Annotated in this window: 54 protein-coding genes, 1 pseudogene and 1 riboswitch; of the genes and pseudogenes, 44 read left to right on the top strand and 11 right to left on the bottom strand. The window is 41.2% G+C overall.

Annotation, left to right across the window (positions count from 1 at the left end; genetic code table 11):
- Nucleotides 1–153 precede the first annotated feature (153 nt).
- Nucleotides 154–1,149 carry a LacI family DNA-binding transcriptional regulator gene (locus AOQ70_RS16715; RefSeq protein WP_039182692.1) on the bottom strand — a complete coding sequence of 332 codons (996 nt, stop codon included), beginning with the start codon at nt 1,147–1,149 and terminating at the stop codon, nt 154–156.
- Nucleotides 1,150–1,321: 172 nt separating this feature from the next.
- Here AOQ70_RS16715 and AOQ70_RS16710 point away from each other — a divergent pair, with 172 nt between their 5' ends.
- A complete protein-coding gene (locus AOQ70_RS16710) occupies nt 1,322–2,221 on the top strand; it encodes a LysR family transcriptional regulator (protein ID WP_041087486.1) in 900 nt (299 codons plus the stop codon).
- A 15-nt stretch (nt 2,222–2,236) separates the two neighbouring features.
- On the opposite strand, the gene AOQ70_RS16705 is transcribed toward AOQ70_RS16710, so the two are convergent.
- The 3 genes from AOQ70_RS16705 to AOQ70_RS16695 form a co-directional block, all read right to left on the bottom strand.
- Entirely contained in the window at nt 2,237–3,913 is a 1,677-nt protein-coding gene (locus AOQ70_RS16705) for a hypothetical protein (RefSeq protein WP_039182688.1), read from the bottom strand.
- Between the two features lie 82 nt (nt 3,914–3,995).
- Entirely contained in the window at nt 3,996–4,406 is a 411-nt protein-coding gene (locus AOQ70_RS16700) for a hypothetical protein (RefSeq protein ID WP_041087490.1), read from the bottom strand.
- A gap of 12 nt (nt 4,407–4,418) precedes the next feature.
- On the bottom strand, nt 4,419–5,912 hold the full coding sequence (locus tag AOQ70_RS16695; RefSeq protein ID WP_231730898.1) for a lipase family protein: 1,494 nt from the start codon (nt 5,910–5,912) through the stop codon (nt 4,419–4,421).
- Nucleotides 5,913–6,010: 98 nt separating this feature from the next.
- Between AOQ70_RS16695 and AOQ70_RS16690 the strand changes: the two genes are divergently transcribed.
- From AOQ70_RS16690 to AOQ70_RS16655, 8 genes are all read left to right on the top strand, one after another.
- Nucleotides 6,011–6,511, top strand: coding sequence for a DUF1433 domain-containing protein (locus tag AOQ70_RS16690; protein ID WP_058838407.1), 501 nt, complete (start codon nt 6,011–6,013; stop codon nt 6,509–6,511).
- A gap of 81 nt (nt 6,512–6,592) precedes the next feature.
- On the top strand, nt 6,593–7,075 hold the full coding sequence (locus tag AOQ70_RS16685) for a DUF1433 domain-containing protein (protein WP_059377507.1): 483 nt from the start codon (nt 6,593–6,595) through the stop codon (nt 7,073–7,075).
- Between the two features lie 62 nt (nt 7,076–7,137).
- Nucleotides 7,138–7,629, top strand: coding sequence for a DUF1433 domain-containing protein (locus AOQ70_RS16680; protein ID WP_058838409.1), 492 nt, complete (start codon nt 7,138–7,140; stop codon nt 7,627–7,629).
- A gap of 97 nt (nt 7,630–7,726) precedes the next feature.
- Nucleotides 7,727–8,662, top strand: a complete 936-nt coding sequence (locus AOQ70_RS16675; protein WP_059377501.1) for a nucleoside hydrolase — start codon at nt 7,727–7,729, stop codon at nt 8,660–8,662.
- 91 nt (nt 8,663–8,753) lie between these two features.
- The gene (locus tag AOQ70_RS16670; RefSeq protein ID WP_039182677.1) at nt 8,754–9,611 is read left to right on the top strand and encodes a MurR/RpiR family transcriptional regulator; all 858 of its coding nucleotides are present in this window, start codon (nt 8,754–8,756) and stop codon (nt 9,609–9,611) included.
- Nucleotides 9,612–9,795: 184 nt separating this feature from the next.
- Complete coding sequence (gntK, locus tag AOQ70_RS16665; protein WP_058838411.1) at nt 9,796–11,340, top strand: gluconokinase; 1,545 nt, start codon at nt 9,796–9,798, stop codon at nt 11,338–11,340.
- Nucleotides 11,341–11,364: 24 nt separating this feature from the next.
- Nucleotides 11,365–12,693: a GntP family permease gene (locus AOQ70_RS16660; RefSeq protein ID WP_059377497.1), complete on the top strand. Its 1,329-nt coding sequence runs from the start codon at nt 11,365–11,367 to the stop codon at nt 12,691–12,693.
- Between the two features lie 110 nt (nt 12,694–12,803).
- The gene (locus AOQ70_RS16655) at nt 12,804–13,892 is read left to right on the top strand and encodes a hypothetical protein (protein ID WP_371412194.1); all 1,089 of its coding nucleotides are present in this window, start codon (nt 12,804–12,806) and stop codon (nt 13,890–13,892) included.
- On the opposite strand, the gene AOQ70_RS16650 is transcribed toward AOQ70_RS16655, so the two are convergent.
- On the bottom strand, nt 13,887–15,260 hold the full coding sequence (locus tag AOQ70_RS16650) for an amino acid permease (protein ID WP_059377492.1): 1,374 nt from the start codon (nt 15,258–15,260) through the stop codon (nt 13,887–13,889). The genes AOQ70_RS16655 and AOQ70_RS16650 overlap by 6 nt on opposite strands.
- 314 nt (nt 15,261–15,574) lie before the next feature.
- Between AOQ70_RS16650 and AOQ70_RS16645 the strand changes: the two genes are divergently transcribed.
- Entirely contained in the window at nt 15,575–17,089 is a 1,515-nt protein-coding gene (locus AOQ70_RS16645) for a methyl-accepting chemotaxis protein (protein ID WP_059377485.1), read from the top strand.
- Between the two features lie 39 nt (nt 17,090–17,128).
- Here the strand turns inward: AOQ70_RS16645 and AOQ70_RS16640 are convergent, their stop codons facing one another.
- Together AOQ70_RS16640 and AOQ70_RS16635 are read right to left on the bottom strand one after the other, a co-directional pair.
- Nucleotides 17,129–18,112, bottom strand: a complete 984-nt coding sequence (locus AOQ70_RS16640) for a Gfo/Idh/MocA family protein (RefSeq protein WP_059377475.1) — start codon at nt 18,110–18,112, stop codon at nt 17,129–17,131.
- Between the two features lie 130 nt (nt 18,113–18,242).
- Nucleotides 18,243–18,602, bottom strand: a complete 360-nt coding sequence (locus AOQ70_RS16635; protein WP_047203566.1) for a MerR family transcriptional regulator — start codon at nt 18,600–18,602, stop codon at nt 18,243–18,245.
- 301 nt (nt 18,603–18,903) lie between these two features.
- Between AOQ70_RS16635 and yidA the strand changes: the two genes are divergently transcribed.
- Nucleotides 18,904–19,716: a sugar-phosphatase gene (gene yidA, locus AOQ70_RS16630; RefSeq protein WP_059377472.1), complete on the top strand. Its 813-nt coding sequence runs from the start codon at nt 18,904–18,906 to the stop codon at nt 19,714–19,716.
- Nucleotides 19,717–19,753: 37 nt separating this feature from the next.
- Here yidA and AOQ70_RS16625 read toward each other — a convergent pair whose 3' ends face one another.
- Complete coding sequence (locus AOQ70_RS16625) at nt 19,754–20,761, bottom strand: helix-turn-helix transcriptional regulator (protein ID WP_059377469.1); 1,008 nt, start codon at nt 20,759–20,761, stop codon at nt 19,754–19,756.
- Between the two features lie 129 nt (nt 20,762–20,890).
- On the opposite strand from AOQ70_RS16625, the gene AOQ70_RS16620 reads away from it, so the two are divergent.
- The 3 genes from AOQ70_RS16620 (at nt 20,891) to AOQ70_RS16610 (ending at nt 24,060) form a co-directional block, all read left to right on the top strand.
- Complete coding sequence (locus AOQ70_RS16620) at nt 20,891–21,598, top strand: class I SAM-dependent methyltransferase (protein WP_059377467.1); 708 nt, start codon at nt 20,891–20,893, stop codon at nt 21,596–21,598.
- A complete protein-coding gene (locus tag AOQ70_RS16615) occupies nt 21,595–22,692 on the top strand; it encodes a saccharopine dehydrogenase family protein (protein WP_059377464.1) in 1,098 nt (365 codons plus the stop codon). Before AOQ70_RS16620 ends, AOQ70_RS16615 begins: the two co-directional genes overlap by 4 nt.
- 96 nt (nt 22,693–22,788) lie before the next feature.
- Nucleotides 22,789–24,060: an MFS transporter gene (locus tag AOQ70_RS16610; protein ID WP_059377462.1), complete on the top strand. Its 1,272-nt coding sequence runs from the start codon at nt 22,789–22,791 to the stop codon at nt 24,058–24,060.
- A gap of 148 nt (nt 24,061–24,208) precedes the next feature.
- Here AOQ70_RS16610 and AOQ70_RS16605 read toward each other — a convergent pair whose 3' ends face one another.
- Nucleotides 24,209–26,032, bottom strand: coding sequence for an acyltransferase family protein (locus AOQ70_RS16605; RefSeq protein WP_059377520.1), 1,824 nt, complete (start codon nt 26,030–26,032; stop codon nt 24,209–24,211).
- 239 nt (nt 26,033–26,271) lie between these two features.
- On the opposite strand from AOQ70_RS16605, the gene AOQ70_RS16600 reads away from it, so the two are divergent.
- The 11 genes from AOQ70_RS16600 to AOQ70_RS16550 all read left to right on the top strand — a co-directional run bounded on the left by AOQ70_RS16600 (nt 26,272) and on the right by AOQ70_RS16550 (nt 36,600).
- Nucleotides 26,272–27,147 (top strand): aldose 1-epimerase family protein, encoded by an 876-nt coding sequence (locus AOQ70_RS16600; RefSeq protein WP_059377458.1) that lies wholly within the window; start codon nt 26,272–26,274, stop codon nt 27,145–27,147.
- A 60-nt stretch (nt 27,148–27,207) separates the two neighbouring features.
- A complete protein-coding gene (locus AOQ70_RS16595) occupies nt 27,208–28,152 on the top strand; it encodes a sugar-binding transcriptional regulator (protein WP_059377448.1) in 945 nt (314 codons plus the stop codon).
- An 84-nt stretch (nt 28,153–28,236) separates the two neighbouring features.
- Nucleotides 28,237–28,908 carry a deoxyribose-phosphate aldolase gene (gene deoC, locus AOQ70_RS16590; protein WP_039182640.1) on the top strand — a complete coding sequence of 224 codons (672 nt, stop codon included), beginning with the start codon at nt 28,237–28,239 and terminating at the stop codon, nt 28,906–28,908.
- Nucleotides 28,909–29,074: 166 nt separating this feature from the next.
- Nucleotides 29,075–30,256, top strand: coding sequence for a NupC/NupG family nucleoside CNT transporter (locus tag AOQ70_RS16585; RefSeq protein ID WP_039182637.1), 1,182 nt, complete (start codon nt 29,075–29,077; stop codon nt 30,254–30,256).
- Between the two features lie 25 nt (nt 30,257–30,281).
- The gene (locus AOQ70_RS16580) at nt 30,282–31,583 is read left to right on the top strand and encodes a pyrimidine-nucleoside phosphorylase (RefSeq protein WP_039182634.1); all 1,302 of its coding nucleotides are present in this window, start codon (nt 30,282–30,284) and stop codon (nt 31,581–31,583) included.
- Nucleotides 31,584–31,764: 181 nt separating this feature from the next.
- Nucleotides 31,765–32,208 (top strand): MarR family winged helix-turn-helix transcriptional regulator, encoded by a 444-nt coding sequence (locus AOQ70_RS16575; protein ID WP_080772274.1) that lies wholly within the window; start codon nt 31,765–31,767, stop codon nt 32,206–32,208.
- Between the two features lie 13 nt (nt 32,209–32,221).
- Nucleotides 32,222–32,860 (top strand): nitroreductase family protein, encoded by a 639-nt coding sequence (locus AOQ70_RS16570; RefSeq protein ID WP_039182629.1) that lies wholly within the window; start codon nt 32,222–32,224, stop codon nt 32,858–32,860.
- A gap of 25 nt (nt 32,861–32,885) precedes the next feature.
- Nucleotides 32,886–33,179 (top strand): putative quinol monooxygenase, encoded by a 294-nt coding sequence (locus AOQ70_RS16565; protein ID WP_039182626.1) that lies wholly within the window; start codon nt 32,886–32,888, stop codon nt 33,177–33,179.
- 188 nt (nt 33,180–33,367) lie between these two features.
- Complete coding sequence (locus AOQ70_RS16560; RefSeq protein WP_059377443.1) at nt 33,368–35,749, top strand: immune inhibitor A domain-containing protein; 2,382 nt, start codon at nt 33,368–33,370, stop codon at nt 35,747–35,749.
- 219 nt (nt 35,750–35,968) lie between these two features.
- Nucleotides 35,969–36,223, top strand: coding sequence for an ORF6C domain-containing protein (locus tag AOQ70_RS16555; protein ID WP_047203551.1), 255 nt, complete (start codon nt 35,969–35,971; stop codon nt 36,221–36,223).
- 5 nt (nt 36,224–36,228) lie between these two features.
- On the top strand, nt 36,229–36,600 hold the full coding sequence (locus tag AOQ70_RS16550) for a DUF1304 domain-containing protein (protein WP_059377440.1): 372 nt from the start codon (nt 36,229–36,231) through the stop codon (nt 36,598–36,600).
- Nucleotides 36,601–36,635: 35 nt separating this feature from the next.
- On the opposite strand, the gene AOQ70_RS19810 is transcribed toward AOQ70_RS16550, so the two are convergent.
- Entirely contained in the window at nt 36,636–36,800 is a 165-nt protein-coding gene (locus AOQ70_RS19810) for a hypothetical protein (protein ID WP_003214630.1), read from the bottom strand.
- A gap of 258 nt (nt 36,801–37,058) precedes the next feature.
- On the opposite strand from AOQ70_RS19810, the gene AOQ70_RS16545 reads away from it, so the two are divergent.
- The 19 genes from AOQ70_RS16545 (at nt 37,059) to AOQ70_RS16455 (ending at nt 57,109) form a co-directional block, all read left to right on the top strand.
- A complete protein-coding gene (locus AOQ70_RS16545) occupies nt 37,059–37,715 on the top strand; it encodes a type 1 glutamine amidotransferase domain-containing protein (protein WP_059377437.1) in 657 nt (218 codons plus the stop codon).
- Nucleotides 37,716–37,853: 138 nt separating this feature from the next.
- On the top strand, nt 37,854–38,981 hold the full coding sequence (locus tag AOQ70_RS16540) for a hypothetical protein (protein WP_059377517.1): 1,128 nt from the start codon (nt 37,854–37,856) through the stop codon (nt 38,979–38,981).
- A gap of 56 nt (nt 38,982–39,037) precedes the next feature.
- A riboswitch (TPP riboswitch) is annotated at nt 39,038–39,141 on the top strand.
- 87 nt (nt 39,142–39,228) lie between these two features.
- Complete coding sequence (gene tenA / locus AOQ70_RS16535; protein WP_059377435.1) at nt 39,229–39,915, top strand: thiaminase II; 687 nt, start codon at nt 39,229–39,231, stop codon at nt 39,913–39,915.
- Complete coding sequence (locus AOQ70_RS16530; RefSeq protein WP_059377433.1) at nt 39,912–40,511, top strand: ECF transporter S component; 600 nt, start codon at nt 39,912–39,914, stop codon at nt 40,509–40,511. The genes tenA and AOQ70_RS16530 overlap by 4 nt, the downstream gene beginning before the upstream one ends.
- Nucleotides 40,486–42,084: an ABC transporter ATP-binding protein gene (locus tag AOQ70_RS16525; protein ID WP_059377430.1), complete on the top strand. Its 1,599-nt coding sequence runs from the start codon at nt 40,486–40,488 to the stop codon at nt 42,082–42,084. The genes AOQ70_RS16530 and AOQ70_RS16525 overlap by 26 nt, the downstream gene beginning before the upstream one ends.
- Nucleotides 42,074–42,829, top strand: coding sequence for an energy-coupling factor transporter transmembrane component T family protein (locus tag AOQ70_RS16520; protein WP_059377427.1), 756 nt, complete (start codon nt 42,074–42,076; stop codon nt 42,827–42,829). The genes AOQ70_RS16525 and AOQ70_RS16520 overlap by 11 nt, the downstream gene beginning before the upstream one ends.
- A 130-nt stretch (nt 42,830–42,959) precedes the next feature.
- A complete protein-coding gene (locus tag AOQ70_RS16515; protein ID WP_039182599.1) occupies nt 42,960–43,799 on the top strand; it encodes a methyl-accepting chemotaxis protein in 840 nt (279 codons plus the stop codon).
- Between the two features lie 168 nt (nt 43,800–43,967).
- Nucleotides 43,968–44,783, top strand: coding sequence for a YwqG family protein (locus tag AOQ70_RS16510; protein WP_059377425.1), 816 nt, complete (start codon nt 43,968–43,970; stop codon nt 44,781–44,783).
- A 321-nt stretch (nt 44,784–45,104) separates the two neighbouring features.
- Nucleotides 45,105–45,989 carry a LysR family transcriptional regulator gene (locus tag AOQ70_RS16505; RefSeq protein ID WP_059377424.1) on the top strand — a complete coding sequence of 295 codons (885 nt, stop codon included), beginning with the start codon at nt 45,105–45,107 and terminating at the stop codon, nt 45,987–45,989.
- Nucleotides 45,990–46,068: 79 nt separating this feature from the next.
- Nucleotides 46,069–47,097 carry an LLM class flavin-dependent oxidoreductase gene (locus AOQ70_RS16500; protein ID WP_059377516.1) on the top strand — a complete coding sequence of 343 codons (1,029 nt, stop codon included), beginning with the start codon at nt 46,069–46,071 and terminating at the stop codon, nt 47,095–47,097.
- 15 nt (nt 47,098–47,112) lie between these two features.
- Nucleotides 47,113–47,958, top strand: a complete 846-nt coding sequence (locus tag AOQ70_RS16495; RefSeq protein WP_059377422.1) for a MetQ/NlpA family ABC transporter substrate-binding protein — start codon at nt 47,113–47,115, stop codon at nt 47,956–47,958.
- 23 nt (nt 47,959–47,981) lie between these two features.
- Entirely contained in the window at nt 47,982–48,395 is a 414-nt protein-coding gene (locus AOQ70_RS16490; RefSeq protein ID WP_082700874.1) for an OsmC family protein, read from the top strand.
- A 17-nt stretch (nt 48,396–48,412) separates the two neighbouring features.
- Nucleotides 48,413–49,276, top strand: a complete 864-nt coding sequence (locus AOQ70_RS16485) for a MetQ/NlpA family ABC transporter substrate-binding protein (RefSeq protein WP_048237869.1) — start codon at nt 48,413–48,415, stop codon at nt 49,274–49,276.
- The gene (locus AOQ70_RS16480; RefSeq protein ID WP_059377420.1) at nt 49,273–50,598 is read left to right on the top strand and encodes an LLM class flavin-dependent oxidoreductase; all 1,326 of its coding nucleotides are present in this window, start codon (nt 49,273–49,275) and stop codon (nt 50,596–50,598) included. The genes AOQ70_RS16485 and AOQ70_RS16480 overlap by 4 nt, the downstream gene beginning before the upstream one ends.
- Nucleotides 50,599–50,618: 20 nt before the next feature.
- Nucleotides 50,619–51,641 (top strand): methionine ABC transporter ATP-binding protein, encoded by a 1,023-nt coding sequence (locus tag AOQ70_RS16475; protein ID WP_008355587.1) that lies wholly within the window; start codon nt 50,619–50,621, stop codon nt 51,639–51,641.
- Between the two features lie 19 nt (nt 51,642–51,660).
- Nucleotides 51,661–52,311, top strand: coding sequence for a methionine ABC transporter permease (locus AOQ70_RS16470; RefSeq protein WP_034738276.1), 651 nt, complete (start codon nt 51,661–51,663; stop codon nt 52,309–52,311).
- Nucleotides 52,312–52,650: 339 nt separating this feature from the next.
- Nucleotides 52,651–53,484 carry a BglG family transcription antiterminator LicT gene (gene licT, locus AOQ70_RS16465; RefSeq protein ID WP_048237864.1) on the top strand — a complete coding sequence of 278 codons (834 nt, stop codon included), beginning with the start codon at nt 52,651–52,653 and terminating at the stop codon, nt 53,482–53,484.
- 327 nt (nt 53,485–53,811) lie between these two features.
- Nucleotides 53,812–55,719 carry a beta-glucoside-specific PTS transporter subunit IIABC gene (locus AOQ70_RS16460; protein WP_059377417.1) on the top strand — a complete coding sequence of 636 codons (1,908 nt, stop codon included), beginning with the start codon at nt 53,812–53,814 and terminating at the stop codon, nt 55,717–55,719.
- A complete protein-coding gene (locus AOQ70_RS16455; protein ID WP_059377415.1) occupies nt 55,691–57,109 on the top strand; it encodes a glycoside hydrolase family 1 protein in 1,419 nt (472 codons plus the stop codon). The genes AOQ70_RS16460 and AOQ70_RS16455 overlap by 29 nt, the downstream gene beginning before the upstream one ends.
- 54 nt (nt 57,110–57,163) lie before the next feature.
- On the opposite strand, the pseudogene AOQ70_RS19425 reads toward AOQ70_RS16455, so the two are convergent.
- Nucleotides 57,164–57,506 (bottom strand): annotated as a pseudogene (locus AOQ70_RS19425) (5-methyltetrahydropteroyltriglutamate--homocysteine S-methyltransferase); the annotation flags it as partial.

Here is a 57,506-nt window from a genome sequence, read left to right as displayed (position 1 = left end):
TTTTTTCACAGATGATAAGAAAACGCTTTCTTAATGTGAGAATATCAACTTAAGTAAAAAAAGTAAACATATTTTATTAAATTTATTAAGTAAAATTTTTTACTCATATAGAGAGAAAAGAAGCCCTCCATATTAGGAGGGGCTTCCAGTTGATTATATGGTGCTTTTTCGAAAAACAGGCTCTGAGGCAATCAGAACAGTTTTAGGCAATGTTCTGCCGTCCACAAGTCTTTCTAAAAGTAAATCGATCGCTGTCTCACAAAGTAATGACGTATGGATATGATACGTGGTGAGCGGCGGCGACACATATTGAGATACATGAATATCGTTGATACTAAAAACGCTGACGCGATTCGGCAGAGAAAATCCGCGCTCATTTAATGCTTGTAAGCAGCCAATGGCAAGAGGGTCACTAGCGACACAAAAAGCGGTGGGCAGATCATCACCAAGCTCATCAATCGCCTTCATCATGAGCGCATAGCCTTCATCGACTGAGAAATGGTGGCCGATATAGACCAATCGCTCATCAAGCATATGGCGGGCAAGCATGTATTCACGGAAAGTCGTTTCACGAATATCTGGAATGTGCACATTCGTATTGAGATCAAGATCTGTGCCGCCAATGAATCCAATGGATGAGTGTTCTTTTTCGATAAAAGAATCGACGATCTTTTCAACAATTCGTTTCAGGTTCGGCTTTACAGAATCAAAACGATCTTCATCCGGTGTCGTATCAATAAAGACAATGTGCGGAGTGACCGCATATAATTGGTCAAGCTCTGACGTTTTAAATCGGCCGATGGCGATGATCCCTTCTGTAGCAGGATCAATGGAATGAAGCCCATCAGAAGGATTGTAAGCGGTGACATTTAAGCTCCGAGTATTGGTGAGTTCCTCAATGCCGAGTCGAATGGATTTAAAATAAATATCTTCAAGCTCTTCCTTTTCGGTCATCCAATAGAGAAAGGCGATTTTTTTTAATGAATGTTTGAATGTCTTCTTTTGGTAGGACAAAGCTTCTGCGGCGGCATATACTTTTTCGCGTGTTTGATCGGTGACAGATAGGTTGGGATCTTGGTTCAGTACGCGAGATACCGTTGCAATGGATAAGCCTGCTTTTTCTGCAATGTCCTTTATTTTAGCTGCCAAATCAGCACCTCCTATAGAAAATATCTCCTCTTAGTATAGAGTCTTTAAAAAAATTAGTAAATATTTTTATTAAATTGTTTTCGTTTAGGCGGTTCTTTACGTGGTGGAAAGGAATTAGTAAGATATATATATGTAAGGTGTTGGATTAAGATTTCTGATAGGAGAGGGACCGATGTATTACGATGCACTGAAGACATTTGTAACAGTGGTGGAGGAGAAGAACTTTACAAAAGCAGCCCAAAAGCTGCGGATTTCTCAGCCGAGTGTTAGTCTTCATATTAAGAACTTGGAGCAGGAATTCCAGACCGTTCTGCTGAATCGTTCGCCAAAGCAATTAACCGTTACACCAACTGGGGATATGCTGTACCATCGATCAAAACAAATCATTCGTCTCTATGAACAGGCGAAGCAGGACATTTATGAGCATCATCATTTGGCAAGAGGAAAGCTGACCATCGGGGCGAGCTTCACAATTGGTGAGTATGTGCTGCCGCAAATATTGGCGGAGTTTCATCAGCTCTATCCGCATGTTGATATTGAGGTGGTCATTGATAATACAGAGGCGATCGCCGGACACGTCCGTTTATTCCATGTCGATATCGGTTTGATCGAAGGACAAACCAATGACAAAGAGCTTTCTGTAGAAACTTTTCTAGAGGACGAGCTGTATATTGTGGCGCCATTAGATCATCCTTTTGCCAAGAAAAAAGATGTCACCATTGATCAATTACAAAACGAAACATGGATCACGAGAGAAGAGGGATCAGGGACAGGAGAATATTTACAGCATGTCCTGAAATCAAATGGACTGAAAGCACGAACCTTTGTGACCTTTAGCAGCAATCAAGCCATTAAAGAAGCTGTGATCCACGGAATGGGTCTTTCTGTTTTATCTAAATATGTCCTCCAGCGAGGCAGCATTGGCGGTGAATTGGCTGTTATTTCTGTGAGAGGCATGGATTTCAAACGAAAATTCTCCTATGTCGAGTCACCGATGACTGGGGGAAATAAAAATAAGGAATTGCTCGTTGAATTGTTAAGGAAAGAGAAAAAAGGAGCTTCTCCACAATAGGAGAAGCTTCTTTTTTTATAACCCTTTGATTTTAATTTCATCGACTGGAAGGAAGATTTCACCTGTATCTGTATATTTCATGGTGACCTGATCGCCCTCTTTTAAATAGATGACGAGAGGTTCTTTTTCAGATGACATAGTGTAGCTTTTTCCATCGTCTAGCAGGAAGGTGACGGTTGTATAATCACCGGTCTTTTCTTTGTAGACTCGTTTGACCTTCCCTGCTGCTTCTTTCTTTTCTTGCTTAGAGGAACTGTTAACGGTACCGCCGCCTTTTTGCAGAGCTGTTTTATAGGCTCTCAGTGCTTCGTTTGGTGTAGAAGCGTACGCAGCGATTTCTGGATTGGCTGCAGAAACGATAAAGTAGTTTTGCAGGAATCCATTTGAATCGAGAACCGGTGTGAGCCAGCTGGCTTCACCATAGAAATTATAGAGAATCGGCATGCGCCCTTTCCATTTCTTCTCGATGAATCGTTTCTCAATAATTTGCAGAGCGCCCTGAGAATCCATATAGGATTCTTCAAGATTTCCGGTATAATAAGTCGCTTTTCCTGTCCGGGCATTTGTGAGGGCATATCCGAGCATGGAATCAACGCCCTCTTTCGGACTTGTGAAATCTGTGAAGTAATACATATCTCCTTTTGAATCAAACACTGGGCTCACATTGGCTTCCGTTCCTTCATCGGAAGGCAGCTTTACATCTGACTTCCCAAACATACTGTTCCAGAACCCGTGAATATAGTTTCCGAAATAGCTGTTTTGCAGGCTGACCGCCTCTGGTGAAACAGCACCGTCGATAAAGGCAGGTACTTGATCTAGAGCATATTTCTTCGTGGCACCCGTTTTGGCATCAACAACGACCACACCGGAAGCTTTAAAGCCGTTTCGTGCAGAGATGAAATCGCCATACGTTTGAATGTAATAAGGCTTGCCGTCATCATTGATTTCCAGCTGTGTATCGCCGTAGAAAATCAAATCTGGGTACTGGAGACGGATATGCCGCTCAATTTCTTTGTTGAAATAGGAGGAAGGCGTATAAACCATCTCCGTCTTCACGAACTTTGGATTAGCAGATGAGTCAGTCGCGCTTAATGTAAAGTAACCCGGCGTGCTGCCTGCACGAATCCATTTAAAGAAGTCCGAGAATTCCACCGGAGCGATGTAAACATACTCACCGTTGACCTTCTGAATTTGCAAGCTGCCAAGCTCATAGTAGCTTGTATTTGGAACCTGTCCGAACGATTTCTTCATTTTATTACGAGCAAATTGAGGCGGTACACTCGCAGGTGTTTCTGTCTCTTCAAACGCTTTGATTTCTACTTTTTGCTCCATTTTGGAGACATCGAATTTCTCATTCGCATTGAATAGAAAAGCTGTCGCCATGTAAACACCGAGCAGTAATAGAATAAGGAACAGCACGCCTTTGATTTTACGCTCCAATCCAACTGACAAAAAGGCGCCTGCTGCTGTCACAACAAGACCAATCAGCCATAGGGAGGAAGGGTTCCGATCTAAATTGGTGATGTAATAGAAAACAAAAATACCGATCATAAACAGTAAAGCAAGGCCAGCAATCCACATGAACGGCACCTGCTGTTCTGTTCCTTTCTTTCTTATAATCAACCTAATTGGTGTGAGCAAAAGGGTCAGGACAAGACCGATCACAACCGAAAATAACAGAATATATCCCACAAACAGATCTCCTTTCAAATCAATCACTCTTTTAGTATATACGAGTGAGGCGGGGAAAAGATTCATCGGATGGAAGGTTCATCTAAATGCCAATCGAGTTGATGGCGGAACGAACATCTTCTTTCAGTTCGTAAAACTTGAGTCTTTGTTCAATTTTTTCTATTAAGGCATCAATGGCTTGACCTGACATATGTGTTTGGATGCGATTTTGATGTGTATACACTTTGATCTGAAGTTCATCGATTAGATCTAAAATTTTTTCCGCTTCTTGACGGTCATCTGCAAACTCATTTTGAAGCTGATGTCGGATGGCTCTGATAAGTGCTGTTTTCTGTTCTTCTTTGATCTTTGCTTTCAAAGCTGCCAGCTCTGCTGGTGTCATGTCTTCCGTGTCAAAGTTTGCTTTTGAGAAGATGGAGCTTGATGTATGCGTATCTGTCATTCTTTGCAAAAAACGATCTGCATCTGTTGGTTGTTTCTTTGAAAATTCCATTTATCGTACTCCTTAAGAAATACCCATGTTCTTCGCCAGGGCTATATCTGCATCGTGGTATTGTTTTCCAAGATCGCTCATATCATCTGATAGTGAGTCCATCCACCTTTTCATATTCATAGCGCTATCAATCGCTGTATCATACTTTTTGACCGAATAGAACTCATTTTCAAGACCCTCTGTTTTTAAGTGGCGAATCACGGCATCTACATCTGAAGCCGTCAGCTGATCATACGAACCGAAACCGACAATTTGTTTGTATCTCGAACGAACTCGTTCTACCGATTGATCTACTTTGTCATCGAGTTTCTCAATTTTGCGAATGATTTGCTGCATATGGTGATCGGCATATGTCGAGAATTTACGCCCTGTGTTCATGAGAACGTGGGACTTAATTAAAATCGCCACTACACTATGCGGATCAACATTAGATTGACCCAACTGTTGTAACATGGCCGTAGTAAGAGAAGGATTTTTTTTCAACATATCATCAATGGTTTGAACGGAGCCATCTGGCGAAAAGGTATAACGATCTAATCCATGGCTGCCAGCGAGGGCTTCAAGAAATAAATTCGCATCCAGTGAAGGATTCACACTCATTGCCCGATTGAGGAGGTCTTTTATGAATTGGACGGCTTTTGAGGAGTCCTCGGAGTAATCGACGCCTTCAGGGAGAGCGGCATCATACATCACTTTCACTCGACCGATTTCTGTCGTATGCCGATTTAAAAGAGAAAGCCCGTCATTGAGATTGATATATTCTGTTAATCTACTGCGGTAATCACCTTTTAATGCTTTAGCTTGTAGACCATCCGATAGATTTGGGTAAATATTCGGATTCTCAAAGGTGACCCCGCCTTGAATAAAATCATTTTTGACAAGAACATAGGAAGCATTTGACCCGCCAAGCGAATGCCCTGTCACATACATCTTCGCATTCGGCATTTTCTTATGGATTTCTTTCGCATACCGATCCGCTTGAACCATTTGATTCTCTGCACCATGCTCAAATGGGATATTTTTAATCAGATACTTTGTATCCGAAACCATCCAATCTTGAACAATTTCATTTGTATAGGCGGTTGTGCCTGTTGTCAACTTAGTCGTCACTTCCTGTGAACCCTTCGACCGACTAAAAGGAGGCAGCTTCGTCAAAATGGTAGAAAGAAGATCATCTGACTCTTTTTTTCCATGTTTTTTAATGGTATCTTTATATTGGCCTGCACCAATCGGTTCAGAACCACGGTAGGCGATGACGGCGTTTTTGATTTTGGTGAGGTCTTTGCCGCCATTAGAACGATCAAAATCTTCTTCGGAAACGATAGTTAGTGTATTAAGTCCTTTATTTGTTTCTTTATAATCAACCACATACATAGTCTTATTTTTACTAATTTCTATCTCACTAGAAATTCTATAGTAATCTATATTATAAGATGCGTTTGAAATAAGATTATAGTCTTTGGCGGAAAGTTCTTTTCGAGATGGGCTTTTAGGCAAAATTGTCACTCCTGTAATATTTATCTTATTTATTATAATATATAGTATGAATGATATCTATAAAAAGAGGATTTAAATCCTCAAGATTAATAAAGGTGGATTATCGAATGAAAAACACAATAAAAGTTGTGCTTATATTGTTTACTATCGTTATTATTTTAATAATTTCTCTTATTCTCCAACAAGATAAGAAAGAAAAATCGAATAATTCAGGGGGGGAAACTGTTGTGAAAGAGAAAAGCGATCAAGAAAAAGCAGAAGAATTCGCAGAGAAAATGAAACCAAAAATAGAAGAAAGATTACATAAAAAAGATATCCATCATTTTATAGAGAAAATTACATTCAAAAAAAAGGTAGTCATAAGTCCAATGGGATATGTAACAGTTGATGGTTATATAAATGATGATGCTGAAAAATTTTATTTCTCAGCATCATTAATACATAAATCTAACGAAATTGGTTCAATGAGCTATTCTCCAGAGTTGTCTTATAGGTTTAAAGACTGGGATAAGTATAAAGATGAGCCTGATATAAAAGAAAACTACCTTAATAGACTTTCTGAAAAAGAACGAGAGCAATATCTAAAGGATATTGGAGAAAAAGAGTAAAACAGGTACTAGCTTACCTGTTTTTATTTTGTCAAATTCAATAGTCGGCTGATTAATGTTCATTAAGGAGTTTTGTGTTTTATGAGAAATATTATGAAACTTACTATTATAATTGTGGCCGTCATTATCTCAGTAACTGCGTTCATTGTAGAGTACATTAATAAGAGTCTATCAGATGAAGTAGTGGAAGAGAAAAGCGACCAAGAAAGAGCAGAAGAGTATGCAAAGAAGATGAAGCCAAAAATTGAAGAGGATTTACGTGAGTCTGATATTCACGAATTTATAAAAAAAATCACCTTCAAAAATCAAGTAACGATCAATCCGATGGGGCACATCATTATTAGAGGATATATCAATGATGAACCCGAGAGATTTAGTTTCGAAGCATTGTTGAGATATGAATCTGGTAAGGTTGATTCAATGAGTTATGACCCTGATTTATCAGACCGCTTTATAGATTGGGAAGAATATAAAGATGAGCCGGAAGTGAAAGAAAATTACCTTAAAAGTTTTACTAAGGAGGAACGTGAACAGTATCTGAGAGACATTGGAGAAAAAAAGTAAAACAGGTATTTATGTACCTTTTTTTTTATGTTTCATTCATAAAAAAGGTGGAAGTGCTAGATATGAAAAATACAATAAAACTTGTTGCTGTATTAGTTGTGATCATTCTTGTCTCAGTGATTTCGTTAATCGTTCAGCACAATAAGCAAAGTCAAACAAATGTAAATGTAGAGGTAAAAGAAAAAAGCGACCAAGAAAAAGCAGAAGAGCTTGCAGAGGAGATGAAACCTAAGATTGAAGAGCATTTACATAAAAGAGACATTCATCACTTTATTAAAACCATAACGTTTGAAAAAGATGTGACCATTAACCCCATGGGAGATATTAATATTGATGGATATGTGAATGATGAGCCGGAGAAGTACGATTTTTCAGCATCCTTACAGTATAGAGCTAAAAAAATAGGTTCGATGAGTTATTCTTACGAGTTATCAATTCGCTTCAGGGACTGGGAAAAATATAAAGATGAACCGGAATTAAAAGAAGATTTTTTAAAGAGTCTATCCAAAAAAGAACGCGAACAATATCTTAAAGACATTGGAGAAAAAGAGTAATAACAAGTAAGTAATTTCCGATTAACCCTAAATAATTGACAAGGCATATGCTATCATTCACCTAACAACACTTACAAACAAGGGAGAGATTTCACCGATGGCAAATACAAAGAAATTGATCATAGATGTAGATACTGGAATCGATGATGCGATTGGGATTTTGCTGGCAGTGAAAAGTAAGCAGTTTGATATGTTGGGGATTACAACGGTGTGCGGGAATGTGTCTGTCGATACCGCTACTTTGAATACGTGTAAAGTGCTTGAGCTGGTTGAGGCAGATAACATTCCTGTCATCAAAGGTTCAGCAACCCCTCTTTTAAGAGCACCTCATTATGAACATCGGGTACACGGTGAGGATGGAATTGGCGGCGCTTTAAAGGACGCCCGGCCTAAGAAGACCGCAGATGTTGGTTTTGCGCCTGATTTTATCATTGAACAAGTGCTGCAGTATTCGAAGCAGGTCACGCTTGTGTTGACAGGGCCCTTAACGAATTTAGCCCTTGCGGTAAAAAAATGCCCTGAGCTGATTCATCATGTGAAAGAGGTCATTTTTATGGGGGGAGTCGTGCAGGGGCAGGGGAATGTCACACCGGTTGCGGAATTTAATACATATGCAGATCCAGAAGCGGCAAAATTGGTGCTGGAGGCTGGATTCCCTTCATTGACTCAAGTAGGGCTGGATGTCACGAGACAGGTCTTGTTAACGGATGAGAGAATCGATGCCATTCAAAATGAAACGTTGGCAGCTTACATCAGAGAGAGTACAAGCATTTACCGCCAGCGCTATTTTGAGCGCAATGGTGTGTGGGCGTGTGCCATGCATGATCCGCTTGCTGTAAGTCTTGCCATTAACAAGGAGCTTGTAAGCACACAGGCTTTTCATGTAGAAGTGGAGACGAAGAGTGAGTTTTGTGACGGTCAAATGATCTGTGATTTTCAGCACCAATGGGAAAAAGAGCGCAATGTCCAAGTGTGTATGGATGTAGATGCTGAAGCTTTTTTTGATTTATTGATCAAAACGATGAATTCATAAAAAAGAAGTCTGTGCAAACAGGCTTCTTTTTTATAAGATGGGAACATGAGGAAATGTATGCGCTCACATTAAAAGGAAGGAGTGAAGTCAATTGGCTTCTGTCAGTTTAAGTAGTATTGAAAAAATACGAGCAGCAAGCAGAGGATTGCCGCCAAAGTTGAAAGGAATAGCAGAACATATTACGAGTGAACCTGGCGACATTATTCATTTATCTATTGTCGAGCTTGCCAAAAAGACAGCGAGCTCAGAGGCAACGATTTTTCGTCTTTGTAAAAGGCTTGGATTTGAGGGCTTTCAAGATTTGAAGATTGCAATTGCCCAGGAAATAGATCAAACAAAGCCTGATTATGTAGACGAAGAAATGAGTCTTGATGATGATACGGCCGTTTTTATGCAAAAGGTTTTTCAGGCGAATATATCCGCATTAAAGGATAGCTTTCAATTGTTGAATCCAGAAGATGTAGAAAAAGCCATACAACTCATTCATGAAGCAAAGCGCTTAGAGTTTTATGGGAGTGGCGGGTCTGGCCTCATTGCAACAGACGCTTTTCATAAATTTATGAGGACAGGCATCAACTGTATTGTTCACACCGATTCTCATTTTCAAGCGATGTCTGCCGGTCTTCTCGACCAGCACAGTACAGTGATCGGTATATCTCATTCTGGCCGGAATAAAGATTTACTCGATGCTATGAAAACAGCAAAGGAAAAAGGCGCGAAAACCATCGGTATTACAAGCTATCAGCGCTCTCCATTAAGCCAGCTTGCTGATGTTACATTGTATACATCGACGCAGGAAACGGCCTTTCGAACAGAGGCGATGTCTGCAAGACTTGCTCAGCTCACTGTCATTGACGTACTATACTTTGCACTTGCTCACTTAAGGCAGCAGGAAACTTTATCGAATTTAAAACAAATGAGAGAAACCATTTCACAAAAAAGGGTGTAATGGTTTCAAAAATAAATTTTTCTATTAATGAAAAATGCTGTTGTGGTAACGATTGTGAGCTTTTAAGTGAAAAAAATTTTCTTTTCAGTCGTTGAATGTCGAAAAAATTATTCCTATAATGGGATTTAACAGGTATATCAAAACAATAAATATGATTTCAAATCAATGATTGGGCGTGATACAGATGAAGGGAAACCAGGCGGTAATTGGTTTGGATATTGGAACAACAAGTACAAAGGCGGTTCTATTTGGACCACAGGGGAAATTGATAGCAAAGCATTCGGTTCCTTACGATCTGATTCAGCCCCAGCCAGCATGGGTTGAACAGGACCCTGAACATATATTAGAAGCTGTCATTGCAAGTGTAAGAGGTGTGTTGACGAAAGCAGCATTTGATGCAAAACGTCTCATAGGCATCGGAATTAGTACAGCGATGCATTCCTTGATTGTGATGGATAAGGATGGCAAGGCGTTAACGAACAGTATCATTTGGGCAGATAACAGAAGTGCAGAACAAGCGAAGCGAATCATTTCGGACATGGATGGCTTCCAAGTGTATAAAAGAACCGGTACACCGATCCATCCAATGTCACCGCTTTCAAAAATAAGGTGGTTCAAGGAAATGGCACCTGATGTCTTCAAGAAGGCAGCGAAATTTATTTCCATCAAAGAATATATTCTTTATCATTTCTTTGGCCAGTATGTGGTCGATTATTCAATTGCTTCAGCAACAGGGCTGTTCCGATTGGAAACGCTTCAATGGGATGAAGAGGCGCTTCGTATTACTGGAATTAAAGCCAATCAATTGTCTGAACTTGTTCCGACGACGCATCAGCTGAGAGGTCTTCAGTCAGAGATCGCCCTGCGAATGGGTATTGCGGAAGATACACCCTTTGTGGTTGGTGCGAATGATGGGGTTCTCGCGAATTTAGGTGTGGGGGCAATTGGAAAAGGTGAGGTGGCTGTCACGATTGGGACAAGCGGTGCAGTCCGTACGGTCGTGGACAAACCAATCACAGATGAACAATCAAGAACGTTCTGCTATGCGCTGACTGATAAGCATTGGGTGGTTGGAGGACCGACGAATAATGGCGGAATCATGCTGAGATGGCTGAAGGATGAATTTGGATCCTCGGAGGTGGAGGTAGCAAAGCGCCTTGGAGTGGATCCTTATGACCTGATGATTGATATTGCGAAAAAAGTTCCAGCCGGCTCAGAGGGGCTGCTGTTTCTGCCATTTTTAACAGGTGAACGTGCACCTTATTGGAATCCAAATGCGAGAGGTACTTTCTTTGGGATCGGTCTTCAGCATAAGCGGGAGCATTTTATAAGAGCTGTGTTAGAAGGCGTCATTATGAGTGTTTTCTCAATCGGTGTTGCCTTAAGGGATTTAACCGGTTCTGCAAAGGATGTCAGGGCGTCGGGCGGATTTGCGCGATCTCCGCTGTGGCGGCAAATTTTAGCGGATACAATGGGCAGGGAAGTACTTGTCCCAGAAAGCTACGAGGCATCAGCACTTGGGGCGGCTGTCCTCGCACTTCATAGTTTAGGTTATATGGAAGAGATAGAAGAGGTTCAAGATTGGATTCGAATCTCTGCCCGTCATGAACCAAATATGGAGAACAATGAAACATACATAGAATTGTTTTACTTATATGAGCGCCTCTATGACAAACTGAAGGATGAATTTGATGTCATCAGTGCGCTGCAATTAAAACAAAATCATTAAACATCAGGGAAAAGGTGGGAGAGCATGCTTTTATTCATCGTGATTGCAGCAATTGTCCTTTTACTCATCCTCATAACAGTTGCTAAGTTGAATCCGTTTGTGAGTTTAATTATTACTTCTATGTTAGTCGGCTTTGCCACAGGGATGGACCTGCAGGAAATCATTCAATCCATTAAAACGGGGTTAGGCAATACGTTATCATTATTGGCCATAGTTCTAGCGCTTGGCACCATGCTTGGGAAAATGATGGCTGAATCAGGTGGAGCTGAGAGGATTGCTCACACATTAATCGGCCGGTTTGGGACAAAAAATGTGCATTGGGCAATGATGTTTGTTGCCTTTATTGTGGGGATACCTGTCTTTTTCCAGGTCGGATTCGTTCTTCTCATTCCTTTATTGTTTACGATTGCGATTGAAACGGGCATCTCGCTCGTGACAATTGGGATTTCGCTCATTGCTGGCTTGTCTGTCGTTCATGGTCTTGTGCCGCCTCATCCAGCTGCCATGGCGGCTGTCGGCATCTATCATGCCAACGTGGGGAAAACCATTTTCTTTTCCATTATTGTCGGTTTACCGACAGCTATTATTGCTGGGCCGCTGTATGGAAAGTGGATTGGAAAACGGATTCATAAACCAGTTCCGGAGCTGCTGAGAAAGCAATTTACTGAACGCAATGAAGATCGAAAACTTCCCGGCTTTGCAAATACGATGTTTACGATTTTGGTGCCAGTGATTCTAATGCTTCTTGCCACACTGGCAGATATTATTTTACCAGAGGACAGTTTATGGTTTCAGATATTCAAGTACATTGGAGATCCAATTACAGCACTGCTGATTGCAACCGTGTATTCTTTCTTCAGTCTTGGCTTTGTGCAAGGGATGAGCCGTGACCGGGTGCTTTCCTTTAGTAATGAGTGCTTAGGTCCAATCGCTTCCATTCTGCTTGTCATTGGAGCAGGCGGGGCTTTCAATAATGTGCTCATCGATTCAGGTGTCGGTGATTATATTGCAGATTTAGCCAAACATTCGCCGATCTCGCCAATTTTGCTTAGCTGGCTGATTGCTGCGGTTATTCGTGTGGCAACAGGATCTGCTACGGTCTCCATGATGACCGCAGCTGGTATTGTCGCACCGATTGCTGCATCTATGCCGGATGTGAGCAGAGAGCTTCTAGTGTTAGCTACAGGGGCGGGTTCGTTGATTTTGTCTCACGTCAATGATTCTGGTTTTTGGCTGATTAAAGAGTATTTTGGTATGACCATTAAGGAAACGTTTTTGACATGGACGGCTATGGAGACGATCATTTCTGTTAGTGCTATTACATTTATTATGATCATTAATATGTTTATATAGCGAAACGCAACAGCCTGATTCTTCGGAATTGGGCTGTTTTTGCTTTTAGCCATACCACCTTTTTCAGATTGGGGTAAAATGAAGATATTGAGATGTGGGAGGCGGACAAGATTGAACCATTAAAACACGTTTATCATGAATTATTTATTGCAGAATTAGCCGACAAACTTGCACAAGCGTCGACTGGATTTAATGCTGAGGAATTCCAACGGCTTGTGTTTCAAAAGGATTGGCAGCAGCTGGAGTTAAAAGGCAGAATGAGAAGAGTCACTGAATCAATGCATGCCTGTTTGCCTAAGGATTATAAGCAGGCAATTGAGGTGCTGCGTCAGACAGCCCCGCATTTTTCAGGACTTAGTGCGCTTGTATTTCCAGACTACGTCGAAACGTACGGTCTAACACATTGGGATATCTCGATCAAGGCGCTCGAATTCTTTACGCCCTTTTCCACTTCTGAATTTGCTGTTCGGCCTTTTCTAATTCAGGATCAAGACAAAATGCTGGCGCAAATGCTCGTATGGTCACAGAATCAAAATGAGCATATTCGGCGGCTTGCTAGTGAAGGATGCAGACCACGTTTGCCATGGGGATTAACTGTTCCTGCACTTAAAAAGAATCCTTCGGTTACGCTGCCTATATTAGAAAACTTGAAGTCGGACCCAGCGCGCTATGTGCAAAAAAGTGTAGCGAACCACTTAAATGACATTTCTGCGATACAGCCTGATCTGATGAAGAAGACGGCTAAAAGCTGGTATGGAACGAATGAACATACGAATTGGATCATCAAACATGCATCCCGTACCTTACTAAAAAAAGGCGATCCAGATATCATGGCTTTGTTTGGTTATGGGGACGATCCATCTGTTCAAGTAACGGATTTGAAGGTAGTGCAAAATCCAATTCGTATTGGAGAGAAAATGACCTTTCAATTTACACTTCAAGCTGCTAAGTCACTAAAGCTGCGTGTAGAGTATGCCATAGACTATGTCAAAGCTCGGGGTACCCGCAATCAAAAGGTATTTAAAATCACAGAGTTTGAAACAAGTGCAGCGTTACATAGAGAATTCGTCAGGTCACAGTCCTTTCAAAATATGACGACTAGAAAGCACTATGAGGGAATCCATACTTTAACGATTATCATCAACGGCATTCCAAAAGCGTCGGTTGATTTTGAAGTTACAGAAGATAGCAGCTCATGAAAAAACCCGCCATTTCGGCGGGTTTTGGCGTTTAAGCTTCTTTTTCATTAAGAATGAAGCGATGATGGCAGCGACTAAGAAGCCGATGCTAATAATGGAGCTAGGCAGGTTTTCTTGTCTGAATAGGAACAAAACAAAGCTCAAGCTGAGTACAAGACCTGCAAATAAAGTCAAATACGGAAACAGCCACACTTTGAAATACGGCTCCTGTGGATATTTTGGACGCAGCTTTAGATGTGCCATACAAATGCTGATCCAAATGAGTGAAACCGCAAAACCAGGAATAGCCAGCATATAGCTGAAAATTTGGTCCGGATATAAGTAAGCAAAGAATGTTCCAATGAGAAGAAATAGAACGGTCACCCATAAACTCAAAATGGGTACGCCTCTTTTGTTGACCTGTGCCAGCTTTTTCGGACCGCCATCTGATTTAGAAAGAGAATGAATCATTCTCGTCGTTCCATAAATTCCAGAATTGGCCGCAGATAGAACGGCTGTAATCAAGACGAAATTAATGAAGTGAGAGGCGCCTTGCATACCAGCAGCAGAGAAGACTTGGACAAAAGGACTGTTATTTGGGTCAATTTGATTCCAAGGAATGAGTCCGCAGATGATCAAAATCGGCAATGTGTAAAATAAGATAATCCGCCACATCATACTTTTGACTACTCCAGGCAAGACCTTCTCCGCATCCTTTGTTTCAGTAATGGTCAGCCCGATCAATTCAGAGCCTCCATAAGAGAAAATAACCACTAAAAGTGATGCAAAGATCGCACCCCATCCGTTCGGGACGAAGTTTTGATAGTTGGTAAGCGCTGGTGTGCTTTGTTCGTTTGGAATGATCCCAAATAATAATGCTGCACCGAGAATAATAAAGACAATAATAACGAAAATCTTCATTCCAGCGAACCAAAATTCAATTTCACCAAAGTATTTTACATTATTTAAGTTAATTCCGATGACTAAGAGTGAGCAAAGTAAACATAGTGACCATAGCGGTACGTTCGGCAGCCAGTATTGAAGCAGACTGCCAGCTGCAATAATCTCAATGACACATACAGTGAGCCACATAAAACAGTAAACCCAGCCGACGACAAATGAAAAACGTTGACCAAGCGCAATTTGTATAAGGTCGCGTAGATTATTTCCCGGGTACACAATGGCCATTTCGGCTAATGCTGCCATCACAATGAGGAGCAGCAATCCGGCAAATACATAGGAAAAGATCACCCCAGGACCTGCTAAACCAATTGTATCGGCACTACCTTTAAAGATTCCTGTACCAATGACCCCGCCCATCGCAATCATGCGAATGTGACGCGGTGATAAAAGCTTTTTTAATTCTTGTTGCTCCTGATTCGCGCTCATGACGTTCTCCTTTTTTAAAAATGCTTATGTTCCATTTTCTTTTTTCAGGACGTCAGTGTCAATATAAAAAAAGAGATTTTTCAGACAAAAACAGCGGTTGATTCTATCAAAACATATATTTATATCCATAATTACCTTATTTCATCCATATTCTAAAAATGAAACTTCAAATAAATGAAGATTTGCCTTATTTATGACATAAACAATTTTCAGTTTTTGTCGATATATCATTTGTATTACTAAAGTCCTAATAAAGAATTATTTATAACTGTAAAATATTTCAAAAACGTTAGAGTTGAAAGGAGTTATGAAAGATGTTTAAGAGAAAAGGAAATGATTCATCGGCTGGAATCCTTCTGAGTGAAAGCAGCCAATTAATAGAAAAAATCGAAAAAGGAGACCTTTCAGCAAGACTAGACACTGCTGCATTCTCTTCAAGCCAAACGATAGAAGCGGTAGCGCAAATTAATGAAGCTTTGCAAAAGATGCAAGAAGCAAATGAAAATATTCAAATGAGGGTGGAATTAGTGACAAAAGCCATTAAAGTTGGCTTATGGGATATGGTCGTCATCGCTGGAGACCCGGTCAATCCAAAAAATGAATTTACATGGACGGATGAATTCCGCAAAATGCTCGGCTTTCAAAATGAGCACGATTTTCCAAATCTATTAGACAGCTGGGCATCTCGAATTCATCCGGATGAACAAGAATATACATTAGATGCATTTGCTTCGCATTTATTGGACCATTCGGGGCGTACGCCGTATGATATCGAATATCGCTTAAAGTTAAAAAACGGAGATTATCGCTGGTTCAAAGCAACTGGAACGACCGTTCGTGATCGAAATGGTGTCCCTCTTCGTGTGGCGGGAGCTCTTTTTGATATTCATGATCAGAAATTGAAAGAAGAAGAGCTGCAAGCATTCGTCACAAGATATGACTTAATCAACCGTGCGCTTGTTGAAGCTCCTTGGGACATGGTGGTAGAGGCCGGTGATCCAGTCAATCCAAATAACGAATTCTGGTGGTCTCCGCAGTTCAGATCAACTCTTGGCTTTAAGGATGAAAAAGATTTCCCGAATGTTCTGAGCAGCTGGAGCGATCGTCTGCATCCTGAGGATCAAGAAATGGCACTCCAAGCTTTTGCAGATCATTTAAATGACCACTCTGGCCGTACACCATTCGACATTGATTACAGATTACAGAGTAAAAATGGTGAGTACCGCTGGTATCATGCGGGTGGTGAAACCATTCGTGATGAAAAAGGTGTTCCTCTTCGTGTGGCAGGAACTATTCGTGACATCACGTTAGAAAAAAACAAAGAGAAAACAGCGGATGAAATGGCTTCACAAGTAGAACAGCTTTCAAGTTCTATTAGCGAGATGGTATCGGGCATTAGCTCTGTGACAAATCAAGCACAGGAGCTTGCTGTTGCTCAAGAGCAGTCAACGTCTGCCGCCCACTTAGCAAAAAATAGTGCAGATGAGACGAAAAATATTTCTGACTTAATCAAAGAAGTGGCGAACCAAACGAACCTGCTTGGTCTAAATGCTGCGATTGAAGCAGCTAGAGCTGGTGAACAAGGCCGCGGATTCTCTGTCGTTGCAGATGAAGTACGAAAGCTGGCGCTGCATAGTGCCAATGCAACGGAAAATATCGAATCTAGTTTAACGGATATGAAAACACAAATTGATGAAATTCTTGAAAATATCTCGAATATGACAGCTCTTACGCAAACTCAGGCTGCTTTAACAGAGCAGGTGAACGCTGCAGTCGATGAAGTGAATCACATGTCTCAGCGTCTTGTGGCGTATTCAAAGAGTATTTAATCGTCAAAAACCGCCCTCTCGTCGAAGGCGGTTTTTTCATTAAAATTGATCTGCTGGGAAAACAATACCTGCATCTTTTCTTGCAGCGTCAAGGACTTTCATCACGGAGAGACTTTCATCAAGCCATGCATAGCATTGTTCGTGATTTTCTGTTTCAATAATATGCTGGAAAGCTTCAGCCTCATAAAACAGACGGTTTGGATTCGTTTGTGCATTGAGTGAGACGACCCTGTCATCAACATGCAGCAGCACTTCCTCACATCCATTCGCCCCATTTTTCACATGAATGAAGCCTTTTTCTCCTTGAATCAATGCAAAGTTCATGCTGCTTGTATCCTTACTGCCCACACTTGTCGCAATAAAATCATTGTAAGTGAACGTCAAAACACCAGATGTGTCAATACCGTTTGGATGGCGGTTTGCCTGATATCGGACCTGCTCTGGTGATCCAAAGAGGTTCATGATGAAATGGACATTATAGATATTAATATCCATCAGCGCTCCTCCAGAGAACGCAGGGTTAAAGACATTTGGCGTTTCGCCGGCTAGCAGCTGATTATATTTGCTTGAATATTGACTATAGTTGCATTGTACCAGTTTGATTTTACCTAATTGATGAAGATGCTTTTTGATTAAATGATAGTTTGGCATATGAACGGTCGTAATGGCTTCAAATAGGAGAAGCTGCTTTTCCTTTGCGAGAGCGATTAAGGCTTCCAGCTCTTTAACATTTGAGGTGAAAGGCTTTTCGCATATCACATGTTTTCCGTGTTTCAATGCAGCCGTTGCATGCTCGCTATGTAAACGATTCGGTGACGCGATATAAACGGCTTCTACATGAGGATCTTCTAGCATAGCGGTTAGATCCGTATAAGTTGTCTGCACCCCAAATTGGTCTGCAAGCTTCTTTGCCGTTTCTTCCTTTCTTGAATAGACAGCGCGACAAGAAGCACCTTCGAGCTGGTCAATCGCTTGCAGGAAGCCTTCCACAATGATACCTGTTCCAATGGTTGCGATGTTCATTCTCCAAAACCCCTTCCACTCGTTTAAGCTGTCTCTAGTATAACCGATGTTTTCATTGGACGTGTAATGAGATACCTGAGCGAAGGTGTGCCAGTGACCAAGACCGGCACACCTTTGGCAGCCCTTACAATCAGCTGATGTTTGCTAATGTTTGCTTTGTTAACAATTGAATAGCTGCCTTCCTTTTTTTTAACTCTAGAATAGAGTGTTGAATATCTTCGACTTTTTGCTCGAGCAGCTGTTCAGCTTCTGTTTTTGACTGTTTTTCGAAAAGTGATTTGATAATTTCACGAATTTCTTTAAGGGAAAAATCTAGCTTTCTCGCTTCGGTGATAAATGATAGCATGAGTACATATTTTTTATCATATAGACGATAGCCGTTATGCGCTCTTTTGGGCTCTGGGAGCACTCCTTCATTTTCGTAAAAACGAATGGTTTCAATATGTACTCCAGACATTTTTGACAATTTACCTCTCGTAAACGTAATCATTCCCTGCACCTCCTTTCTTTGCTATCCATCATACAATTAGATTTGCTAGTTTCAAAACATTCTATAGTGGTAAACAATTGTTCTATTTTACTTGTTGTAAATGGGGGATCAGCACGATGAATAGAATACGTTATAATAGAGTAGACTCATGTGATATTTGTTACATATGTGAACAAGTAGACAGCGTGAAGAAAAAACGATAGGCTAAAATAGGTAAATAGTAATGAAATAACCTGTCATCATGGGAATGGTGGCTCAAAATAGTGACAGCACGTTTTTGCTGAGAAAAGGGGACCAGTGAATGTATAAATTAGTCGCAATTGATATGGATGGTACGTTATTAAATGATCAACATATGGTGCCGGATGAAGTGTTTGAAGCCATTCAACAGGCAAAGGCAGAAGGAATTAAAATTGTTTTATGTACAGGCCGGCCAATTGGCGGGGTAAATCGCTATTTAGCTGATCTTCAGCTTGATCAAGAGGGAGATTATGTGATCGCCTATAATGGAGCACTTGTTCAAAACAGCCATACAAATGAAGTGGTGTCAGAGCTGACATTATCCTATGATGACTTAACTTCTTTATATGAATTGAGCCGTCAGCTGGATACACCGATGCATTATTTCGATTCAGCCAATTTGTACACACCGAATCGCGATATTAGTGAATACACAGTGCATGAAGCCTATTTAACAAAACTGCCGCTTAAATATATGCCTGTTGAAGAGGCAGATTCATCGATGAGACTTCCGAAGATGATGTATATTGATCAGCCAGAACGGTTGGAAAAAACGATACAAGCCATCCCGTCTGAAGTGAAGGAAAAGTATATGATGGTGAAAAGTACAGATTTCTTCCTTGAAATCCTGCATCCTGATGTGAGTAAGGGAAATGCTGTGAAGCTTCTAGCGAAGGAGCTGGGAATTTCTCGTGAAGAAGTCATGGCCATTGGTGACAACGGGAACGACATATCAATGGTAGAGTTTGCAGGCTGCGGCGTCGCTATGGGAAATGCCATTGATGATGTCAAAGCTGTTGCAGATGTTGTAACAAAATCTAATAATGAAGCCGGAGTAGCACATGTGCTGCATGAGCTGGTTTTAGGAAAATAAAAAGAGAGAGCGGTCTACCAGTGCGGTAGCCGCTTTTTTATATATTGGAGAAAAAGTAAACAAGCATACGTCTGCTACTTAAATTCGTCTTTTGCAGCATCGCTTTCACATGATCATGAACGGTATGGGGTGAAATAAATAACGTGCTCGCAATTTCCTTTGTCGACTGGCCCTTTAATAAGCAGTCGAGGACGTTCATTTCTCTTTCTGTCAGTCTGTACGTTTTCGCCGCATAAGGAAGAATATCATTTGTTTGGGCTCGTTTGATGTGAATCATGACAGCCTCCTCCTGTGTGTCTGCCTGCGCTAATCGAAAGGCTTGAAGGGAGAGGAACAACCCCGTAGGCAATCTCGTCATGCTTGCCGTTGTTTGCTCAATACCGCCGTATAAAAGTTTTGCCCCTAATGCTCTAAACGGGCGTGGCATGATCGCCTTGTCATGGATTTGTTCAAAGACTTGAAACGTCTGAAGCCAATGAAGACCTGTCTCATTTCCATAAAGAAGCTTGTAGTCGTGCGAAAGAATAAGGAATCCTTGTTGCTCCGCCGCCGCGTCTTCTTCAGTATCTCTTTTCTTGAAAAGTTCATCTCTTAGCTTGGCTGCGAGTCTGGGCGTTTGTTCGATGACCGCTTGGATATCATTTTCTTGAAAAGGTTCCTTGTCCTTTAGACGATAGAGGCTGGCCATCCCCCAGCATTCCCCTTGAATCACAAGAGCTGCCCGCAATTCATCAGACCATCCTTTAGGTAACAAAATATTTTGGTAGCGCTCACTGCTAAGGTATTCTCCGCTTTGGACTAGGCTCGCAGCATGAACAGGACCTTTGGCTAGAAACTCATGCTGATGTACGTCCCTTTTTAAAAACTCATTTTGAAACAGCTGGTCATGAATTTCTTCAATCGGTTCATCTGTGAAGGAACCTGTCGAGAGGAGAGTGGCTGGATCAATGGTCGTGATACAGGCGGCATCAAAATCAAGGACGGCAGCAAGTTCGTCCCGAATGTGTTGTCTCAGCTGCTGAAAATGAGTGGCTGGATTGGTCACATGATCTCCTCCTCAAAAATCCCCACTTTTAGGGATCGTGTTTTCTGATGTCTCTTTTTACAATAAAGATGTCATATCGTTAGTGTACAGGAAACGATGGAAAGCGGAAAGGAACTGGAGGAGAAGGACATGAAAGAAAACCAGCATTGGCACGATCCCGTTGCTGAGTCATATGCAGCGACGATTTCACATAAAGTACCCGGCTATCACCTTTTGCATGAGTTAACAGTAGATGTATTAGAAACTGAAATAAAGAAAGCGGGCTCTCGTATTCTAACTGTTGGAGCGGGTGGAGGCGAAGAGATCATCAACATGCTTCAGAGAAAAGAAGACTGGCTCATCACAGGGGTCGATCCGTCACCTTCTATGCTGGACATGGCGAAACAACGAGTTGCACAGCTAGAAATGGAGGCGCGTGTCACATGGCATGAGGCCTCATTAGATAAGGTTTCAGCTGAACCTGTTTACGATGCAGCAGTGAGCTTGCTTGTCATTCATTTTATAGAAAAGCGCCAGCTCTTTTTAGACGAGGTTGCCCGCAGGCTTCAACCAGAAGCACCGTTTATGTTGGCATTTATACAAGGCGAGATGAAGTCCCATGCATTTCAACAGGAGCTTCACATGCTTTCTCTTTTCATGCAGCGGCAAGGCCTACAAAAAGAGGTGTTTACGTCCTTTAAAAACAGGCTGAGACAGACGACACACCCTGTTCCCGAGGAAGAAATAAAAGCGCAATTAATCAAAGCAGGATTTGAAGACATCAGACCTTATTTTCAGGCAGGAATGATCAAAGGGCTTGTTTGCAAGCGGAATCGTAGAGAGGCGGATGAGAAATGAGAACACAGGTGATGGTGATAGGCGGCTATGGACATGTTGGACAGCAAATATGTCTTCAGCTAAGTGAAGTGTATCCCGGTCAAATTGTTGCAGCAGGCAGAAGCTATGAGAAGGCAGAGAAATTTTCACGCCAGACAAAAGGGAAGGTTCTTCCCTATCAACTTGATGTCAGTGAGCCGTTATTTTCGGACTGGGTGGATCACACAAAGCTGGTGATCATGTGTCTCGATCAAGAAGACACGTCATTTGCTGAAACAGTTCTGCGGTCAGGTATTGATTATATAGATATCTCTGCGAAAGGGGCGTACATGGAACAGGTGGCAAAGCTGGATCAGCAGTACATCGGTGCAACGGCTTTACTCAGTGTTGGGCTTGCGCCTGGCCTTACGAATTTATTGGCAGCGAAAGCATCATCTATGCTCTCATCAGTGAATCAAATAGATATAGGGATTATGCTTGGATTGGGTGATCAGCATGGAAAAGCCGCCATTGAATGGACGCTTGACAATGTCCATACTGACTATGTGCTTACTGAGCATCATCAACGTAAAAGAGTCAAAAGCTTTACTGGAGGCAAGCGTATAGATTTTGGGGTGAAACTTGGAAAGAGGAAAGCCTATCAGTTCCCCTTCTCTGATCAGCAGACATTGCCTTTGACACTCAGCGTGCCTTCTGTGACGACAAGGCTTTGTTTTGATTCTCGCGCGGCAACGCGGGCATTTGCTTTCACAAGGAGTCTTGGAATGACGTCACTTCTCACTGTTCCGAAAATCAAGGAAAGAGCCATTTCCATGATACAATCGGCTAAAATGGGAACAGATCAATATGCAGTGAAAGTGGAGGCGACAGGAATGGAGAGGAACAAGATTCATCAAGCAGCGCTTGGGATAAAAGGGCATGATGAGTCTCAAGCCACAGCTCAAGTCGCCTCTGCTGCAGCACTACATTTATTGAGCAGGCGGTTTCAGACAGGTGTGTTTCATATCGAACAATTATTTTCATTAGCGTATGAGAATGGAGAATTTGCGTTGGTGGATCAAAAAACGAAGGGAAAGCGTGTGTTAGCGCTGAAAGCCAGCCTTTTAACGGCATAAAAGAATACGAACATAGGGTGATTCAAATGGAGGGTTGTAGACGGGTTTGATAAAAAGGTTACGTTTTGCAAATAAATTTCAAGTGGGTGTTTACAAGTGTTAAATACAGAACAAGATATCATTAAGAATTATATAGATTCACCCCAAAAATTGAAAAAATTATATAAACGAGTATTGTTCGTTGTTAGTCTATCGCAAATATTTGGAGGGGCTGGACTAGCCGCAGGGATTACGGTAGGTGCCCTTTTAGCTCAACAAATGCTTGGAACTGAAGCCTATGCAGGAGTTCCAATGGCTTTATTTACTTTGGGGTCGGCTTTGGCAGCTTTCATTGTAGGAAAACTTTCACAACGTTATGGACGACGCATCGGTTTATCGACAGGTTTTGTTGTTGGAGGGATCGGAGCAATTGGCGTTGTGATTGCAGCTATGATGAATAGTGTCATTTTATTATTTGCATCGCTCTTCATTTACGGTGCGGGAACATCTACAAATTTACAAGCTCGTTATGCTGGGACTGACTTAGCGAACTCTAAACAGCGTGCAACGGCCATTAGTATGACAATGGTCATGACAACATTTGGGGCTGTAGCAGGTCCGAATTTAGTTGAAATGATGGGTAAATTCGCCGTATCAATTGGTGTTCCATCACTTGCGGGTCCCTTTATTTTATCAGCCGCAGCATTTATTGTAGCAGGTCTTGTCCTTTTTATTCTGCTGCGTCCTGATCCGTTAGTTATTGCTCAAAGAATAGCAGCGTACAAAGCAAAACATGAGCATGGAAATCAACCAGATGCTGTTGATAAAACAATAGATAAAAAAGGGATTACAGTAGGTGCCACGGTTATGATCTTAACTCAAATTGTCATGGTTGCACTCATGACCATGACACCTGTACATATGCAGCATCATGGTTATGGATTAGCCGAAGTGGGAATTGTTATTGGTTTTCATATAGGTGCAATGTATCTTCCTTCACCTATCACGGGGATACTTGTAGATAAATTAGGACGAACAACTATGAGCATAGCGTCGGGCATAACATTGTTACTTGCTGGCTTAATAGCAGCATTCGCACCAAGTGATTCAATGATTCTATTAATCATTGCTCTGTCTTTACTTGGATTGGGATGGAACTTTGGTTTAATTAGTGGTACTGCTCAAATAGTTGATTCTGCAGAACCATCAACCCGGGCCAAAACCCAAGGAACACTCGATGTTTTTATTGCGTTAGCAGGTGCTGCTGGCGGTGCTCTTTCAGGAATGGTAGCTGCGAATACGAGTTATGCTACATTATCTTTAAGCGGAGGAATTTTATCTTTATTTCTCATACCTGTAATAGTTTGGTCCTTTAAAAGTAAAACATAATGCAGCTCCGTGCCCCATCACAAAAAAAGACATGACGCCCCATCATGGGAGAGCATGTCTTTTTTCATCTTCCATAAAAATACGTTTTGCTTCATAGTAGAGCACCTGCACAAATTTCTTCACATTGACAAGCTGGATGCTTGTTTTTTTATGATGATGTCGACACATCCCCTTTTTTCTTGATGCTCGCTGTGATGAGCTGTGTCAATGTGTCAGAACCTTTTTTTGAAAGATGGACACCATCGGGCTGGAAATAGGATGGCTGTCCACTAGCAGCTGAATGCCAATCAACCAAGGTGACATTTTGATCTTGATCGGCCACTCGCTGAATTACCGCATTCACATCATTTTCCCATGACCTCGGGACCCTCGTGTTCACTAGGAAAATATGTGCCTTTGAAAAGTTTTGAATGAATGCTTTCAACGTGTCCTCAGTAAAATAACCATTTGTGCCAAGTTCAATGATAACAGCGGCATCAGATTGATTAAATGATTTGTATTGAGGGGCGATGCTGATGGCTTCGTTCATCTGTCTGCCAACTTTCCCATCGATGGTGATCTGTTTATATGCTTTTTCAAGATTCGGCGCAATGTCTAACATGACAGAATCACCAATGGCAAGAATTTGGTGAAATTGTTTTTGATCAGCTGCTTTTTTCTTGTGCTTTTCTTTCTTTTTTTTCGCTTTTGATTCAGAAGGTTCGGCTGTTTTTTTCGGTGCTGTCTTAATTTGCGTCACTTCCTTCACATGTGGGGAGGAAGTGGACGAGTTAGACATGCCAATGATAAATAAGATCAAAAGAGCTGCGGTGATTCCCAGGAACACCTTATTAGATGTAGACCATTGTTTGATGCCTTTTTTCCAAATAGACCAAGAGGCAAAATATTGTCTGAAGCCATGCTGGCGGATTGGCTGTTCGATGAAGCGATAGGAAGCCTCAGCAACTAGTAAAATGGCGATGAGCTGCAATGTGACACGCGCGATGGAAGGCTGTCCAATTTCAATGACCGGTGTGGTCAGTACGATAATGGGATAATGCCATAGGTAAATACCATAAGACCGCTTACCAAGCCAGACGAGCGGCTGAAAGGACAGCCATTTCCCGATAAGACTTGCAGGGTGGCAGACGCACGCAATTAAGATGGCCGCATTCAGACAGAATAAAAGCATGCCGCCCTGATAGAGAAAGGCATCGAAATCGTCCACTGCATAAATACAAAGTAGGAAAATCGCAAACGAACCGAACCCGGCAATATGTAAAATACGTCTGCCAACAGGAAGTAATTTCTTGCTGGATAGTCTTTGCATAGGCCACACAAATGCCAGACTGCACCCAATCAGGAGCGCAAATGCACGAGTATCTGTTCCATAATAAACCCTGCTTGGATCGGTATCTGGTGAATAAAGAATGGCCATCCATAGGGCGGAGACAAGTGCTAGGCCAAAGGTGATCATAGGCAGGTGAGATCTGTTTTTTACCCATTTCAGCCCTGCAATCAACAGGACCGGCCAAATGATATAAAATTGCTCTTCAATTGCCAAAGACCACAAATTTTTCAGTGGAGATAGGGCATTGAAGCTATCAAAATATGAAAGCTCGTGAAAAATATACCACCAGTTACTGACATAAAAAAAGGACGATATGGCATCGCCACGAATGGACAATAATGCGTTTGAACCAGCAATCGCGCACCAGCTGACGGTAATAAAAATCATGATGTAAGCAGCTGGAAGAAGCCTCCTGATCCGTCCCATCCAAAATGGCAAAAGCTCTTGATAGCCTAAATCCTGCTTATGTAACAAGATCGTTGTAATCAAGTAACCAGAAATGACAAAAAATAAATCAACGCCAAGAAACCCGCCGCTTGCGGGTCCGATATGTAAGTGATAAGCAATGACTGCCAATACAGCAACGGCTCTTAGTCCATCTAATCCTAAAATATAACGAAAACGATTTTCCTTGCTGTTCATGAAAATGAATCCCCCATCAATGTCAAACGCTTCTTTTTGTTGTTCATTCAAAAGAGCAACGATTCTTTTATTTTATATAAGATTAGACGAATCAGCATTACATTTTGTTGGCGAATTTCTGTCTTTTTTTAAATTTTTTTCATACGAAAAAAGAATTGGTGGGTGAAGAGATGTCGAATTTGATACTCAAAACCAAAATCCCTGTCATAATAAAAGAAGAAGGAAAGGGGATGTGTTGAATGAGAACGATCGAAAATGATCAGTTATTGGTTCAGATTCATGAAAAGGGAGCGGAAGTCAGGGAGGTGCTTGACAAGAAAAGCGGGCGTCACTATATGTGGTCTGGTGATCCAGCTTATTGGGGCAGGGTGTCGCCTGTCTTGTTTCCGATTGTTGGGCGATTAATGAATGATCAATACAAGATTGACGATCAAACCTTCGAGCTCACGCAGCATGGATTTTTGCGTGATGTCAATTTTGATTTATATGAAGAAACGGCGCATACGGTGGCCTTTCAATATGAATCAAGAGGCCGGCACGTGAAGCAATACCCGTATGAATTTACAGCACGTATTCGTTATGAACTATTGGAAAATGGACTGAAGATTTCCTGGGAAATTGATCATGACGGAGATGATACGATGTATTTCTCCATTGGAGGGCACCCAGCATTTCGTGTTCCTCTTGTTGAAGGTGAGCAAGCAGTAGATTATTCACTCACATTGACACCTTCGACTGAACATCTCCCTGTGCAATATGAACTGCGGAATTCACTTGTCAGAGAGAAAGGAAAAGGCATTGAGATTGAGCCGATCCAGCTTCGGCCAGAGCTTTTTCAGCATGATGCGATGATCTTTAGCCATATCAATCGAGTGTCTTTGACTTCTAGGGCAGGTCACGGAGTTGAGGTCGATCTCACTGGTTTTCCGTTCGTGGGCATTTGGTCGCCTTATGATCAAGAAAAAGGAACGATGGCTCCTTTTGTTTGTATTGAGCCGTGGTATGGCATCGCCGATATGGAAGGGACGAATGGGGAGTATAAAGAGAAGTTTGGAATTCAAACGTTAGAAATGAATGAGACCTTTCATGCAACGTATACCGTTTTCTTCAAATGAACAATTGTGCATGAAGAGGTGAACAATTTGTTATGATAGAAGAAAAAAGGGGGCGTATGAATGGATCGAGAGAAACAACAGCTGAGTATTGAAGCGGCAAGGCTTTACTATTTGTCTGATTACAGCCAGCAGGAAATTGCCAAGCAGCTCAACTTGTCGAGACCGACTGTATCTCGGCTGCTTCAATATGCGAAAGAAAAGGGATACGTCCAAATTACGGTGATGGATCCGTTCGAGGATTTAAACGAGCTTTCTTCATTGCTCAAGGAAAAATATGACCTACTCGAAGCTCATGTGGTGTTTTCGCCAAAGGACGACTATCCAACCATCACCGATTATTTGAGCCGATTTGGTGCAGATTACTTGCAAGAAACGGTGAAAGACGGTGATATCGTTGGCGTGAGCTGGGGAACGACTATGTATCAAATTGCACAAAAGATGCAACCTAAACAGGTAAAAGGTGTAGAGGTTGTCCAGCTCAAGGGCGGAATCAGCCATTCTCATGTGAATACATATTCTGCGGAAACCATTCAGTTGTTTGCGGAGGCCTTTCAAACAGCACCGCGCTATTTGCCGCTTCCTGTTGTATTTGATAGTGCTGCTGTCAAGGAAATGGTGGAGCAGGACAGACATATTCAGCGAATTATTGAAATGGGCAAGCAGGCAAATATCGCTGTGTTTACTGTTGGAACGGTAAGAGATGAGGCACTTTTGTTCAGACTAGGTTATTTCCGTGAAGAAGAAAAAGCGCTCCTCAAGGCATCCAGTGTCGGAGACATTTGCTCGCGTTTTTATGATCAAGATGGACGCATTTGCAGTAAAGCCATTAACAATCGCACAATTGGTGTGGAGCTAGATGATTTAAGGAAAAAAGAACGATCCATTCTTGTCGCTGGCGGTCATCGAAAGGTGGCTTCTATACACGGCGCACTAAGAGGAAAATATGCGAATGTATTGATCATCGATCAGCACACAGCGAGGGCTCTTTTAAATGTCACAAAATAGATGAACAAAATTTCATAACCATGTTTACAATTGTTCATCCGTCATATATGATGAAAGTATCATAATTAAAAGGAAGTGTGAAGCATGACGATAGCAAAGCTCATTGATCATACAGCACTAAAACCAGATACATCTAGAGCTGCAATTATGCAGTTACTTGAAGAAGCAAAGACTCATCAATTTGCATCTGTTTGCGTGAACCCAACTTGGGTATCTCTTGCGTCGAAAGAACTAGCAGGAACAGGTGTTGATGTATGTACAGTCATCGGTTTCCCGTTAGGCGCAAACACAACAGCGGTGAAAGCATTCGAAACAAAGGATGCGATTGAAAACGGTGCAACAGAAGTGGACATGGTCATCAATGTTGCCGCATTGAAAGACGGCGAATATGATGTGGTTGAACAAGATATTCGTGCAGTTGTAGACGCAGCAAAAGGCAAAGCATTAGTGAAAGTTATCATTGAAACATGTTTACTTACTGATGAAGAAAAAGTCAAAGCTTGTGAGCTTTCAGTGAAAGCGGGCGCTGATTTTGTGAAAACATCGACTGGATTTAGTACAGGCGGTGCAACAGCTGAGGACATCGCATTAATGCGTAAAACAGTAGGACCTGACATCGGTGTGAAAGCATCAGGCGGCGTGAGAACAAAAGAAGACGTTGAGGCAATGACAGCTGCAGGTGCTACCCGTATTGGCGCGAGTGCAGGCGTTTCCATTATCAAAGGGGATCAATCATCTCCTTCGAAAGACTATTAATTCATACGATCCTATGGTAGGATAACATTCATGACTCATAAATGATGAAAAAGTCATATGCGGAAGGACCTCTCTTCTGGGAATTTCTTCCGCGTTTTGTTTACGAAATAGGGTTTGTTCCATACAAGCGCATTAATGTAAACGAATTCATTCAAGGAGGAAAAACATGAAATACGTGATTGGTATCATCGGTTTGCTAGTGATTCTGGCCATTGCATGGCTGGCTAGTAATGGGAAAAAACGAGTGAAATTCCGTCCAGTAATTGTCATGATTGTACTGCAATTTATTTTAGGTTATATTCTGCTCAATACAGGTGTTGGAAACTTCCTAGTCGGAGGCTTTGCAAAAGGATTCCAAATGCTTCTAGGCTATGCCGGCGAAGGAATCAACTTTGTATTTGGCGGGTTAATGAATGATAAAGCGTCTACGTTCTTCATCAATGTTTTACTGCCGATCGTTTTTATCTCAGCGTTAATCGGTATCCTGCAGCATTGGCGTATTCTTCCGCTTATCGTACGTGGAATCGGATATTTGCTTAGTAAAGTAAACGGTATGGGAAAACTAGAATCTTACAACGCAGTAGCGTCTGCGATTTTAGGTCAATCAGAAGTCTTTATTTCTATTAAGAAACAACTTGGATTATTACCACAGCAGCGTCTTTATACATTATGTGCATCTGCAATGTCGACAGTATCGATGTCGATTGTTGGTGCGTACATGCAAATGATTAAACCAGAGTACGTGGTTACAGCACTTGTGCTGAACCTATTTGGTGGATTTATTATCGCATCGATCATCAATCCATATGAAGTGTCTAAGGACGAAGACATGCTTGAAGTCGTTGAGGAAGAACGACAATCCTTCTTCGAAATGCTTGGCGAATATATTATGGATGGTTTCAAAGTAGCGATTGTTGTTGCTGCAATGTTGATTGGATTCGTTGCATTAATTGCGATGATTAACGGTATCTTTACAGCTGCCATCGGTGTTTCTTTCCAAGATGTACTTGGATATGTCTTTGCTCCATTTGCGTTCATTGTTGGTGTTCCTTGGAGCGAAGCGGTACAAGCAGGAAGCATTATGGCGACCAAAATGGTATCTAACGAATTTGTGGCAATGCAAATTCTATCCGGTGATGCTTTCCAATTCAGTGCTCGTACAGAAGCGATCATTTCTGTATTCCTTGTATCATTCGCTAACTTCTCTTCTATCGGTATCATTGCAGGAGCAGTCAAAGGCTTAAACGAAAAGCAAGGGAACGTTGTCGCACGCTTTGGATTAAAGCTGTTATTCGGTGCAACTCTTGTCAGCTTCTTAACAGCAGGCGTTGTTGGTTTAATTTTCTAATTTTAAAAAAGGAATGGTGAAAACAATGAGAATGGTAGATATCATTGCGAAAAAACGTGACGGAAAAGAATTATCTTCAGAGGAAATTTCTTTCTTTGTCAAAGGTTATACGGACGGAACAATTCCTGACTACCAAGCAAGTGCCTTGGCTATGGCAATTTTCTTCCAAGATATGACGGATCAAGAACGTGCAGACTTAACACTCGCTATGGCGAACTCAGGAGATACAATTGACCTGTCTGCTATTGAGGGTATTAAAGTAGACAAGCACTCAACAGGTGGTGTAGGTGATACAACTACGCTTGTACTCGCTCCTCTTGTTGCGGCACTAGATGTACCTGTTGCGAAAATGTCTGGGCGCGGCCTTGGGCATACAGGCGGTACAGTGGACAAGCTTGAAGCGGTCAAAGGCTTCCATGTAGAAATTACAAAAGACGAATTCATCGAGCTCGTGAACCGTCATAAAGTAGCGGTTATTGGTCAATCAGGCAACCTGACACCAGCTGATAAAAAGCTGTATGCTCTTCGTGATGTGACAGGAACTGTTAACTCAATTCCGCTTATTGCAAGCTCCATTATGAGTAAGAAAATTGCTGCTGGTGCAGATGCGATTGTACTTGATGTGAAAACAGGCGCAGGTGCTTTCATGAAAACACCAGAAGACTCAGAGAAGCTTGCAAAAGCCATGGTGCGCATCGGAAACAACGTTGGCAGACAAACGATGGCGGTCATCTCTGACATGTCTCAGCCGCTAGGATTAGCGATTGGAAATTCCCTTGAAGTGAAAGAAGCAATTGATACGCTTCGAGGCGAAGGTCCTGAAGACTTAAACGAGCTTGTGCTCACATTAGGAAGTCAAATGGTCGTTCTTGCGAAAAAAGCAGACACACTTGATGAAGCAAGAGAAAAGCTGATTGAAGTGATGAAAAACGGCAAAGCACTTGAGAAATTCAAGGAATTCTTAGAAAACCAAGGTGGAGACAGCTCAATTGTGGATCAGCCTGAAAAACTGCCGCAAGCACCTTACAAAATCGAAGTACCTGCAAAAGAATCAGGTGTCGTAGCTGAAATCGTCGCGGACGAAATCGGTGTTGCAGCGATGATTCTTGGAGCAGGACGCGCAACAAAAGAGGACGATATCGACTTATCTGTCGGCATCATGCTGAACAAAAAAGTGGGCGATCGTGTTGAAAAAGGAGATTCACTTGTGACACTGCATGCGAATCGAGAAGATGTTGCAAATGTGATGGAGAAAATTTATGACAACATCCGCATCGCTGATCATGCCGATGCACCAACTTTGATCCACACGGTCATTACTGAATAAAGAAAAAGGACAAAAGTGATTCGTCGCTTTTGTCTTTTTTTATGCTCGTCATTTTCTATTGAAATAAAAAAATTCACTTTATGAAACAAACCTCTTGCAATCATCAAACAATGGGTGTATATTAATTGACGAGTCAATGATTGATATATCAAGTAATTGATTTCCGAATAGAAAAGAGGGGATGGCATTGACTGCATTTTGCTCTGAAGAGGCAGAGGTATTATATCGTTTGCAGTGCGTGAACCGTATGATGGGCGTGAAGTTCGAAGCATGCACGGGCATCAGCCAATCAAGACTTGAGTTGTTATCGCTGTTATTCCAAGCCGATGAAATCAGCCAATCAGATTTGCAGAAAAAAGTAAATATTGATAGTGCAGCTGTGACGCGTCACTTGAAACAGTTAGAAACAAAAGGAATGGTCACACGCAGAAGAAAACCAGAAGACAATCGAGTCACACTTGTTCGCTTAACAGACGAAGGCAGAACAAGAATCGAAGCTTCTAAAATAGAAAAAGAACGATTTATCTCAGAAATGCTTGAAAACGTAAGTGAAGAAGAACGAAGGCTTCTCACTGATGTGCTCATCCGTATACAACAAAACATCGAAAAGATTCAAACAACCTAAAGGAGTGTTACACATGGCTACAACATTAAAAACAAACGATTTTATGGAAATTATGAAAGGGCGCCGCTCTATTCGTAACTATGATCCATCTGTGAAAATCAGCAAAGAAGAAATGACAGAGATTTTAGAAGAAGCAACAACTGCACCATCATCAGTGAATGCACAGCCTTGGCGCTTCATGGTGATTGACAGCCCAGAAGGAAAAGAAAAGCTTGCACCACTTGCAAAATTCAACCAAACACAAGTGTCAACATCAGCAGCTGTCATTGCAGTTTTTGCAGATATGAAAAGCGATGAATACTTAGAAGAAATTTATTCAAAAGCAGTAGAGCATGGCTACATGCCGCAAGAAGTGAAAGAAAGACAAATTGCTGCATTAACTGCACACTTTGAGGTTCTTCCAGAGCAAGTGAACCGCGAAACAATTTTAATTGACGGTGGGATTGTGTCTATGCAGCTTATGCTTGCTGCACGTGCACACGGTTATGATACAAATCCAATTGGCGGATATGATAAAGAAGTCATTGCTGAAACATTTGGCTGGGATAAAGAACGTTATGTACCAGTCATGCTGCTATCAATTGGGAAAGCAGCTGACGAAGGCTATGCATCTTACCGTTTACCGGTTGATCGTATTGCTGAGTGGAAATAATATCTTTTCAAAAGGAGACGATCAAATGATTATTATTCATGCAGGGATGACCATTCATCCAGAAAAAGAAAACGTATTTTTAGAAGAAATCAACGAATTAATGAAAGCTTCACAGGCTGAAGAAGGCAATGTTTCCTACAAGCTGTTCAAGGATACAGATAAGGAAAATACCTTTTTAATGGTAGAAGTGTGGAAAGATGACGCTGCGGTTCAAAGCCATAATGCAAGTGCTCATTTCCAGGCTTTCGTAGCGAAGGCAAAAGAATTCTTAGCCGCTCCACTTGACGTGGTTGCCTTTCAAGGCCAGCAGCTTTCATAGAAAAACAACAAACACCCTAGGCGATTATCGCCTAGGGTTCTTTTATTTCGGAATATGGTTTCACCCATTTCATTTACGTATTGTGCATTTTCCACAAAATTTCTGAAAATAAAATGTTTTTCGACTTAACTATATTGGAATATGCTAGAATTAGATATTATTTATTACCAAAATAGGGAGGAACCAATATGAAACAAGGGAAATGGACGAAAATTGCACTAACCGCTGTGCTAAGTTTAGGCACATTGACAGCTTTCAGCACCCCTCTATCTGCCCACACCACAGAAAAATCAACATCCTCTGACGGCGGTCACTATTCAGGTATTCCATTTGACTCAAGCGTCGTAAATGAAGACCGTCTCGTCAAAGCCTTGAAAAAACAAGGAAAGATCAAAAAGAATGCTAATGAGGCAGAAACCCAAAAAGCATTAAAGAACTATCTAAAGAAAAAAGAAGAATCGGCAATGAAACAAAGTGCCAGCACTTTAACAGAAGAGCCTGAATTCCTCAAAGAATACAAACAAGAGGTACATAACAAACTTGCCAAAAAGAAAAAGTTAAAGAAGCATAAAGGAAAAGAAGGCAATCAAGTAAAACCGGTCAAAAAGGAAAAGTATAAAGGTGACGTCCGCAATGATAAGGTATTGGTTTTATTAGTAGATTTTAAAGATTATAAGCATAATAGTATCAAAAAAGAAGAGACTGATATGTATTATGACAAGTTTGATCAACAGCATTATCAAGATATGCTTTTCGGAAAAAATGGCTACATCGGTCCAGATGGGAAACGAAAAGTATCCATGAAGCAATATTATGAAAAGCAATCCGGCGGCAGTTACACAGTCAGTGGAACAGTTGCAGGATGGTATACAGCGAAGCATGAAGCAGCATATTACGGCGGGAACGTACCTGACGATTCAGGCAGTGACGGCAGACCGCGCGAATTGGTAAAAGAAGCACTCGAAGCAGCAGCCAAAGATCCGAATGTTGATCTCGGCGAGTATGATCAATGGGACCGCTATGATATTGATGGCGACGGTGTTTATAACGAGCCAGACGGCATCATTGACCATCTGATGGTCGTTCACGCGGGTGTAGGTGAAGAAGCAGGCGGCGGACAACTTGGCGCTGATGCGATTTGGTCACACCGCTGGTCACTTGGTGATGTATTTGAAATTCCGGATACTGAATCTGAAGTCGGGCAAGGCGGGAAAATAGGCGCATTGGATTACACCATTGAGCCTGAAGATGGCGCAGCAGGTGTGTTTACACATGAATTCGGACATGATCTTGGTCTTCCTGACGAGTACGATACACAGTACACAGGCAACGGAGAGCCCGTTTCTTATTGGTCGATCATGTCAAGCGGAAGCTGGGCAGGTAAAGTTCCTGGTACGGAACCAACAGGCTTTAGCCCATATGCGAAAGAAATGCTTCAAAATCTGCATGGGGGCAACTGGCTTTCTGGACAAACCATCGATGGTAAAACATTAAAGAAAAGCAAAACCGTCTTAATTGATGAAGCAGCAACAAAAGGAACGAACCATGATGCCGTTCGAGTAGATTTACCAGATAAAGAGATTGTCGTCACGACACCTGCTCAAGGAAAATATTCGTACTTCAGCGGAACGGGTGACAATTTGAATGCAACCATGACGACAACAGGTATTGATTTATCAAAAGGAAGCAAAGCAGAGCTGACATTTAAAGCGTGGTACGATATTGAAGAAGATTATGATTATGCGTATGTCGAAGTGCGTGAAACAGGGACTGATCAATGGAAGACCATCGCGGGTAACATCACGAATGATCGAAATGAAGCAGGTGCAAACGAAGGCAATGGCATCGATGGAAAATCAGACGGCTGGGTAGATGCATCCTTTGACCTGTCTGCTTATGCAGGGAAGAAAATCGACCTGCAATTCCGTTACACAACCGATGCAGGCTATTCACTTCCAGGTTTATTCGTAGATGATCTGAACGTCAAAGCAGACGGAACGAACGTATGGTCAGATGATGCCGAGGGTACATCTACTTTTACCTTTAATGGATTCTCAAAATCTAATGGAAAACAATATGCAGCACAATACTATTTACTAGAGTGGCGCTCTTATGCTGATGTCGATAAAGGCTTAAAGCATATTAAACGCGGTGCAAGTCTGATGAGCTATAATAACGGTTTGGTCGTGTGGTTAGTCGATCAATCATACAGTGATAACTGGGTTGGAAAGCATCCGGGGAACGGCTTCCTTGGCGTAGTAGATGCAGATCAGCAAGTATTAAAATGGAGTGACGGTTCCATTGCCGCCACAGGCTTCCAAGTACATGATGCAGCATTCTCTTTGAATCCAAGTACAAAGCTGAATATCGATTATACAGCAACAACGGGCTTAACTTTGCAAGATCGCTACATTCGCCCGACTCGTACATTTAGTGATAAAAAGAACTATGTGAATCCAAACAACCCAGATGCAGGACGCGATGTACCGAACTATGGATTATCCTTTAAAGTCGTTGGACAAAGTAAGGATCGTTCTGTTGGAAAGGTGTTAATTTCGAAAAGTAACTAAATAGAAAGCCGGATTCTACTATTGAATCCGGCTTTTTGATATGTGAGGAAAGGATAATAAGGACACTATAATAAGGACACGATTTGGTTTTTAATCGAATGTCTGTTCTTTTTTATTTTGATATCCGATTGAAACCATTATATAATAGAGCCTGGAAGGTTTTTCTTTCAACCATGATTCTTTTAGCTGTTAAAACAAAGGAAAGGATGAGCGTTACCAATGAGTTATGTCACTGCCAAGCAATTAAAGGTGATTCGAGGGACGATGCAGACTTTTTGCAGCCATTTGGAGTATGATGGTCATGGTAAGCTTCATATCAATACCATCATGGCTTTTATTAAAAAGGAATTCGGCGTGAGAAAAATGAAAGACATTCCACAAAGTCGCTTTACAGAAGCCCTAGAATTAATACAAGACTTTGATTTATACACGGATAAAATAGAAATTCGTGAACGTCTATCAGAAAGGAATTAACTAAATTGAATATTTTAGCAATGATTTTAGTAGGAATTGTCGCATTAGAACACATTGTCATCATGTTATTAGAAATGTTTTTTATGGAATCAAAGATGGCGAAGAGATCTTTTAAGCTGCCAGAACACTTGCAAAAAGATTCAAATGTCAAAGTGATGTTTGCTAATCAGGGGCTTTATAACGGGTTTTTAGCAGCAGGACTCATTTGGGGACTCATTCTTGGATCGAATACCGTTGGATATATGATTCAGCTATTTTTCATTCTTTGTGTGATCATCGCAGCAGTATTTGGCGGTGTAACATCCAATAAATCAATTATCATCAAACAAGGAGTACCAGCGCTTCTTGCATTAATTGCACTGATGCTGGCGATCTAATCTTAAATAAAGCCGCCCCTAGAAAAGGGCGGCTTTTATCTTTTTCGAAGTCCCATCAAACGAATAATGGATGTCAGACAAAGGGCAACAGCAACGGCCAAAATGATTTTTCCGTACATGACCCCTGTTAGGTTCATCAAAAAGACGGCCAATATAATACAGAGCGTGATGATGATCATCACAATCGAATAGGTTTTCATCTCTTTTTCCACTCCTTTAAAAATCTCCTCATGTGACACGAGAGATCTGTCAATCTTTCCTCATATTATATCACTCAATGACAATTTTACATGAAATTCCCTACCAATAGAATGTGACATATTGATTAGATTTTGAGTCATACCATATTTTTTAGAAAATCGGGTATAACATAAAGAACTGACCTAAAGTCATATTGCTTGATATTTAATTGTGCAAAATATAAAATAACCACAGGATAAATCGAAAGGATGATCAAGATGAGTAAGAAAGTGTTATTATTATCGACAAGCAGCCCAGAAATGAATGGACATCCAACAGGCTTATGGTTAGAAGAGTTAGCAGAGCCATTTCATATTTTTAAAGAAAATGAACTAGAAGTACAAATTGTCTCTATTCAAGGCGGTACTGTACCAATTGACAAAAATTCAATTCCTGAAGGTGTCCCAGCGCAATATCAAGATGTGTATGAACTACTTCAAGACACAAAGGCGCTTACAGATGTGAATCCAGCTGATTATGACGGCATTTTCTTTGCTGGGGGACACGGCCCTATGATCGACTTTGCGTCTAATCAATTGGTAGCGGATGCGATCTTAGCGGTTTCAGATAAAAATGGTGCGATCGGAGCCGTTTGTCATGGTGTTTCAGCATTCGTTGATGTGAAGGACGAAAATGGCAAATCATTTATCGAAGGCAAAAAAATCACAGGCTTCACCAACGAAGAAGAGGAAGCCGTGCAGCTGACACCAAAGGTTCCATTTTTATTGGAAACAAAACTTCGTGAGCAGGGGGCAGCGTTTGAAAAAGGAGATGCCTTTGCGCCATTTGCTGTCGTTGACGGACAAATCATTACTGGACAAAACCCAGGATCAAGTGCAGAAACAGCACGTTTGTTTGTTAAAACTATTGCATAAAACGATCAAAAACCAGCCGTTACATGCGGCTGGTTTTTTTGTTATAAAAATGTCCCAAAAAAGACCAAAACAATGATTGGAATAATGGTAAAATTATCACAGGGTAAAAAACCCAAAAGAGGAAAAGGGGATGTTCCTGTGAGAGCATTTTATGTCAAAATCACTGCAGCTTTACTGTCTGTTTTACTCATCGCAACAGGTTTGTTTTCACCAGCATTAAAAGCAGAAGAAGCACCAAAATCAAGTGGGAAACAATCACTCCTGACAGAAAAAGCGATTCAGCAAGTGCAAGAGTCGTTTTTGAAGCAGGATGAAGGAACCGCTATCCAACAGAAGCAAGTGAAAAAATCATTTAAAGTGAATAAGAAGAAAGGAATCAGTATCAAACGAAAAGCTGCTAAAGATGGCAAAATGCGCACGTCTGCCGTTCGCTCCATTGATGGACTAGCCATAAATCAATCGGCTGTCTTAACAGAGGAAGACCCAGTTGATTTATGGTTTTTAAGCACATCTTCACCTCAGGCACTCATCAGCCGGATTACTTCTTCAAACCCTGATTATTTCGTTCAATTGTTTGTTGTTGATTATGAAACAGGACAAGCCTACCCAACGGATCTTATTCAACCGGCAGGCAGTCTGCTTGCGTTAAGCAATTTACCAGCGGGTGATTATGCGTTTGGTATTACCAGTGGTGGAGACTTTGGAGACTCATATACATTACAGGTAAATGCCAAAAACCCACCAAATTTCACAGGTGCTGAATCCCTGTCATCAACATTGCAATACTTTGTCGCTACGTATGCCAATGGGGATGTTTTCGCAAATGGTACAAAAGTGTATAACAAACAATCTAAGACCGCCGATTATAAATGGGAGCGTGTATTTTACTTCTCATATGATGGAAAATATGAACAGAGAACTCATTCTGTTGACAGTGTGAAGGTGAAAAGTATTTCGGCACCAGTGTCGTACTCTGCTCCATACGCAAGTTCCTCAGAGGCCATTCTCGTCTACTTAGATGTGGAGACTTTATTTATGTATCATGAATCATCGTTTGCTAGCGGGCAGTACTACCATAGTAGCTTTGTTGATACACTTGGGAAGACAACACCAAGACGCTTAGATATTGATGATATGACAAATTACGGTGATCATATTTTAGCTGTAGATTTAAAAACAGGAAAGCCGATCGATTTCTTCAGTGTGTTGAATTTCTACTATGCTGCAGGAATCGAGAAACTGCCAACAATCAGAACGTTGAATTAAGAAAGGCGGTTGACATCAAATCGCCACATGTGTAGAGTAAAGATAATTAAATGACAAAAGTCCACTAGGGGAGTCATGTATGACTGAGACAAGAGAAAATCTTGGACCCTTTGAACCTGATCTAGTTCGTACTAGCGGAGGGAAGTGGAGCTGGACCTTGTCTTATTCATGATTGAATCGATAAGAAGGCCGCTCCATTTGGGGTGGCTTTTTCATTTATTCAACTGAAGAAGAGGAGGCTTTTTTTATGACATTTTCTACGCAATTAAGGAAAGAAGCAGAACCGTTATTTGAAGCCATTTATCAGCATCCGTTCGTTAGAGGCCTGGCAGCAGGAAAGCTGGAAAAGGAACAGATCATTCATTATGTCAAACAGGATGCAGAATACTTACAAGCATTCATTAAAATTTATGCAGCAGCGCTCAGCAGATGTACAGACAGAGAGGATATTGCGTTTTTTCATCAGCAGATTGCGTTTGTACTAGATAGTGAAACGCACCCTCATCAAAACCTTTGCCGAGTGGCAGGAGTAGCGTATGATGAGCTCCAAGGTGCTTCTTTGGCTCCGAGTGCTCATCACTATATTCATCACATGCTGCAAGTCGCACAGGAAGGTACGCTTGGTGAAATCATCGCTGTCCTGCTTCCATGTCCTTGGACATATTGGGAAATAGGGAAACGAATGCTCACAGATGTGCAGCCAGACCTGTCACATCCGTTTTATGAATGGATCACGTTTTATGGAGGGTTAACCGATTCTGTCACAGGTGAGCTTTGCAAACGGCTCGATCAATTGGCAGAAGCAGCAAGTGAGAAGGAAAAGGAAAAAATGAAACAGCATTTTATCTTAAGCTGCCAGCTCGAGTACAAGTTTTGGGAAATGGCCTTTACTGTTGAAGAGTGGCCAGTTCAACTGGAGGTGCATTCATCATGACATGGAAGATGAAAGAAGTCGTCCTTGCCGTGATTTTATCCGTTGCGTGCGGTGTGATCTATTTAGGATGGTCCACACTTTACTTACCGATTACAGCACTTGTTGGCCCAGCAGGAGGCAATATCATGTTTGGAATATGGGTCATTGCCAGTCCAATCGTTGCGTATATCATTCAAAAGCCGGGGGCTGCCCTGATTGCGGAAACAGCTGCCGCGGCTGTGGAATTATTGACAGGCAGCCACTTCGGACTTTCAGCTCTGCTGATTGGTGTATGCCAAGGGCTTGGGGCAGAAATCGCCTTCGCTCTTTTTGGGTATAAACGATACCGCATGTGGACACTGATGCTGTCTGGTGCCTTTGCCGCTATCGGAGCGATGGCGTACAGTCTCGTGGCAAATGGCTTCGGATATTATACGCCTCAAGTTTTACTTATGACGCTTGTGACTCAAATCATTAGTGGAATGATACTTGGCGGATGCCTTGCGAAAGTGGTGGTGGAGGCACTATCCAAAACTGGTGTACTCAATCAATATGCCATCATGAAAGAAAAACGAAATAAAGGTGAACAGCATGAATTCATTTCTCGCGTGCAATGATCTGACTGTCCGTTTTTATGAACAGCCTAAGCCAGTTTTGCATCAAATCTCTCTTACGATTCAAAAAGGGGAAAAGGTGCTTATTTTAGGACCGAGCGGAAGCGGGAAATCCACGCTCATTTCGGTTCTGGCTGGAATCATTCCAGAGCATGTGGAAGCTGACATGCAGGGCGAAGTGGTGTTACAAAGACATACAGGCGTCATGTTTCAAGATCCAGACTCTCAGTTTTGTATGCACCGCGTCAATGAAGAAATTGCCTTTAGCTTAGAGAATCGTTCCGTCCCACGTGAAGAGATGGATGACATCATTCAGCAGCTCATGCAAAAAGTCCAACTGAATGTCGATCCGCATACAGAGATTCACACTTTATCTGGCGGCATGAAGCAGCGATTGGCACTTGCTTGTTTACTAGCATTACAGCCGGATGTTCTATTCTTTGATGAACCAACCGCACAGCTTGACCCGGCAGGTAGAATGGACATATTTCAACTGCTGCAGCAGCTTGCAGCCGATCAGCAGCAAACCATGATTTTTGTAGAGCATGTGCTTGACGGAGTCATCGAATGGATGGATCGGGTGATTTTATTAGATGATCAAGGCAGCATTTTAGCAGATGGAGCTCCAAAAGATGTGCTCGTGACATATGAGGAAGAAATGAAAGAGGCAGGAATTTGGCGGCCAAAATTATTTCCCGAGAAATGGTCCACGATTATTCAAGATCCATTTCATCCACTGAGTCAAACCTTTATGCAAACCTATGAAGCAAGAAAAGCGCAGCATGAAAAAGTGCCGTCAATCGAACGAGAGACAATGATTCGTACAGAAAATCTTCAATTAAGCTACGGGAAAAAAAGGATTATGAGTAACCTTCAGCTTGATATCAAAGCAGGAGATTGGGTGGCGATTATTGGAGAAAATGGGAGCGGAAAAAGTACGTTTCTCAAACATTTGATCCGCTTAGAGCCAGCTAAAAAAGGTCATATTTACTTAAAAGAAACAGACCTTAAAAAATGGTCTGACCGACTACTCTATGAAAAAGCAGGCTTTGTGTTTCAAAATCCGGAGCTTCAATTTATACAAGACACAGTATTCGATGAAATCGCCTTTGGCGGCAGACAGCGAAACTGGCCAGAATCAGTCGTACAAGAAAAAACGGTTCAGCTGCTGAAAGAGTTCGGTTTAGAGAAGCATGCAAATGCACATCCCTTCACCTTAAGTTTAGGGCAAAAAAGAAGATTGAGTGTTGCCACGATGCTTCTTTTTGATCAAGATGTATTGCTGTTAGATGAACCGACTTTCGGGCAGGATGAAAAAACGGCGAAGGAATTAATGAGGCGTTTGAAAGAGCGTCAGCGCCAAGGCACGACCATTGTGATGGTTACACATGATATGGAGCTTGTCGATGAATGTGCCGACCAAGTGCTTCTTTTTCATCAAGGGAAGCATGTGTATGATGGCACCCCTTATGATTTATTTTCAAATCAGGAACTTGTCGATGCTTATCAGCTGAGAGCACCTTTACATTATCGCTATGTGGCTGAAAGAAAGGACGTGCTGACGATTGCAAAGTAATCACTCCTTTCTCTCCACTGTAAATCCAGTCATGAAATTACTCGCTCATCTACTTGCGATGTGCTGTCTCATGGCGATTTCTGACCCTAAAACTACCTTTATCATTTGGCTGTTTGCTCTTGGCATTGGAGTTGTTTTAGGCGGATGGAATATGAAGTATCTCGTTACAAGGCTTGTCCCTTATCTGCTCTTTTTTATTCTCGTGTTCTGGATGATGGCGGCCTTCGGCAAGGGGGATCATACCGTTTGGAAGTGGGCGTGGTTTCATATCACAGAGGAGAGCTTAAGAAATGGTCTCACCATCGCTTTCAGAATGCTTGGATTTGTAACATTTGGCCTCCTTTTTACGTCCACAACAGATTTGACGGCATTTATGATGAGTTTGATTCATCAATGCCGAATGTCCCCAAAATGGGCGTATGGAATGCTTGCCGGCTTCCGGTTTATTCCGTTATTTCAAAATGAATTAAAACAAATGAAAGCTGCACATAAAATCAGAGGCTACAAGCAAAAAAACAGCTGGAAGGCCTTTATGCGTTATGCATTACCCCTTTTTACGCAGGGCGTACGAAAATCAGAGCGTTTAGCGATTGCAATGGAAGCCAGGGGCTTCACAGGGACGAGAGAGCGAACGTATTATCATATCATCAGCACCTCATGGATTGACTACATGTATCTTTTTCTCATCGGTATCAGTGTCTTTATGTGCATTTTACTTTTTTTAAAAAACACCCACATTCACTAGATAGAATGTGGGCTTTTTATATGCCTTAGGTCATTTGATTGATATTAGTACACATTACAGGCTGTAATAGATCATATAACGAACCGATAAAGAAGGTGTACTGAGAAAAAGAGAGGATGAACGTAAGCGAATGTCACAGAGAATTGATAACATAATAGACGCTTTACCAATCATTGGACTTGCTATGAGAGAACAGCTAACTTTTTCTGTTTTAGGGAAAGAGAAGGTTCTTTATTATCAGCAACATGGGAATATTGATTTAGGATTTAAAGCTGGTGATACAGTAGATCCTGGATTCCAAAACTTTGCGATGCTGAAAAATGGGAGAGAACCATCGTTTATCCAAATTCCGAAAGAAGTATACGGGATTCCAATGGATATCGTAGCCGTTCCAATTACTGATGAATCAGGTCAAGTGGTTGCTGCCTTCTGTGTGGCCTATGACCAAACGAATCAACAACGATTAGAGCACATCATGACGGAGAGCAACGAGGCTTCCGAAAAACTAGTCGCAATGGTACAGCAGGTTGCCGCACATTCAGAGGAACTACAAGCGACAAGTGAACAAATTCTACAAAATACGAAAACCACTGTCGAAAATTCCTCTAAAATCAATCAAGTGTCTAATCTCATTAAAGGTATCTCTGATCAAACGAACTTACTTGGACTTAACGCATCAATAGAAGCTGCAAGAGTGGGAGAAGCAGGAGCAGGCTTTGGAGTGGTCGCAACAGAAGTGAGAAAGCTGTCAACTCACGCGAAACAGGCGACAACTGATATTGAAACAGCCCTAAAAGATGTGCAGGGATCGATCAAAGGAATGGAAGAAGAAATTGCGCAAATTGTCGCTTCCTCTGAGCATCAGGCAGAACTTGTTGGCACTTTTACAAAAATTATTGAAGGCCTTCATGAAACAAACGAAACAATGAAATCATTGGCAAACGACTTAGTGAACTATCAAGTAAAATAAAGAATGACAAAACCTCCAGCTGAATCGGAGGTTTTTTTATCATTTCAAGGTGAGAAACTTGTTAGGATCATGACCGTTTTATCGCTGACAGGCAGGGTACACTTCTGTATGATAGAAAAAGAGAGACTAGTTTTGTGATTAGACCTATTCATAAGGAGGAAGATCATCGTGACACAATCAGCGAAGCTGAAAGAAATACTTGCACCCTACCGTCCGTTGTTAGAAGAAACTGAAAAACCAATGATTCAATTACAGATGAAACACGGAAAAACAGGACTATACGACAGCAAAATAGCAGGAGATCCTTACTTCCCAAAGAGCGACGAATATCCAGTTGACGGCGAAGGGCATCCTATGAAACTTTTGGCACAAATTAATTTCGGCCAGCTTCCGAAGCTGAAAGATTATCCAGAAACAGGACTTTTGCAAGTCTTTATTTCTGTGCATGATGATCTTTATGGAATGAATATTGACCATAAAACAGAACAAAAAGATTTCCGGATCAAATTTATTGAAGAACCTTTCTTAGCAGAAGAAGAGTTATTGACCGATTTTTCTTTTGTGAAAATTCCAGACGATTTTTATTTTCCTGTTACGAAGGAAGGCGCAATTACAGGTGAATTAGCAAGCGAAACGATCAGTGTAGGAGATTTCCGTTTTGAAAAAGTCACAGGAAAGAACAGCTGGAACCTATTTGAAGATGCAGATGGTGTTAATGGTGATGAAGCAGATACCCTGTTGGATGAATTCTATGAAACAGAGAGTGGCTTTGGTCACAAATTGGGCGGGTATCCAGGGTTTACACAAGAAGATCCGCGTACTTATGAAGATCAAGAACATACCGTTCTGTTATTGCAAATTGACTCAGATGATGAAGTAGATATGTTGTGGGGAGATTGCGGAATCGCCAACTTTTTTATCAAACCAGAAGACCTCAAACGAAAAAATTTCGAGAATGTCGTCTATAATTGGGACTGTTCTTGATTTTGTAAAAACACTCTTTATAGAAGATTTGCCTACGGTATGCACCTCCATCTCAGATGGAGGTTTTTTTGTGGTCAAAGCTCTAACGATTATTGATAGAAAATATCTATTAACCTATAAAAGTATTCGAATGAAATCAAATTGACCGTGAAAAAATTGAAGTATAATATTAATATAAATTAAACATACAAATTTACTGTGTTTTAATTTACATGATAAGTCAAATTAGAATTTTATTCATTTATATTTTAAATATCTGAATTGTCTGATTAATATCTGTGTGATAGAATGTGAAACATTAATTTACAAAGAAGGTGCGCCATGAACATTGACCACTTAGAGGCATTTGTTTATGTTAATCATTTTGAGAGTTTTAGAAAAGCAGCAGACGCACTGTTTTTGTCACAGCCTTCTGTCTCTGCAAGAATTCAGTCTTTAGAGCGCGAACTCAATATAAAATTGTTCATGAGAAAAGGGAAACAGTTTCACCTCACTGAACAGGGAAAGAATTTCTTACCATATGCCGAGGAGATTTTAAAAAGTTATCAAAATGGAAAAAAACAATTACATGTGCCGAACGAAAAAGATCAAGTCACGATTGGTTCCAATTTATTAATGGCACAATATTATTTACCGTATCTATTACCGTATTTGAGCAAATGCTACCCAAATGTGACATTTAAAACGATGACGACAACGAATGATTCGATGCTCGAAGCGATTTTAAATCAACAGGTGGAATTTGGATTAATGAAGCATACTTCCCATCCAGGAGTGGATTCTTTTAAACTGTTAGACAATCAAATTCACTTGATTGTTCCACCAGATCATGAATTATTGTCGAATGAGAAGCCAACGATTGAGGATATTAGCCATCATCCCATTGTCTTTTATCAATGTGGCTCATTTGATTGGGCAATGATTCATAAAATATTTGAAGCACTTCCACAGACGCCTAATATTGGTTTTCACACAGACAATCTTGAGGTAGCTAAAGAACTAATTAGACATGGAAAAGTCGGTTTTTTACCTGAATTGAGTGTGATGAAAGAGCTGAGAGAAGGCACGTTGATGAAAAAGAAATTGAACATGCTAAGCGTGAGTCATCAAATCAGTCTTGTTTCATTAAAAGGCACAAAATCTGTTTTTACTGATCGTGTCAAAACGATTTATCAACAATTCAATAGGAGCCTAATGCTTGCATAAATGAGATTTGTCTACATATAAATCATACTATTTTTATAGTGATAATCAGTTTTGACAACCATAGATGAGGTGATTAATGATGTCGTCACTAAAATTAAGCGTTCTTGATCAAAGTACTGTCCATCAAAATGAGACCGCTCAAGAAGCTTTGCAGCATACCGTCGAACTAGCAAAGATGGCAGATGAAAAAGGATTCCATCGGTTTTGGGTAGCGGAACACCACAATATGAAAGAGCGTGCAGGATCTTCGCCGGAGGTGCTCATTTCATATCTGCTCGCTCAAACAAAACAAATCAAAATCGGATCTGGTGGAGTGATGCTACAGCACTATAGCCCATATAAAGTTGCGGAGAACTTCAATGTACTAGCCAGCCTTGCACCAGGAAGAGTGGATCTCGGTGTAGGGAAATCACCTGGTGGACTGCCTGTCTCAACTGCTACCTTACAAAAAGGTGTATTACAGGATCATTATCCGTTCACAGAAAAAATCAAAGAGCTGGCCCTGTGGCTTCATAACCAAAAACATACGGATGAAAAAGGGGATGAGATTAGAGCCTATCCGCTCCCGCCGGTACCTGCTGATCTTATTTTGCTTGGTACAAGTAAGGGGAGTGCTGAGCTTGCTGCTAAACTAGGCGTTTCCTTTGTCTTTGCCCAATTTATCAATAGTGATGAACAGGAACTAGAGGGAGCAATCGAAGCATTTCAACAGAACGTAGATCCACATGTACAGAAGAAGCCGGCATTCATTCTCGCATTGCCTGTTATCACAGCTGAAACCAATGAAGAAGCGAAAAGCCTTATTTCAAATGACGAAATTGTCAAAGTCCACTTAAAGAGTGGAAAAACATTTACCCTAGCAAGCGAAGAAAATGCAAGAGAATTTGGAAATCAAAGCGGAGAACCCTATGAGATTAAAAAACAAGAGCGAAAGATCATTTTCGGCACACAAGCGTTAGTTCGAGAGGAGCTACTTGCTTTGCAGAAGAAGCTGGGAATTGATGAATTTATCATTTTGACACCAATTGATGATGCGGAAAAACGAAAAAGGTCTCTTGTTCTTTTAAAGGATGCCTTTCATCACGATCACGCAGAGACATTGGCATAAAAGGAGAAGATGACAATGAGAAAAAATAGTGTGTTTATTTTACTAGCAATGATAGTGACAGTCCTAGCCGCATGCGGTGGTCAACAGTCAAGCAGCAAAGGAAATCAGGATAAAATTGTGATTGCATCACAAGGATCAGACGCCCAAGTTTGGCAGTTTATTGCGAAATCAGATGAGGCAAAAAAAGCAGGTTTGAATATTGAAGTCAAAGAATTTAATGACGGCGTGCAAATCAATGAAGCCACAAATGATGGTCAAGTAGATGTGAATGCCTTCCAATCACTATCCTATTTCCAAGATTACGTGAAGAAAAAGAAGGCAAAGCTTGTCGCCATCGCCACAACGTATCTTGAACCAATGGGGCTTTACTCTGACAAATATCAAAAACTTGAGGACATTCCAAACGGTGCGAAAGTGGCGATTCCAAATGATACAGCGAATACTGCAAGAGGACTCAGAGTGCTAGAAAAGGCTGGTCTCATCAAGCTAAAGTCCGATTTCAACTCTTTTAGCACCTTGAAGGACATTGATGACAATCCGAAAAAGCTGCAATTTGTTGAAACAGATGGTACAGCTACGGCACGAGTGCTCCCGGATGTAGACGCTGCGCTAATTGGAAACAGTGTTGCACTTGATGCCGGTCTAAACGCCATTAAAGACTCGCTATATCACGAAGAAGTAAATCAAGATACGAAGGCGAATATCAACCTGCTTGTGACACAAGAAAAAAACAAAGACAACAAAACGTTAAAAAAACTAGCAGAGGTTTATCATTCAAAAGAAGTTCAGAACTATGTCAAAAAGGAATTTGGCGGAACGAAAATTCCTGTCGATAAACCAGTCAGTGAAATCACGAACTAAAACGAATATAGGGGATGAATGCAATGACAAATATTAAATTAGATGGAGAAGAATTTTCGATTTATAACGAAAGTGGCAAACAGGTAAAAGGCAGTCGCACCATTGGAACAGAGGGCTTAACACCACTTGAATTATTAGGCGCTTCACTTGGATACTGCACATCGCTCAATTTACGAGTGTTATTAGAAAGGGAAGGGACTCCGATCACAGAGGAAAATTTCAACGTGGCTGTCCAAGCGCAAAAAGCTGTGGAGGGACCATCCAGAGTAGAAAAAATACACCTGTCAATCAAGCTGCCTAAAGAATTAAGTGAAGAGGTTCGTCAAAAGGTCATTACATCTGCTGAAAGAGGCTGCACCATTAGACGTTCACTCGTGAATGCCATTGATATTACATTTGAGGACGTGACAAATCAAACAAAAGCCGTTAGTTCATAAAGAGGGGATGAATCTACATGAGAAAAATCAATATACTCGCTTTTATTTTCATACTGAGCCTCCTTGTTACCGCTTGCGGACAAACAAATGCGTCGAATGAAAAACAAACGCTGACTTTAGGAACCACTGAGGCAACCCTTGATTTTTGGAAGGTTGTAAAGGAAGAGGCGAAAAAGAAAGGCCTTACTTTAGAGTTAAAAACATTTACTGGTGGCGTTGATCTCAATCAATTAACAGAAGATGGCGAAATAGATGCGAACTCCTTTCAGCATCTTGCCTATTTAGCAAGCTGGAATAAAACAAGAAAGAGCGAACTGGTAGCGGATATTGCTACCATTGCAGCGCCTCTCGGTATTTACTCTAAAACAAGAAAGAGCTTAAAAGATATTAAAAAGGGCGATAAAATTGCGATTCCAAATGATGATAGCAACTGGCCTCGTGCCCTCGTTTTATTGCAAAATGCTGGTTTAATCAAGCTAAAGGATGATTTTAATGGACAAGGGGGAGAGGATAAAATTTTAGAAAATCCATACAACTTAGACATTGTTCCTGCTCAAGCGGCAAATCTGCCCCGTCTTTTAGATGATGTGGATGCAGCGGTGATCAATAATGGAGTCGCCCTTGAAGCAGGTTATAAATTGACGAGTTCTTTATATCATGAAAGTAAAAAAGAAGCTCCGTACGTGAATATAGTTGCTGTGACAAAGGATGTCCAAAAGAAGAAAAGGAAAGAGCTTGATACAATCACAGAGATTTTACATTCTAAAAAAGTTACGGATTATATTAAGAAGCACTACGAAGGAAATTTTTTGCCAGTCACCACACCGATTGATCAATTACTAAAGGAATATGACAAAGCTATACAAAAAGAGGGGGCGTGAGCATGACCAAAGAGATGAAATTAGCCGTATATCTCGTTGGATCTGGTATGCATCTTGGCTCATGGAGACTCCCGCATGTACAAGCAGATGCAAGCATTGATGTGAATTTTTATCAAAAAATGGCTCAGAAAGCAGAGGAAGGAAAACTTGATGCGGTATTTATTGCAGACAGCCTTGCAATAGATGAAAATTCTCATCCTCATATTCTTAATCGATTTGATCCAGCGATTCTCATTACGGCGCTGGGCGCTGCTACAAATCGGATTGGCGTTGTAGCTACTGCTTCGACAACCTATAGTGAGCCATATGTGCTTGCAAGACAATTCGCATCTATTGATCATGCGACTGGAGGACGTGCTGGGTGGAATGTCGTCACCACAGCAGATGCAACGGGACGAACTGCACAAAACTTTGGACGAACGTCACATGTCAAACATGATGACCGCTACCAAATGGCAGAGGAATTCATCGATGTCGTGCAAGGGTTATGGGATTCCTGGGAAGAAGATGCTTTTATTCGAGATAAGGAGACAGGGCGATTTTACGATGAACAAAAAGTTCATCCGATTCATCATAAAGGTACATACTTTCAAGTTCGAGGTCCTTTAAATATAGGAAGAACACCGCAAGGGCAGCCCGTCATCTTTCAGGCGGGCTCTTCTGAACCAGGACAACAATTTGCCGCACGCACAGCGGAAGTGGTATTTAGTCATAAGAAAGATTTGCAATCTGCTCAAGCGTTTTATAAAGAATTGAAAGAACGGCTGCCTCAATTCGGAAGAAGACCGAATGAACTTCATATTTTACAAGGAATATCACCGGTTATCGGAAGAACAAAAAAAGAAGCACAGGAAAAAAAGCGTCAGCTTGACGAAGCGCTCTTGCCTGAGCAGGCACTAAAGTTCTTATCTGGTTATGTTGGAAATGTCGATTTAACGGCTTATCCTCTAGACACGCCTGCAAAAGAGGTGGCGTGGAAGAATGTAGATAGTATTCAAAGTGATTTTGAAACGATCATGCGTATCATCCATGAACAAAACCCAACAGTTGGTGAGCTTTATGCCAAGGTGAGCAATGCAGCATCACATGATCATTGGATTGGTACACCAGAACAAATAGCAGATGAAATGGAGAAATGGGTGGATGCAGGAGCAGCAGATGGATTTATGCTAATTCCTGCTGTTCTCCCAGATATATTAAAAGACTTTGTCGAGCTCGTTGTTCCTATTCTTCAGGAAAGAAAATTATTCCGTACCGATTACAAAGGGCACACGCTTCGGGATCATTTGGGGCTTCGTGTACCTGTTAATCGATATCAATAAAGTAAAGAGAGGTCCGGCCTATGATTGAATTTAAAGATGTACAGAAAGTATATCAGAGTGGACAGCAAAACATCGAAGCCTTGTCCAACATCAATCTGACCATCGAAAAAGGCGATATATTCGGTGTGGTTGGATATAGCGGGGCAGGAAAAAGCACGCTATTAAGACTCGTGAACTTACTAGAACGGCCGACATCAGGAGAGGTAAAGGTGAATGGAAAAATATTGACCTCACTGTCTAAAGCGAGCTTAAGGAAAGAGAAAAAAGACATCGGCATGATTTTTCAGCATTTTCATTTACTTCAATCGAAGACAGTGTTTGATAATGTGGCCTTGCCACTTTTATTAAGCGGAAGCTCAAAGCGGAAAATCAAAGAAAGAGTAGACGAACTTTTATCATTCGTAGGTCTTGAATCAAAGGCGAACAATTATCCAGAGCAGCTATCAGGGGGACAAAAGCAGCGTGTCGGAATTGCACGTGCACTGGCAACGAATCCGTCCATTCTTCTATGTGATGAAGCGACATCTGCACTTGATCCTGATACGACGTCTGCAATCTTAGACCTGCTTAAAAAAATTAATCAAGCATATGATATTACGATTCTGTTAATCACACATGAAATGTCTGTCATTCGAGATATATGTACAAAAGTAGCTGTCATGGAAAACGGTCAAATCGTTGAAAAAGGTTCAGTGTATGAGATTTTTTCTCATCCGCAAACTGATATTGCAAGACGTTTTGTCAGAACGGTTATCCATGAGCATTTGCCAAATAGCATAATTGAAGAATTAAAAAATGGTCAAAAAACGGTGTGGAAAATGAACTTTATTGGTCATAGTTCCAGCAAACCGCTTCTATCCACAATTGCAAAGAAATATGATATTGATGTCAATGTCTTGTCGGCCAATATTTCAGAAATTCAAGATACCCCTTTTGGCAATATGATTGTTGAAGTGACAGGTGAACAAACCGAAATTGAAAAAGCTTTTTCTTATATTCAACAGGAGAAGATCAATGTGCAGGAGGTAGCAGGTCTTGACTAGTACAACGCAGCTTTTTGGAATGGAAGTATCGCTAGATCAACTTTTAACCGGATTTGGTCAAACGTTATATATGGTCACTTTATCCCTTTTATTTTCTATCATTATTGGGCTGCCGCTTGGAATTATTCTGGTGATCACAAGAAAGGGACACATTTGGGAGCAGTCGGCCATTTTTCATCTGTTGAATTCTGTCATTAACATTTTACGCTCGATCCCGTTTATTATTTTACTTGTTGCACTTATTCCATTTACTCGACTCGTCGTTGGAACAGCGATAGGAACGACTGCAGCAATTGTACCGCTCGTTGTTTACGCCGCACCGTATATCGCACGACTTGTTGAAAACTCACTTCTTGAGGTAGATAAGGGGATAATTGAAGCGGCAGAAGCGATGGGAGCGACAATTTGGCAAATCATTTATCGATTTTTATTGCCTGAAGGTCTCAGCTCACTTGTGCTTACATTTACAACAGCTACAATTGGTTTGGTAGGAGCATCTGCAATGGCAGGTGCAGTTGGAGCAGGCGGAGTTGGTGATTTGGCATTGACGTATGGGTATCAGCGCTTTGATACAGCCACCATGGTGGTCACTGTTTTCGTACTGGTTGTGATTGTACAGGTCATTCAATCCGCTGGTAACATCACATCCAAAAAAATTAGAAGGCGTTAACAGTTTGGAAAGATTTATGTATGAAAGAGAAAGGATGTCATTCAACTCGTGAGTGTTTTTTCTAAACTTCAAAAAATGAACACCTTTGTATTTTATAAAGTTAAACAAAGTGCTAAAATGTCATTTATTTTAGCACTTTGTTGTTTTTTCATATGTTTTTAGACTTTTTTGCCCCTATTTCGTCATTTCTGAGAGGTAATATGTCATTCTTACTAGTTGACCGGATCAAAAAAAAATGTAAAATCATCTTAAAGTCCTCTTTTTTGAAAATAATAATAACATGACATATCAATCAAAGATAAAATGCTCGAAAAAGCGGAATGTACTGGGGGGTATCAATTGATTATTTCGAAAGTAATTAATAATAATGTTGTCAGTGCGTATGATGACGAGCAGCACGAGCTGGTCATTATGGGCAGAGGAATCGCTTTTCAAAAGAAAAGCGGAGACCCAATTGACGAAGAACGTATCGAAAAAGTATTTTCAATTCAAAATAAAGATATATCAGAAAAATTCAAAACCCTGCTTTATGATATTCCAATCGAGTATATGCAAGTGTGTGAGGCGATTATTGAGCATGCGAGAACAACCCTTAACAAAAATTTAAATGACAGCATCTATGTGACGCTGACGGATCATATCACCTTTGCCATTGAACGTCATCAAAAAGGAATGGACATCAAAAATGCCTTGCTCTGGGAAATCAAACGGCTGTATAAAGATGAGTTTATATGCGGTTTAGAAGCCATTCGGATCATTGAGGACAAGCTGAGCATCCATCTTCCTGAGGATGAAGCCGGCTTTATTGCCATGCATATTGTCAATGCAGAGCTCAATGAGGAAATGCCAAACGTTATTCAAATCACCAAGCTCATTCAAGACATTTTAAACATTGTTAAGTATCACTTTCAAATTGATTTGGACGAGGAATCATTAAATTATTTCCGTTTTGTGACGCATTTGAAGTTTTTTGGTCAGCGTCTGTTTAACGAAACACAAATGGAAAATCAAAATGAGTTTCTGTATGAAGTGGTAAAAGAGAAAAACACCGCCGCTTTTCAGTGCGCAGAAAAAATTAACGATTATGTTCAAAAAGAATACAACCGAAGTCTCATAGAAGATGAAATGCTATATTTAACTTTGCATATAGACAGAGTAATAAAAAGAAAATAAATTCAAAAAGAAAGCGTTGACATCACAAAATTAACATGATAATTTATAACTATAAACTAAATAACCCACAATCTTTTAGGATTGTTACTGGTCAAGCAGGCAAAACCTAAATCATTGTCCCTATCTTTGATAAGGCATGATTTAGGTTTTTTTATATCTAAAGACTTATAAAAATTAAATAACGATCAATCGCTATGAAGGATTGTTACTGGTTAAGCAGGCAAAACCTAAATATCGATTAATGTCTGAATCGCTATTTCTCGGACATTAATGGATGTTTAGGTTTTTTCTATATCAAGATGAAATCAACGATTGGAGGGTAATACAATGAACCACAAACAAACAGCAAAAGAAGTGCTAGAACTTGTCGGCGGTGAAAAGAATGTTAAGCAAGTTACGCATTGTATGACAAGACTTCGCTTCAACTTATACGATGAAAGCAAGGCGGATAAAGAGAAGCTGCAATCAACAGACGGCGTCATGGGCGTGAATCAAAGCGGAGGTCAATATCATGTCATTATTGGCAATGATGTCTCAAATGTCTATCAAGCGATGATTGCTGACTCAGGTCTATCAGCTGATGTAAAGTCAAGCGATACAGAAGAAGCGTCAAAGCAAAATGTGATATCAAAGCTTTTCGATTTTATCTCTGGTGTCTTCACACCGATTCTTCCGGCTATCGCTGGAGCCGGTATGATCAAAGGGATTTTGGCACTGATGCTCACGTTCCATTGGATATCAGATAAAAGCAGCACGTATGCCATTTTAACAGCTATCGGAGACGGAGCCTTTTACTTCTTACCGATTCTACTAGCTGTAAGCGTAGCCAAAAAAATTGGCACAAATCAGTATATTGCGGCTGCCATTGCCGCAGCAGCACTGCACCCGCAGTTAACCGCTTTACTGGGCGCAGGAAATACAGAATTTCTAGGCTTGCCAGTGGTTGCCGTTGTGTACTCTTCATCGGTGATTCCAATTTTGCTCACCATCTGGCTCGGCTCATATGTTGAAAGATTCGCAGAAAAATATAGTCCGAAATCATTAAAGATCATCCTTGTTCCAACGGTCACACTTCTTGTCGTTGTACCAGTTATGCTCATCGCGGTTGGACCGCTTGGTGGGATTATCGGAAATGGTCTTTCAGGTGGAATTGATTTATTGTTTAAACATGCAGGTCTTTTGGCCGGACTCTTAATCGGCGGATTCATGTCTCCATTGATCATTACGGGCATGCACTATGCACTGCTTCCAATCATGATCAACAACATTACGTTAAACGGTTTTGACTACATTCTTCCAATGATGTTTGTAGCGAATATGGCACAAGCAGGCGCAGCATTCGGTGTCTTCTTAAGATCAAAAAACAAAACGTTCAAATCATTGGCGATGTCTACAAGTATCACAGCCTTAATGGGTATTACTGAACCTGCTATGTATGGTGTGAACATGCGATTGAAAAAACCGTTCCTTGCAGCCCTCATTGGTGCAGCAGCAGGCGGCGTGTTCATGTCAATCTTTAAAGTAAAATCATATGTGATATCTGGATCAGCAGGCCTCCCAGGTCTCCCAACATTCATTGGACCAACATTTGTCTACTCAATCATCGGTTTAGTGATCGGATTTGTTGTAGCAACGATCATGACACTTGTTCTAGGATTCAAAGATGTACCAGTGAAAGATGATACAAAAGCAGACAAACCAGAAGAAAAGAAAGACACAGCAGCACTTCAAAATGAAGTGGTAAAAAGCCCGCTAGATGGTCAACTAAAGCCGCTCAATCAAGTAAATGATGCAACATTCTCTAATGAAATCATGGGTAAAGGTGCAGCCATTGTACCAACAGTTGGGCGTGTTGTAGCACCGTTCAACGGCAAGGTTGAAACCATTTTCCACACAAAACATGCCATTGGCTTAAAGAGTGAACAAGGTACAGAACTTCTCATCCATGTCGGGATTGACACGGTAAAACTTGACGGAAAGTATTTCACAAGTCATGTGCAGTCAGGTGATCTTATTCAAGCAGGAGATGTACTCATTGAATTTGATGTCGAGGGCATTCAGCAAGAAGGCTATGATGTCACCACACCTGTTATTGTGACCAACACAAACGATTTTGCACAAGTTGATGCGAAAACAGATGGAGCGATTACAGTGAAAGAGACACTGCTTACAGTCAGTGTAGAAGAAAACGAGGAGGATATTCAACATGAACAAGTTAGAAAAAACATTTCCTAAAGGTTTCTTATGGGGCGGCGCTGTTGCGGGCAACCAAATTGAAGGTGCTTATAATAAAGACGGAAAAGGCTTATCGACAGCTGATGTATCACCAAATGGTATTATGCACCCATTCGATGAATCAATGAAAAACCTTAACTTATATCATGATGCAATCGATTTCTACCATCGCTATAAAGAAGATATTGCACTCTTTGCAGAAATGGGATTCAAGTGCTTCAGACTATCCATTTCTTGGCCGCGTATCTTCCCAAATGGCGACGATGCGGAACCGAATGAAGCAGGCCTCGCTTTTTATGAAAAAGTCTTTGATGAACTGCATAAGCATGGAATTGAGCCAGTTGTCACTATCTCTCACTATGAAATGCCGCTTGCACTTGTGAAAAACTACGGTGGATGGAGAAACCGTAAGCTTGTGGATCTTTATGAAACATACGCTAAAACATTGTTCACTCGCTTTAAAGATAAAGTGAAATATTGGATGACCTTCAATGAAATCAATGTCGTGTTACATGCACCTTTCACTGGCGGCGGGCTTGTATTTGAAGAAGGGGAAGACGAGAAAAGCATTCAATATCAAGCAGCGCATCACCAATTTGTTGCAAGTGCTCTGGCTGTTAAAGCAGGACATGAAATCATTCCAGATGCAAAAATTGGCTGTATGATTGCAGCGATGACCACATATCCGTACAGCTCAAGACCAGAGGATATGTTTGCTGCAATTGAGCAAGACCGTAAAACATTGTTCTTCTCAGATGTACAGGCAAGAGGCTATTACCCAGGTTACATGAAACGTTATTTCCTTGAAAATGACATCAACATTGAGTTCCAAGACGGGGACGAAGATATTTTAAGAAACCATACAGTTGACTATATTGGCTTCAGTTATTATATGAGTTTTGTGACGAGTACAGATCCAAAGGTCCTTGAACAAGTTACTGGCGGTAACCTATTTGAAGGTGTGAAAAACCCTTATCTAGAAGCAAGTGATTGGGGCTGGCAAATTGATCCGAAAGGACTTCGTACAACACTGAATCAACTGTATGACCGCTATCAAAAACCATTGTTTATCGTAGAAAATGGATTGGGTGCTGTCGATCAAGTAGAAGAAGACGGATCAATTCAAGACGATTACCGAATTGATTACCTCAGAAGTCATTTGCTAGAGGCGAGAGAAGCCATCGCAGACGGAGTAGACCTGATCGGTTATACAAGCTGGGGCCCAATTGACCTAGTCAGCGCATCAACGGCTGAAATGAAAAAACGATACGGCTTCATTTATGTCGACCGTGATAATGAAGGAAACGGTACATTAGATAGAAAGAAAAAGAAAAGCTTCGATTGGTATAAACAAGTGATTGCGACGAATGGTGAACATTTGGATGCATAAAAGAAAAAGACAAACCGCTCATACTGCGGTTTGTCTTTTTTGTCCTTTGAGGAACTACGAAGTCCACACTTGATCAGCAATCTCAATCACATGACGCAGCTTTTCCCATTGCTGTTCTTCTGTTAACAGGTTGCCTTCCTCTGTTGAGGCGAAACCGCATTGTGGACTCAAACAAATTTGGTTAATGTCCACATATTGAGCCGCTTCCTCAATGCGTTTTTAAATCTGTTCAACTGGCTCAAGCTCACCGTATTTTGAAGTGACAAGGCCTAGTACGATTTGAAGGTTTGGGTTCTTCACATATCGAAGAGGCTCAAATCCGCCAGAACGATCGTCGTCGAATTCTAAAAAGAGACCATCAAGATCTACGCGAAATGTTTCTGCCGCTGCTTCGTAA

Origin of the sequence: Bacillus sp. AM 13(2015), from assembly GCF_001518755.1 — a bacterium.
GTDB classification, from domain to species: Bacteria; Bacillota; Bacilli; order Bacillales; family Bacillaceae; genus Bacillus; species Bacillus safensis.
This window is presented reverse-complemented; position numbering and strand designations above follow the sequence as displayed.

What these genes read in the sequence shown, in the direction of transcription:
- gntK (WP_058838411.1), top strand. Translation starts at nt 9,796, where the DNA reads ATGAAGGGAAACCAGGCGGTAATTGGTTTGGATATTGGAACAACAAGT.
- AOQ70_RS16595 (WP_059377448.1), top strand. Translation starts at nt 27,208, where the DNA reads ATGGATCGAGAGAAACAACAGCTGAGTATTGAAGCGGCAAGGCTTTAC.
- AOQ70_RS16575 (WP_080772274.1), top strand. Translation starts at nt 31,765, where the DNA reads ATGGCATTGACTGCATTTTGCTCTGAAGAGGCAGAGGTATTATATCGT.
- deoC (WP_039182640.1), top strand. Translation starts at nt 28,237, where the DNA reads ATGACGATAGCAAAGCTCATTGATCATACAGCACTAAAACCAGATACA.
- AOQ70_RS16485 (WP_048237869.1), top strand. Translation starts at nt 48,413, where the DNA reads ATGAGAAAAATCAATATACTCGCTTTTATTTTCATACTGAGCCTCCTT.
- AOQ70_RS16545 (WP_059377437.1), top strand. Translation starts at nt 37,059, where the DNA reads ATGAGTAAGAAAGTGTTATTATTATCGACAAGCAGCCCAGAAATGAAT.
- AOQ70_RS16660 (WP_059377497.1), top strand. Translation starts at nt 11,365, where the DNA reads ATGCTTTTATTCATCGTGATTGCAGCAATTGTCCTTTTACTCATCCTC.
- yidA (WP_059377472.1), top strand. Translation starts at nt 18,904, where the DNA reads ATGTATAAATTAGTCGCAATTGATATGGATGGTACGTTATTAAATGAT.
- AOQ70_RS16500 (WP_059377516.1), top strand. Translation starts at nt 46,069, where the DNA reads ATGTCGTCACTAAAATTAAGCGTTCTTGATCAAAGTACTGTCCATCAA.
- AOQ70_RS19810 (WP_003214630.1), bottom strand. Translation starts at nt 36,800, where the DNA reads ATGAAAACCTATTCGATTGTGATGATCATCATCACGCTCTGTATTATA.
- AOQ70_RS16515 (WP_039182599.1), top strand. Translation starts at nt 42,960, where the DNA reads ATGTCACAGAGAATTGATAACATAATAGACGCTTTACCAATCATTGGA.
- AOQ70_RS16605 (WP_059377520.1), bottom strand. Translation starts at nt 26,032, where the DNA reads ATGAACAGCAAGGAAAATCGTTTTCGTTATATTTTAGGATTAGATGGA.
- AOQ70_RS16615 (WP_059377464.1), top strand. Translation starts at nt 21,595, where the DNA reads ATGAGAACACAGGTGATGGTGATAGGCGGCTATGGACATGTTGGACAG.
- AOQ70_RS16525 (WP_059377430.1), top strand. Translation starts at nt 40,486, where the DNA reads ATGAATTCATTTCTCGCGTGCAATGATCTGACTGTCCGTTTTTATGAA.
- AOQ70_RS16565 (WP_039182626.1), top strand. Translation starts at nt 32,886, where the DNA reads ATGATTATTATTCATGCAGGGATGACCATTCATCCAGAAAAAGAAAAC.
- AOQ70_RS16710 (WP_041087486.1), top strand. Translation starts at nt 1,322, where the DNA reads ATGTATTACGATGCACTGAAGACATTTGTAACAGTGGTGGAGGAGAAG.
- AOQ70_RS16620 (WP_059377467.1), top strand. Translation starts at nt 20,891, where the DNA reads ATGAAAGAAAACCAGCATTGGCACGATCCCGTTGCTGAGTCATATGCA.
- AOQ70_RS16690 (WP_058838407.1), top strand. Translation starts at nt 6,011, where the DNA reads ATGAAAAACACAATAAAAGTTGTGCTTATATTGTTTACTATCGTTATT.
- AOQ70_RS16650 (WP_059377492.1), bottom strand. Translation starts at nt 15,260, where the DNA reads ATGAGCGCGAATCAGGAGCAACAAGAATTAAAAAAGCTTTTATCACCG.
- AOQ70_RS16680 (WP_058838409.1), top strand. Translation starts at nt 7,138, where the DNA reads ATGAAAAATACAATAAAACTTGTTGCTGTATTAGTTGTGATCATTCTT.
- AOQ70_RS16555 (WP_047203551.1), top strand. Translation starts at nt 35,969, where the DNA reads ATGAGTTATGTCACTGCCAAGCAATTAAAGGTGATTCGAGGGACGATG.
- AOQ70_RS16580 (WP_039182634.1), top strand. Translation starts at nt 30,282, where the DNA reads ATGAGAATGGTAGATATCATTGCGAAAAAACGTGACGGAAAAGAATTA.
- AOQ70_RS16530 (WP_059377433.1), top strand. Translation starts at nt 39,912, where the DNA reads ATGACATGGAAGATGAAAGAAGTCGTCCTTGCCGTGATTTTATCCGTT.
- AOQ70_RS16560 (WP_059377443.1), top strand. Translation starts at nt 33,368, where the DNA reads ATGAAACAAGGGAAATGGACGAAAATTGCACTAACCGCTGTGCTAAGT.
- AOQ70_RS16585 (WP_039182637.1), top strand. Translation starts at nt 29,075, where the DNA reads ATGAAATACGTGATTGGTATCATCGGTTTGCTAGTGATTCTGGCCATT.
- AOQ70_RS16645 (WP_059377485.1), top strand. Translation starts at nt 15,575, where the DNA reads ATGTTTAAGAGAAAAGGAAATGATTCATCGGCTGGAATCCTTCTGAGT.
- AOQ70_RS16455 (WP_059377415.1), top strand. Translation starts at nt 55,691, where the DNA reads ATGAACAAGTTAGAAAAAACATTTCCTAAAGGTTTCTTATGGGGCGGC.
- AOQ70_RS16600 (WP_059377458.1), top strand. Translation starts at nt 26,272, where the DNA reads ATGAGAACGATCGAAAATGATCAGTTATTGGTTCAGATTCATGAAAAG.
- AOQ70_RS16685 (WP_059377507.1), top strand. Translation starts at nt 6,593, where the DNA reads ATGAGAAATATTATGAAACTTACTATTATAATTGTGGCCGTCATTATC.
- AOQ70_RS16675 (WP_059377501.1), top strand. Translation starts at nt 7,727, where the DNA reads ATGGCAAATACAAAGAAATTGATCATAGATGTAGATACTGGAATCGAT.
- AOQ70_RS16570 (WP_039182629.1), top strand. Translation starts at nt 32,222, where the DNA reads ATGGCTACAACATTAAAAACAAACGATTTTATGGAAATTATGAAAGGG.
- AOQ70_RS16700 (WP_041087490.1), bottom strand. Translation starts at nt 4,406, where the DNA reads ATGGAATTTTCAAAGAAACAACCAACAGATGCAGATCGTTTTTTGCAA.
- AOQ70_RS16635 (WP_047203566.1), bottom strand. Translation starts at nt 18,602, where the DNA reads ATGATTACGTTTACGAGAGGTAAATTGTCAAAAATGTCTGGAGTACAT.
- AOQ70_RS16470 (WP_034738276.1), top strand. Translation starts at nt 51,661, where the DNA reads ATGGAAGTATCGCTAGATCAACTTTTAACCGGATTTGGTCAAACGTTA.
- AOQ70_RS16495 (WP_059377422.1), top strand. Translation starts at nt 47,113, where the DNA reads ATGAGAAAAAATAGTGTGTTTATTTTACTAGCAATGATAGTGACAGTC.
- AOQ70_RS16460 (WP_059377417.1), top strand. Translation starts at nt 53,812, where the DNA reads ATGAACCACAAACAAACAGCAAAAGAAGTGCTAGAACTTGTCGGCGGT.
- AOQ70_RS16640 (WP_059377475.1), bottom strand. Translation starts at nt 18,112, where the DNA reads ATGAACATCGCAACCATTGGAACAGGTATCATTGTGGAAGGCTTCCTG.
- AOQ70_RS16490 (WP_082700874.1), top strand. Translation starts at nt 47,982, where the DNA reads ATGACAAATATTAAATTAGATGGAGAAGAATTTTCGATTTATAACGAA.
- AOQ70_RS16505 (WP_059377424.1), top strand. Translation starts at nt 45,105, where the DNA reads ATGAACATTGACCACTTAGAGGCATTTGTTTATGTTAATCATTTTGAG.
- tenA (WP_059377435.1), top strand. Translation starts at nt 39,229, where the DNA reads ATGACATTTTCTACGCAATTAAGGAAAGAAGCAGAACCGTTATTTGAA.
- AOQ70_RS16475 (WP_008355587.1), top strand. Translation starts at nt 50,619, where the DNA reads ATGATTGAATTTAAAGATGTACAGAAAGTATATCAGAGTGGACAGCAA.